The sequence below is a fragment of the Roseinatronobacter sp. NSM genome, from assembly GCF_052379845.1.
Taxonomy (GTDB): domain Bacteria; phylum Pseudomonadota; class Alphaproteobacteria; order Rhodobacterales; family Rhodobacteraceae; genus Roseinatronobacter.
The window spans coordinates 114,258-171,928 of record NZ_JBQTCF010000002.1 but is presented as its reverse complement, the minus strand read 5'-3'; the positions used below and the strand labels follow the sequence as shown (position 1 = coordinate 171,928).

The 57,671-nt window shown below is 59.1% G+C and carries 51 protein-coding genes, 1 tRNA gene, 1 pseudogene and 1 riboswitch (2 of these 54 cut by a window edge); of the genes and pseudogenes, 31 read left to right on the top strand and 22 right to left on the bottom strand.

Features of this window, described 5'->3' with window-relative positions; all coding sequences use genetic code 11:
• The 7 genes from ACTZWY_RS02020 to rpsO all read right to left on the bottom strand — a co-directional run.
• Positions 1 to 4,296, bottom strand: partial view of a MupA/Atu3671 family FMN-dependent luciferase-like monooxygenase gene (locus tag ACTZWY_RS02020; protein WP_444788996.1) — the 5' portion only. Its footprint begins 225 nt before the window's first position; the window shows 4,296 of its 4,521 coding nt (coding positions 1–4,296); it begins with the start codon at positions 4,294 to 4,296; the stop codon falls past the left edge of the window.
• A gap of 14 nt (positions 4,297 to 4,310) precedes the next feature.
• On the bottom strand, positions 4,311 to 5,294 hold the full coding sequence (locus tag ACTZWY_RS02015) for a glycosyltransferase family 2 protein (RefSeq protein ID WP_444788995.1): 984 nt from the start codon (positions 5,292 to 5,294) through the stop codon (positions 4,311 to 4,313).
• A gap of 6 nt (positions 5,295 to 5,300) precedes the next feature.
• Positions 5,301 to 11,669 (bottom strand): type I polyketide synthase, encoded by a 6,369-nt coding sequence (locus ACTZWY_RS02010; protein WP_444788994.1) that lies wholly within the window; start codon positions 11,667 to 11,669, stop codon positions 5,301 to 5,303.
• Positions 11,670 to 11,708: 39 nt separating this feature from the next.
• The gene (locus tag ACTZWY_RS02005) at positions 11,709 to 13,193 is read right to left on the bottom strand and encodes a hypothetical protein (RefSeq protein ID WP_444788993.1); all 1,485 of its coding nucleotides are present in this window, start codon (positions 13,191 to 13,193) and stop codon (positions 11,709 to 11,711) included.
• 18 nt (positions 13,194 to 13,211) lie between these two features.
• Entirely contained in the window at positions 13,212 to 14,498 is a 1,287-nt protein-coding gene (locus tag ACTZWY_RS02000) for a hypothetical protein (protein ID WP_444788992.1), read from the bottom strand.
• 2 nt (positions 14,499 to 14,500) lie between these two features.
• Positions 14,501 to 15,382 (bottom strand): hypothetical protein, encoded by an 882-nt coding sequence (locus tag ACTZWY_RS01995; RefSeq protein WP_444788991.1) that lies wholly within the window; start codon positions 15,380 to 15,382, stop codon positions 14,501 to 14,503.
• 228 nt (positions 15,383 to 15,610) lie between these two features.
• The gene (gene rpsO / locus ACTZWY_RS01990) at positions 15,611 to 15,880 is read right to left on the bottom strand and encodes a 30S ribosomal protein S15 (RefSeq protein WP_444788990.1); all 270 of its coding nucleotides are present in this window, start codon (positions 15,878 to 15,880) and stop codon (positions 15,611 to 15,613) included.
• A 321-nt stretch (positions 15,881 to 16,201) separates the two neighbouring features.
• Here rpsO and ACTZWY_RS01985 point away from each other — a divergent pair, with 321 nt between their 5' ends.
• A complete protein-coding gene (locus ACTZWY_RS01985) occupies positions 16,202 to 17,164 on the top strand; it encodes a calcium-binding protein (RefSeq protein WP_444788989.1) in 963 nt (320 codons plus the stop codon).
• 61 nt (positions 17,165 to 17,225) lie between these two features.
• On the opposite strand, the gene ACTZWY_RS01980 is transcribed toward ACTZWY_RS01985, so the two are convergent.
• Complete coding sequence (locus ACTZWY_RS01980) at positions 17,226 to 17,654, bottom strand: FKBP-type peptidyl-prolyl cis-trans isomerase (protein WP_426916177.1); 429 nt, start codon at positions 17,652 to 17,654, stop codon at positions 17,226 to 17,228.
• 185 nt (positions 17,655 to 17,839) lie between these two features.
• Between ACTZWY_RS01980 and trmB the strand changes: the two genes are divergently transcribed.
• The 9 genes from trmB to ACTZWY_RS01935 all read left to right on the top strand — a co-directional run bounded on the left by trmB (position 17,840) and on the right by ACTZWY_RS01935 (position 25,625).
• The gene (gene trmB, locus ACTZWY_RS01975) at positions 17,840 to 18,577 is read left to right on the top strand and encodes a tRNA (guanine(46)-N(7))-methyltransferase TrmB (RefSeq protein WP_444788988.1); all 738 of its coding nucleotides are present in this window, start codon (positions 17,840 to 17,842) and stop codon (positions 18,575 to 18,577) included.
• 39 nt (positions 18,578 to 18,616) lie between these two features.
• Positions 18,617 to 18,826: riboswitch (cobalamin riboswitch) on the top strand.
• A 128-nt stretch (positions 18,827 to 18,954) separates the two neighbouring features.
• Positions 18,955 to 20,832, top strand: coding sequence for a TonB-dependent receptor plug domain-containing protein (locus ACTZWY_RS01970; protein ID WP_444788987.1), 1,878 nt, complete (start codon positions 18,955 to 18,957; stop codon positions 20,830 to 20,832).
• Positions 20,783 to 21,637: an ABC transporter substrate-binding protein gene (locus ACTZWY_RS01965; RefSeq protein ID WP_444788986.1), complete on the top strand. Its 855-nt coding sequence runs from the start codon at positions 20,783 to 20,785 to the stop codon at positions 21,635 to 21,637. The genes ACTZWY_RS01970 and ACTZWY_RS01965 overlap by 50 nt, the downstream gene beginning before the upstream one ends.
• Positions 21,624 to 22,628 carry a FecCD family ABC transporter permease gene (locus tag ACTZWY_RS01960; protein ID WP_444788985.1) on the top strand — a complete coding sequence of 335 codons (1,005 nt, stop codon included), beginning with the start codon at positions 21,624 to 21,626 and terminating at the stop codon, positions 22,626 to 22,628. The genes ACTZWY_RS01965 and ACTZWY_RS01960 overlap by 14 nt, the downstream gene beginning before the upstream one ends.
• On the top strand, positions 22,625 to 23,383 hold the full coding sequence (locus ACTZWY_RS01955; protein WP_444788984.1) for an ABC transporter ATP-binding protein: 759 nt from the start codon (positions 22,625 to 22,627) through the stop codon (positions 23,381 to 23,383). Before ACTZWY_RS01960 ends, ACTZWY_RS01955 begins: the two co-directional genes overlap by 4 nt.
• Positions 23,384 to 23,408: 25 nt before the next feature.
• Positions 23,409 to 24,041, top strand: coding sequence for a MotA/TolQ/ExbB proton channel family protein (locus tag ACTZWY_RS01950; RefSeq protein ID WP_444788983.1), 633 nt, complete (start codon positions 23,409 to 23,411; stop codon positions 24,039 to 24,041).
• The gene (locus ACTZWY_RS01945; protein ID WP_444788982.1) at positions 24,041 to 24,430 is read left to right on the top strand and encodes an ExbD/TolR family protein; all 390 of its coding nucleotides are present in this window, start codon (positions 24,041 to 24,043) and stop codon (positions 24,428 to 24,430) included. Before ACTZWY_RS01950 ends, ACTZWY_RS01945 begins: the two co-directional genes overlap by 1 nt.
• Positions 24,430 to 24,816, top strand: a complete 387-nt coding sequence (locus ACTZWY_RS01940; protein ID WP_444788981.1) for an ExbD/TolR family protein — start codon at positions 24,430 to 24,432, stop codon at positions 24,814 to 24,816. The genes ACTZWY_RS01945 and ACTZWY_RS01940 overlap by 1 nt, the downstream gene beginning before the upstream one ends.
• Positions 24,813 to 25,625, top strand: coding sequence for an energy transducer TonB family protein (locus ACTZWY_RS01935; RefSeq protein ID WP_444788980.1), 813 nt, complete (start codon positions 24,813 to 24,815; stop codon positions 25,623 to 25,625). Before ACTZWY_RS01940 ends, ACTZWY_RS01935 begins: the two co-directional genes overlap by 4 nt.
• Before the next feature lie 70 nt (positions 25,626 to 25,695).
• Here the strand turns inward: ACTZWY_RS01935 and fmt are convergent, their stop codons facing one another.
• Genes fmt through def (ACTZWY_RS01920) form a run of 3 tightly spaced genes read right to left on the bottom strand, consistent with a single transcriptional unit; the run spans position 25,696 to position 27,611 of the window.
• Positions 25,696 to 26,598: a methionyl-tRNA formyltransferase gene (gene fmt / locus ACTZWY_RS01930; protein ID WP_444788979.1), complete on the bottom strand. Its 903-nt coding sequence runs from the start codon at positions 26,596 to 26,598 to the stop codon at positions 25,696 to 25,698.
• Positions 26,599 to 27,093: a peptide deformylase gene (def, locus tag ACTZWY_RS01925; protein ID WP_444788978.1), complete on the bottom strand. Its 495-nt coding sequence runs from the start codon at positions 27,091 to 27,093 to the stop codon at positions 26,599 to 26,601.
• Positions 27,090 to 27,611 (bottom strand): peptide deformylase, encoded by a 522-nt coding sequence (def, locus tag ACTZWY_RS01920; RefSeq protein WP_444789044.1) that lies wholly within the window; start codon positions 27,609 to 27,611, stop codon positions 27,090 to 27,092. Before def (ACTZWY_RS01920) ends, def (ACTZWY_RS01925) begins: the two co-directional genes overlap by 4 nt.
• A gap of 101 nt (positions 27,612 to 27,712) precedes the next feature.
• On the opposite strand from def (ACTZWY_RS01920), the gene ACTZWY_RS01915 reads away from it, so the two are divergent.
• From ACTZWY_RS01915 to ACTZWY_RS01890, 6 genes are all read left to right on the top strand, one after another.
• Positions 27,713 to 28,885 (top strand): MalY/PatB family protein, encoded by a 1,173-nt coding sequence (locus ACTZWY_RS01915; RefSeq protein ID WP_444788977.1) that lies wholly within the window; start codon positions 27,713 to 27,715, stop codon positions 28,883 to 28,885.
• Between the two features lie 87 nt (positions 28,886 to 28,972).
• A complete protein-coding gene (locus ACTZWY_RS01910) occupies positions 28,973 to 29,953 on the top strand; it encodes a glutathione S-transferase family protein (protein WP_444788976.1) in 981 nt (326 codons plus the stop codon).
• A gap of 73 nt (positions 29,954 to 30,026) precedes the next feature.
• Entirely contained in the window at positions 30,027 to 31,205 is a 1,179-nt protein-coding gene (locus tag ACTZWY_RS01905) for a lytic murein transglycosylase (protein ID WP_444788975.1), read from the top strand.
• Between the two features lie 110 nt (positions 31,206 to 31,315).
• On the top strand, positions 31,316 to 31,657 hold the full coding sequence (locus tag ACTZWY_RS01900) for a DUF2853 family protein (protein WP_444788974.1): 342 nt from the start codon (positions 31,316 to 31,318) through the stop codon (positions 31,655 to 31,657).
• A 341-nt stretch (positions 31,658 to 31,998) separates the two neighbouring features.
• Entirely contained in the window at positions 31,999 to 34,404 is a 2,406-nt protein-coding gene (gene lon / locus ACTZWY_RS01895) for an endopeptidase La (RefSeq protein WP_444788973.1), read from the top strand.
• Positions 34,405 to 34,521: 117 nt separating this feature from the next.
• Positions 34,522 to 34,596, top strand: a tRNA-Val gene (locus ACTZWY_RS01890).
• A gap of 361 nt (positions 34,597 to 34,957) precedes the next feature.
• Here ACTZWY_RS01890 and ACTZWY_RS01885 read toward each other — a convergent pair.
• The 7 genes and pseudogenes from ACTZWY_RS01885 to ACTZWY_RS01855 form a co-directional block, all read right to left on the bottom strand.
• Entirely contained in the window at positions 34,958 to 35,407 is a 450-nt protein-coding gene (locus ACTZWY_RS01885; RefSeq protein ID WP_444789043.1) for an ATP-binding protein, read from the bottom strand.
• Positions 35,397 to 35,588, bottom strand: a pseudogene (locus ACTZWY_RS01880) (IS21 family transposase); the annotation flags it as partial. The gene ACTZWY_RS01885 and the pseudogene ACTZWY_RS01880, both read right to left, overlap by 11 nt.
• A gap of 225 nt (positions 35,589 to 35,813) precedes the next feature.
• Positions 35,814 to 36,614 carry a heparin lyase I family protein gene (locus ACTZWY_RS01875; protein ID WP_444788972.1) on the bottom strand — a complete coding sequence of 267 codons (801 nt, stop codon included), beginning with the start codon at positions 36,612 to 36,614 and terminating at the stop codon, positions 35,814 to 35,816.
• Between the two features lie 58 nt (positions 36,615 to 36,672).
• On the bottom strand, positions 36,673 to 37,572 hold the full coding sequence (locus ACTZWY_RS01870) for a methyl-accepting chemotaxis protein (protein ID WP_444788971.1): 900 nt from the start codon (positions 37,570 to 37,572) through the stop codon (positions 36,673 to 36,675).
• Positions 37,539 to 37,802, bottom strand: a complete 264-nt coding sequence (locus ACTZWY_RS01865; protein ID WP_444788970.1) for a hypothetical protein — start codon at positions 37,800 to 37,802, stop codon at positions 37,539 to 37,541. Before ACTZWY_RS01865 ends, ACTZWY_RS01870 begins: the two co-directional genes overlap by 34 nt.
• A gap of 68 nt (positions 37,803 to 37,870) precedes the next feature.
• Complete coding sequence (locus ACTZWY_RS01860; RefSeq protein ID WP_444788969.1) at positions 37,871 to 38,227, bottom strand: hypothetical protein; 357 nt, start codon at positions 38,225 to 38,227, stop codon at positions 37,871 to 37,873.
• A 20-nt stretch (positions 38,228 to 38,247) separates the two neighbouring features.
• Entirely contained in the window at positions 38,248 to 38,565 is a 318-nt protein-coding gene (locus ACTZWY_RS01855; protein ID WP_444788968.1) for a hypothetical protein, read from the bottom strand.
• 185 nt (positions 38,566 to 38,750) lie between these two features.
• Between ACTZWY_RS01855 and ACTZWY_RS01850 the strand changes: the two genes are divergently transcribed.
• From ACTZWY_RS01850 to ACTZWY_RS01840, 3 genes are all read left to right on the top strand, one after another.
• Positions 38,751 to 38,882 (top strand): hypothetical protein, encoded by a 132-nt coding sequence (locus ACTZWY_RS01850; protein WP_444788967.1) that lies wholly within the window; start codon positions 38,751 to 38,753, stop codon positions 38,880 to 38,882.
• Between the two features lie 180 nt (positions 38,883 to 39,062).
• Positions 39,063 to 40,055: a sodium-dependent bicarbonate transport family permease gene (locus tag ACTZWY_RS01845; protein ID WP_444788966.1), complete on the top strand. Its 993-nt coding sequence runs from the start codon at positions 39,063 to 39,065 to the stop codon at positions 40,053 to 40,055.
• Between the two features lie 3 nt (positions 40,056 to 40,058).
• Positions 40,059 to 40,370, top strand: coding sequence for a P-II family nitrogen regulator (locus ACTZWY_RS01840; protein WP_444788965.1), 312 nt, complete (start codon positions 40,059 to 40,061; stop codon positions 40,368 to 40,370).
• A 240-nt stretch (positions 40,371 to 40,610) separates the two neighbouring features.
• Here ACTZWY_RS01840 and ACTZWY_RS01835 read toward each other — a convergent pair whose 3' ends face one another.
• From ACTZWY_RS01835 to ACTZWY_RS01825, 3 genes are all read right to left on the bottom strand, one after another.
• Positions 40,611 to 41,381 carry an ATP-binding cassette domain-containing protein gene (locus tag ACTZWY_RS01835; RefSeq protein ID WP_444788964.1) on the bottom strand — a complete coding sequence of 257 codons (771 nt, stop codon included), beginning with the start codon at positions 41,379 to 41,381 and terminating at the stop codon, positions 40,611 to 40,613.
• On the bottom strand, positions 41,378 to 42,451 hold the full coding sequence (locus ACTZWY_RS01830; protein WP_444788963.1) for an ABC transporter permease: 1,074 nt from the start codon (positions 42,449 to 42,451) through the stop codon (positions 41,378 to 41,380). The genes ACTZWY_RS01835 and ACTZWY_RS01830 overlap by 4 nt, the downstream gene beginning before the upstream one ends.
• An 89-nt stretch (positions 42,452 to 42,540) precedes the next feature.
• Positions 42,541 to 43,569 (bottom strand): sugar ABC transporter substrate-binding protein, encoded by a 1,029-nt coding sequence (locus tag ACTZWY_RS01825; protein WP_444788962.1) that lies wholly within the window; start codon positions 43,567 to 43,569, stop codon positions 42,541 to 42,543.
• A 153-nt stretch (positions 43,570 to 43,722) separates the two neighbouring features.
• On the opposite strand from ACTZWY_RS01825, the gene ACTZWY_RS01820 reads away from it, so the two are divergent.
• The 12 genes from ACTZWY_RS01820 (at position 43,723) to ACTZWY_RS01765 (ending at position 56,778) form a co-directional block, all read left to right on the top strand.
• On the top strand, positions 43,723 to 44,955 hold the full coding sequence (locus tag ACTZWY_RS01820) for an ROK family transcriptional regulator (protein ID WP_444788961.1): 1,233 nt from the start codon (positions 43,723 to 43,725) through the stop codon (positions 44,953 to 44,955).
• A 322-nt stretch (positions 44,956 to 45,277) separates the two neighbouring features.
• Entirely contained in the window at positions 45,278 to 45,748 is a 471-nt protein-coding gene (locus tag ACTZWY_RS01815; RefSeq protein ID WP_444788960.1) for a MarR family EPS-associated transcriptional regulator, read from the top strand.
• 27 nt (positions 45,749 to 45,775) lie between these two features.
• A complete protein-coding gene (locus tag ACTZWY_RS01810; protein ID WP_444788959.1) occupies positions 45,776 to 46,759 on the top strand; it encodes an NAD-dependent epimerase/dehydratase family protein in 984 nt (327 codons plus the stop codon).
• Positions 46,760 to 46,907: 148 nt separating this feature from the next.
• Positions 46,908 to 48,053 (top strand): DUF1972 domain-containing protein, encoded by a 1,146-nt coding sequence (locus ACTZWY_RS01805; RefSeq protein ID WP_444788958.1) that lies wholly within the window; start codon positions 46,908 to 46,910, stop codon positions 48,051 to 48,053.
• 1 nt (position 48,054) lies between these two features.
• On the top strand, positions 48,055 to 48,609 hold the full coding sequence (rfbC, locus tag ACTZWY_RS01800; protein WP_444788957.1) for a dTDP-4-dehydrorhamnose 3,5-epimerase: 555 nt from the start codon (positions 48,055 to 48,057) through the stop codon (positions 48,607 to 48,609).
• 3 nt (positions 48,610 to 48,612) lie between these two features.
• Entirely contained in the window at positions 48,613 to 49,656 is a 1,044-nt protein-coding gene (gene rfbB / locus ACTZWY_RS01795; protein ID WP_444788956.1) for a dTDP-glucose 4,6-dehydratase, read from the top strand.
• Positions 49,653 to 50,501, top strand: coding sequence for a dTDP-4-dehydrorhamnose reductase (rfbD, locus tag ACTZWY_RS01790; protein WP_444788955.1), 849 nt, complete (start codon positions 49,653 to 49,655; stop codon positions 50,499 to 50,501). The genes rfbB and rfbD overlap by 4 nt, the downstream gene beginning before the upstream one ends.
• On the top strand, positions 50,498 to 51,382 hold the full coding sequence (gene rfbA, locus ACTZWY_RS01785; RefSeq protein WP_444788954.1) for a glucose-1-phosphate thymidylyltransferase RfbA: 885 nt from the start codon (positions 50,498 to 50,500) through the stop codon (positions 51,380 to 51,382). The genes rfbD and rfbA overlap by 4 nt, the downstream gene beginning before the upstream one ends.
• Before the next feature lie 8 nt (positions 51,383 to 51,390).
• A complete protein-coding gene (locus ACTZWY_RS01780; RefSeq protein WP_444788953.1) occupies positions 51,391 to 52,626 on the top strand; it encodes a glycosyltransferase in 1,236 nt (411 codons plus the stop codon).
• Positions 52,586 to 53,503: an NAD-dependent epimerase/dehydratase family protein gene (locus ACTZWY_RS01775; RefSeq protein WP_444788952.1), complete on the top strand. Its 918-nt coding sequence runs from the start codon at positions 52,586 to 52,588 to the stop codon at positions 53,501 to 53,503. The genes ACTZWY_RS01780 and ACTZWY_RS01775 overlap by 41 nt, the downstream gene beginning before the upstream one ends.
• Before the next feature lie 253 nt (positions 53,504 to 53,756).
• The gene (locus ACTZWY_RS01770; RefSeq protein ID WP_444788951.1) at positions 53,757 to 55,166 is read left to right on the top strand and encodes a phosphomannomutase; all 1,410 of its coding nucleotides are present in this window, start codon (positions 53,757 to 53,759) and stop codon (positions 55,164 to 55,166) included.
• Between the two features lie 178 nt (positions 55,167 to 55,344).
• Entirely contained in the window at positions 55,345 to 56,778 is a 1,434-nt protein-coding gene (locus ACTZWY_RS01765; protein ID WP_444788950.1) for a mannose-1-phosphate guanylyltransferase/mannose-6-phosphate isomerase, read from the top strand.
• 133 nt (positions 56,779 to 56,911) lie between these two features.
• Here ACTZWY_RS01765 and ACTZWY_RS01760 read toward each other — a convergent pair whose 3' ends face one another.
• Positions 56,912 to 57,671: the 3' portion of a sulfotransferase family protein gene (locus ACTZWY_RS01760; protein WP_444788949.1), read on the bottom strand. 188 nt of this gene lie beyond the right edge of the window; only the last 760 of its 948 coding nucleotides appear in the window; its start codon lies off the right edge, out of view — the gene reads right to left on this strand; the stop codon is at positions 56,912 to 56,914.

Here is a 57,671-nt window from a genome sequence, read left to right as displayed (position 1 = left end):
CAAACGGCTGCGCATTTCGCGGTGCGCTTGCACAGCCAGCAGTGAATGCCCCCCCAGATGGAAGAAATTGTCCCCCTGACCCACCTGCGCCACGCCCAGCACGTCGCACCAGATAGCTGCAATTTTGCTGGCGGTGTCAGTGCCGGCCGCAATATCTGGGGCAGGGGCAGGCGCGTGTTGTTGCATGCGGCTGGGTGCGGGAAGGGCCTTGCGGTCAATCTTCTTGTTGGGTGTAAGCGGCATTTGCGCCAGTGGGACGAAATGCGCAGGCAACATATGCGCAGGCAGGCGTTGCGCCAGTGCGGCGCGCAAATCCCCTGACGGGCTGCCGGTGTAATAGGCAACCAGTCGTATGTCGCCGTCGCGGTCCTCGCGGGTGATGGCGACAGCGGCGGTAATTCCGGGCTGCGCTTCGAGGGCGGATTCCACCTCGCCCAGTTCAATGCGATGGCCGCGGATTTTGACCTGATGATCCACACGCCCCATGAACCGCAACCCGTCATGCCCGCGCTGCACCAGATCACCTGTGCGATACAGCCGCCCCGCGCCGAACGGGTTGGGGATAAACCGTTCTTGCGTCAGCTCTGCGCGGTTCCAGTAGCCGCGCGTTACGCCGTCCCCGCCAATGAACAATTCCCCGTCCTGATAGGGGGGCACCGGGTGCAGCGCATCGTCAAGGACATAGACTTGTGTATTGGCGATGGGCGTGCCGATCCCCGCAATTCCGTCTGTGCCCGTGGTGGTCTGGCTTGTGGACCATATGGTGGTTTCCGTGGGGCCATACATGTTCTGCACGGGCTGGCCGGTAAGGTGTGCGATGTCGCGCGCCAAGGCGCCGGGCAGCGCCTCGCCGCCGATCAGGATTGTCCCCACCTGCGCAAGCGCTGCGCGGCTGTCATCATTCATTGCCATCATACGCGCCATGGACGGGGTGCATTGCAGATGGGTGACCTTATGGCGATGAATTTGCGCCGCGATCGAGAAATCATCCTGCGCCAGATCCACGCCCGCATTCGCGCGCCGGACCACTTCGGCCAGCGGAAACAACCCTTCCAGAACCTGATCGGTATTGATGCCGTAATCAATCAGGCAGGCAATCTCGGTCACGCCAATCGCCTTCAACTGCTCTACACGGTTCAGACAATCATCAACCGTGCCGAATAGGCCGGACTCTTCAAAATAACGGTTGAAGGCGAAATCAAGAATGCCGTCCACTTCGTCCTGTGACAGGGTGGACAGGTCAATATCCATGGGGTTTTTTGCCCCTTGTGGGCGTTTGAACGCAGGAAAGGCCCAGGCATATTGTTTTACCAGCGCCGCTGCCGCCAGCAGGTAGGATTTCATCGGGGCGCGCGCCACTTCGCGGGCGTGGTCGCGGTCACGCGCAACGAAGCTGTGCAACATCAGCGTGACGGTAAAATCGGCGGGGTCATGGCCCGCATCGCGCAGGGCGGCATGATAGATGGTGATCTTCTCGGCGACCTCGGAAATGGATTGGCCCAGCAGGTGGGTCAGCACATTTGCGCCAAGCCGTCCTGCATCGCGCCATGTTTCGGGGTTTCCCGCTGTGGTCAGCCAGATCGGCAATTCGCGCGATACGGGGCGCGGCAGCGTTTGCACGGGCACTACCCCGTCGCCCTTGTCAAATTCGACCACATCCCCGCGCCACAGTTTGCGCAGCGTGTCGATCATGTCGAACATGGCCTGTTTGTTGTTGGGGGGTCTGTTTTCGGGGCGAAGGACAAAATCCACCGGATGCCAGCCCGACGCAATGCCCAGCCCCGTGCGTCCGTTCGTCAAATTGTCGATCATGGCCCATTCTTCGGCAATGCGCACCGGATGGTGCAGCGGCGCCACACAAGACCCCGCGCGCACTGCCAGATTTTGCGTAACCGCCGCCACTGCCGCACCGGAAACCGACGGGTTGGGGAACGGGCCGCCAAAGGCGTGGAAATGGCGTTCCGGTGTCCAGACCGCGCAAAACCCGTGCGTGTCGGCAAATTTTGCGCCTTCCAGCAGCAGGCGGTATTTCTGTGGTCCCTGCCCGTCATCATTGCCCCAATACATCAGGCTGAAATCCATGGGCTTGTTTGACACGCGCACGGGCGCGCGCGAAACAGCGGTGCGGTCCTCATCGCCCATCAGGACGATCTTGAACCCGCGGGCCAATGTCCAGAACAGTTCCAGTACGGAAATGTCAAAACTTAACGATGTGACAGCCAGCCAAACGCCGGGCGGGTCATGGCGTATGCGCTCATCCATGCCCGCGAAGAAATTGGCGACATTGCCATGTTCCACCATCACCCCCTTGGGCGTGCCGGTCGACCCGGATGTATAGATCAGATACGCCAGATTATCGGGTGTGGCGCGGCTGTCGGGGTTGGTGTCGGGTGCCGCAGCCAGCCGCGCATCGGTGTCCAGTTGCAAAAGCGCTGCGGCATGGTCAGGCAACATGTCCAGCAGGGCATGTTCGGTCACCACCACAGGCGCTGCGGAATCGCTCAGGTAATGCGCCAGCCGGTCTGACGGGTAGGCGGGGTCCAGCGGCACATAGGCCCCGCCCGCCTTCAGGATGCCAAGCGCGCCGATCAGCAGGTTTGGGCCGCGCGCCGTGCACAGCGCAACTGGCGTATCAGGCGTAACACCCATTTGCACCAGCACATGCGCCACGCGGTTGGCGCGCGCGTTCAGGTCAGCATAGGTCAGGGTCTGGTTTTCAAACGCCAGCGCAACGGCGTCCGGTGTTTTCTGAACCTGCGCCTCGAACGCGTGATGGATACAGATGCGGTCATAGGCGCGCGCAGTGGCATTGAACTGGTCCAGGTCAAGGACCGTAGGCGGGGGGGTTGCCAGTAGGGCGCTGATCTTGCCTGCCTCGGTCGCGCTTAGGGTTGCGGGGTCATAGCGCAATGCGCCCGCGTCCAGATCAAGCACAAGCGCCGCCTCCGGCGCCTCGGCCCCATGCGTCACGGCGACAGGCGGCATATCGATCAGGCCCAGCATGGGATCGCGCGCGCTGATGTCACGGGCAAAACCGGGCGCGGTTTGCGCCAGCTTCAGGCGGCTTTCAACATCAGCGACGGGGTTTGCGCTGTGCATGTTCACCTGCACTGGCACCCAGCCTGAAATGTGGTCCGGCGCTGTGGCCTGTGCCTGTGCCTGTGCAATGGCCCCATTGCGCCATGCGATGTCGACACTGGACAGCCCGAAATGGCGTGCCACTGCCGCGCCGAATGCGGCAATGGTTTGTGCGTCAGGCGCAAGCGCCATATCCAGTGCCAGACTGTCGCGCGTGGCGGACTGTGCAACAAGGGGGGGCGGTGCCACCATGGCGCGCAAGGCGTCGCGCCAGCGCTGGTCACCTGCCACAATGCGCGTCATGGCAGGGGTCACCCCATCAGGGGGCATTGGCAACATATCGCCGGGTGTCACCTGGTGCATTGCGCTGGTGGGCAGGCCCTGCACACATAGCAGACCTGACACGCGCAGGGCCATATCCGCACACATGACTGTCACACTGTCGGAATCCACATCAAGCACCTGACCGGGCTGGCCCTGACCGTCCACCATACGGGCCGCGCCAATGCACACAAGCTGCGCGCCAAGCCGCAGTTTGGGTGCGCATAGCGGGTTCCAATAGGGCCCATGATCCAAGGCGCGGACCAGTCGTTCCAGTTCCGCCGCAGGGCGTGTGAAATCCAGCAGCCCGTCATGTGCGGGGCGGTCATGGCGCAGGTGCAGATTGCGCCCTGTCACGTCCTGGGGCTGGCCGGAAACCTGCCCGGTTTCCAGCATGTCCAGCACATGTGCGAAGCTTTCGACCCCGGCGGCAAAACACTTCGCGTTCAGTGTCAGTGCCGTGTCATCGGCCGCGATGTCAAAAGCGGCGCGGGCCAGAATGTCGCCCTGATCAATGGTTTCAGTGATCATGTGCCATGTAATGCCGTGTTGCTGTTCACCTGCCAACAAGGCCCAGACCGGGGCGTTCAGCCCGGCATGTTGTGGCAAGGGGCCATCATGAAAATTGATCGCCCCACGGGCAGGCAGCGCCAGAACGGCCCGCGGTAGCACGTGCAGGCCCGCGATGTTCAAAATCCAGTCGAACTGCAGTGTATTCAGCCGGTCCGCCAGATTGTGGCCTGCGCTGATGACAGGAATGGTGTTGTCCTGCGCCCAGCCAGCCAGATTCGGGTTGTTGGTGACAACAGCCGCAATGGTGTGTCCACGCGCCAAAAGCTGGTTGCTGCATTCTGCCAGCAGGCTTTCATCGCCAATCACAACGCTTGAAAACTGCATAAATCACCTCTTTTTCAGGGCGCTTCCTGCGCCCTTGTCGTTTTGTCCCCAAGCAATGCGCCTGATGTCAGGGTCTGAAATGTATGTCCCACAAGATCACGGAGAAAATATGGCGGAATCCGATCCTCTTTCCGTTCAATCAGGCGGCGTGCCTTCCAGATTGTTGCGCCCAGCACATAAAACAGGGTCGCACAGGCCAGATACCCCGCGCCCCCTGTCTTGCGATAGTAATGCGCGCGAGAGTTGAACCAATAGCCCGGGATGCGCGCCTTGTTGCTTATGCCGGTTGAAACCGACCCTATATGCATGACGCTGGCGTCGGGCACATACATTCCCGCCCATCCCGCAGCGCGGGCACGATGGCACAATTCCGTTTCTTCAAAATACAGGAAAAAGGTTTCGTCAAACAGGCCGATCTGGTCCAGCATGCTGCGGCGGAACATCACACTGGCGCCTGAACACCAGTCCACGGCGCAAGTGGCTGGTGGAAAGCCCATGGGAACGCGGTAATTGCGCAGCACTTTGGTAATGACGCCGGTATTCGCCGCCGTCTCGAATTCGGACCAGACCGAGGGGAAATTGAACGCCACTTCATGGGGGTTGCCATCCTCGCCGCGCACGGAACTTCCCGCAAAGCCGGTTTGCGGATGCGCGGTCATATGGTCGCGCAGAAGCCGAATTGCGTCCGCGTCCGGGAAGGCATCGGGATTGAGGAGATAGACAAAATCGGGCGCCTGACCATCTGGCAGGCCCGCTTTTATGGCGACATTGTTGCCATACCCGAAGCCGCCATTATGCCCCGACTGGATAACCCGAACCCGCGCCATGTCGCGCGCAGCGTCGCGCAGGGTTTCATATGACCCGTCCTGACTGTCATTGTCGACAATCGTAATTGCGCCAGCGACGCCATCCATGGCGCGAAGTGCCGCCTGCGCGGATTGCAGCGACATTTCAGCGCTTTTGTAATTGACGATTATGGTCAGGACAGTGGGGTTCATTGCGGTTTACTCGGCTGCATGTTTCATGGGGGGTGTTGCAGGCATCAAGGCGCGCAACCGCGACACCAGAACCCGCACATTGGGTTCCAGAACCATACTGTCATGGTCGCCCGGCACCTCGATCACGCGCAGGTTCGGGGCAAAGCGGGTCCAGTCATTATCAGCGAACACATATTCCCGCTGGCGGCTGACCCAATTGCCGCGCGACACTTGCCAATGCCGGTCCAGTGGCGGGCGGAACAGAACCAGATTGCCATCCCATGGTTGCACCTGATAGGCGGCCACGGCACGACGAAAGGCGGCCTCGATCGCGGTGTTATGGAAGGCATCTGCGCTGTCAGGGGCGGGGCCGGCTGCAAGCTGGCGTTTCCAGTCCTGCCGCGCGCGCCACCATTCCAGCATATAGCCCGGCCCCTTGCGGCGCAATTGCGCAAGCTTCATCAGCGCCTTGTCTGTGCGCGTCAGGGCCGGGCGGACGGGCAGCGGCGTGTCCAGTAACACCACCATATCCACTTTCTCGCCCATGGCGTCTAATTGGCGGGCAATTTCATAGGCCGTGATTCCGCCCCCTGAAAACCCGCCCAGCATATAGGGGCCATGTGGCTGCACTTGCCGCATTTCGGCAATGTAGTCGCGCGCGGCGTCTTCAATCCGGTCATGGGGGGTATCGCCGCCCAGCAACCCGCGCGCCTGAAGCCCGTAAAATGGCCTGTCGCGCCCTATCAACAGCGCAAGGTGGCGCAGGTTCAGCACATTGCCAAACATGCCCGCAACAAGGAAGAACGGGGTTTGCGTGCCGCTGTTCTGGCCCTGCATGGGCACCAGATGGGTGAATTGCGCGCGCGCAGGCTGTGTTGCGTCTGCGGGGGGGGCGCCGGTTGTGGTGTCAAGGTCCAGCCCGGTCTGTTCGGCAATCATGGCTGCACAGGCCGCGATGGTCGGGGCCTGAAACAGAACCGATATGGGGAAATCCACCTGATACGCTTTTCTGACCTGCGCAAACAGGCGCACGGCAATCAGCGAATGCCCGCCAAGGTCGAAAAAATTGTCTTCTACCCCGATTTCGTCAACGCCCAGCAAATCCTGCCAGAACCCCGTCAGCGTGCGTTCAATGTCATTGCGCGGGGCAACCATGTCGGTGCCAATGTCGGGACGGTCGAATTTGGTCTGGTGTGGCGCAGGGTCCGGGCTGTTGGCTTGTGCAATCAAGGCTTGCGGGTCGATGGATGACACCACAAGGGCGGCATGGTCCGATTTCAGCGCGCGAAAGAAGGCCTGCGCCCCTTCGGTGGGTGTGATGCCAAGTGACAGCATGTCGCGCAAGCGTTCCTCGGCGGGGGACAGGGCGATATGCTGTGCAATGCCGCGTTCCAAATCCGACGGGCGCAGGGGGGGCACATCGCCAAAGGCTGCATCGGTCAGCTGCTTGATGGTGAAGCGCCGGATTTCGACCAGCACGCGCCCGTCAGGTGTGGCCAGCGTTACATCGAAACTGGCGAACCCGGTGCCCGTGCCCGTCTCTGTGCCCGTGTCGGGGCACAGGCGCGCGTGGCTGACAATTTGCGCGGGCAAATTGTCATATACTGCCACGCTGTCATAGGATACCGGCACCCAAAGTGCGCGGCCCTCATAGCCCGGTATCAGCCGCATGGCCCAGCCGGTGGCCAGATCCATCAGCGCGGGGTGCAGCACATGGCCCGCGCCCAGATCACCCTGAAACGCGGCAGGCAATTCCAGATGCGCCAGCCCTTCGCCCGTGCCATAGGCGGTGCGCGTCAACACACGCCAGCGCGGCCCGAATTTCAGATGCGCTTCTTGCGGGCTGCGCAACCCGTTTCCTTCGGTCACATCCGGGCAGCGTGCGGCAATGGCGCAAGGGTCTATTGCCGCGGGCGCGGGGGGTTGGGGGGGCTGCACAATACGCGCCTGCGCATTCAGCACAAAACCCGTGGTTCCGCAGTGCGTAACGTCGCTGCGCAGCGTGAAGTCATAGCCATTCTCCGTGCGCGCCAATGTGGCCCGCAGCCGGCGGGCGCTGTCATCGGGCACAGCGATTGCGCGCATGAACCAGACATCGCGCAATTCAAACGGGCCGGTTTCGCCCTGCGCGCGCAGGGCCTGCGCGGCAAGGTCCAGATAGGCGGTTCCCGGAACAATGGCGGTTCCGTCACTGGTGCGGTGCTGGTCGACAACCCAATGGCCCGCGTCCAGATGCAGGGACAGGCGGCGGTTGCCTGCGGCGTCAAAATCCATGTTGTCATACAGGGGCAGCGGGCAGGGTGTGGCCGGAATGGCCGGTGTCTGGCCCAGACGCGCGGCCATGGCATCAGCGGCCATGCCCGTTTCCGTCCATATGCCCCAGTTCAGCGACAGCACACGGGTTTTCCCGCCTGCCCGCGCGCGCGCAAAAGCGTTCAGGTATTCATTCGCAGCCACATAATCCACCTGCCCCACCGGCGCGGTCAGGGTAGAGGTGGACGAAAACAGCACCATCACGTCCAGCGTGCCATCTGGCAGCAGGTCATCCAGCACCTGAAGCCCGTGCAGTTTGGGGGCCAGCACATCTTCCAGCTCGGTGGGGGATTTGCCCAGAAGGGGGGCATCTGCGATATGGCCAGCGGCATGGATCAGCCCGTACGGTGCGCCGAAACTGGCCCGCGCGCTATCCAGTGCGCGGCGCATATCATCAATATTGCACACATCGGCGCTGGCAACATGAACCGCCCCACCAAGCGATTCCAACCGCCTGATGGCCAGAATGCGGCGGCTGGTCCCGTCTGCGGGGGAATGGGTGGCCAGCCACCCGTCCCAATCGCTGCGGTCGGGCAGGGGTGTTCGGCTGACAAGGGTGATGCGCGCGGCACTTCGGGTGATCAACTCCTCGGCCAAGGTCAGGCCAATGCCGCCGAAACCGCCGGTAATGACCCAATGCGCGCCGTCCGGCAGGTCCGGCAGGTCCTGCGCCAGCGGCGCGGGCCTGATGGTCTGCACATAGCGCCGTTGGCCGCGCAACAAGGCGGTGCTGTTGGCGGGGGTGGCGCAAAGTTCTTCCAGCAGCGTTTGCGTCAGGTCAGCGCTGGCCACGTCAATATCCAGCGTGGCGCAGGTCAGGCCAGCCATTTCGCGCGGGGCCACGCGCGCGGGGCCTGCGATCATGGCCTTTTCGGGATGGGCCAGCGGTTGCCCGTTCAGCGCTTGTGCGCCCGTGGTCATGACCGTCAGATGAACCGGCAGCGGCAGGTTTTCGGACTGGATGGCCTGCGCCAGATACAGCAGGGAATAGAACCCCTGTTCCAGATTGCGGTGCAGCACGCTGGAACCGGGCCTGAAGGTATCGCGCGGGTCGGCAAGCCAGAAATGCGCAATGCGGGTGGGGGCCACACCATCTGCGATCAGGCCTTGCAGAAGTTGCATATACCCGTCCGCGCCCTGTTCGGGGGCCAGTGTATAGCTGTCTGCGGATTTGCGCGCGAATGTGTCGCCTGCATGCACATCGATAACCCGCGCGCCGCTGCCCCGCAGTTGCGCAATGACGGGGGCGGCAATGCCTGCGTCATCAGCAAATATCAGCCATGTGTCCGAAAGGGTGGACAAATCGCGCGTCACATCAATATCACACTCGGCATAGGCCGGTTTCCAGCTGGTAATAAAACCCCATTGCGTGACATCATCAATGCGGTCCAGTGTGGGGGTATCGGCGGCGCTGTTGGTGCCGGGTTCAATGAAATAGCGCGTGCGCTGGAACGGGTAGGTGGGCAGGCGCACGCGCTGGCGCCGCACGTCGCCCCAGATTTGCGCCCAGTCAAATTGCCCACCCAACGCCCAGATGCGGCCAAGCGTGCCCATGTGATACAGGTCATCGGCAATATCTTCGTCAGGGTGGCGCAGAACGGACAGCACCTGTTGCGCGTCTACGGCCTTGTTCATGCGTGTCAGCGATGACAGCGCCTTGCCCGGCCCCATTTCCAGGTAGATGCGGTTGGGACGGGCGGCCAAGGTGGTGATGCAATCGGCAAACTGGACTGTATTGCGCAAGTGTTGCACCCAATATTCGGGGTCGCGTGCCTGTTGCGGTGTCAGTGGTTGGCCTGTGCGGTTGGAAATGATGGGCAGTTGCGGCGCGTTCAGGGGCACGCCCTGCAAAAATGCGCGGAATCGGCCCAGAATGGGGTCCAGCATGCGGCTATGGGCGGCAATGTTGATGGGCACGCGCTGGGCGGTTATGTCCTCGGCGCGCAGGGCCGCATCCAACTGGTCAAGTGCTGCTTGTGGGCCGGATATGACCGTCAGTTCCGGCGCGTTCAGCGATGCAATGTCATGGTCCGGCCCCAGATAGGGGCGCAGCGCGTCCAGTGACAGCGGCACCGACAGCATGCCGCCTGCGGGCACTGTGTCAAACAACTGCCCGCGCAGATGCACCAGATCAATGCAATCTTCAAATCCGATAACACCGGCCAGCGCGGCGGCGGTATTTTCGCCCATGGAATGGCCCACCAGCACCGAAGGGGTTACCCCCCACTCGATGAACATTTGCGCCAGCGCATATTCGGTGATCATGATCAGCGGCAATTGCACGGACGGGCGTTTCAGCGTTTCGGTTGCGTGGTCCATGTCCTGCGGGTCGGGCAGCCACAGCGCGCGCAGGTCATAGCCCAGTTTGGGTTGCAGATGGGCCAGCCCGCGATCCATCCATTCCGCGAAGACGGGTTCGGTTTCATATAATTCGCGCGCCATACCCGCATATTGTGCGCCCCCGCCGGGAAACATGAACACCATGTCGGGGTTGTCCAGTGCGGTATGGGTAAACACGCGGGCAGGGGTGTCGGCTTCCAGCAGGGTTGCGGCATCTTCATGGGTTTCGGCCACAACAACGCGGCGCTGGGCAAATGCGGTGCGCCCTTCGCGCAGGGTGAAGGCCACATCGGCCAGCGGTTGGTCAGGATGCGTGCGCAAATGGGCGGCAAGGTTGCGCGCGGCATCCTCCAGCGCGGGCTTGTTGCGCGCCGACAGGGTCAGAAGCTGGAAGGGCCAGTCGCTTGCGTCTGATGGGGCGCGCGCGGGCGCTTCTTGCAAGATGACATGGGCGTTCGTGCCCCCCACCCCCAGCGAATTGACGCCCGCGCGCAAGGGGCCATTGCCCTGCCACGGTGTCAGGCGGTCATTGACAACAAAGGGCGTGGCGTCAAAATCAATCGCGGGGTTGGGCGCTTCATACCCAAGGCTGGGGGGCAATTCGCGGTGTTCCAGCGCGGACGCAACCTTGATCAGGCTGGCCACACCGGCGGCCGTGTCCAGATGGCCGATATTGGTTTTCACCGACCCGATGCGGCAAAAGCCGGTTTTGTCGGTGGTTGCCGCAAATGCCTGTGTCAGGGCTGCAATTTCAATCGGATCGCCCAGATATGTTCCTGTGCCGTGGCATTCCACATAAGATACACTGTCAGCGGACACGCCCGCGACAAGATGCGCTTCGGACACGGCGGCGGCCTGCCCCTCGACCGAGGGGGCCAGATAGCCCGCCTTGGCGGCGCCGTCATTATTGACCGCGCTGCCCTTGATGACCGCGATGATATGGTCGCCATCGCGCAGCGCATCAGGCAGGCGGCGCAGAACCACAGCCCCCGCGCCAGACCCGAAGACCGTGCCTTGCGCGCGGTGGTCAAACGCGTGGCATTCCCCGTCGGGCGACAGGATTTCGTTTTCCTTGAACAGATAGCCGCGCCCATGGGGCAATTCGATCGTCACGCCCCCCGCAAGCGCCATGTCGCATTCCCCCGTCAGCAGGGACTGCACGGCGTAATGCACCGCCACAAGCGATGTGGAACAGGCCGTCTGCACATTGACCGACGGGCCGCGCAAATCGAAAATATGGCTTACGCGCGTGGCCAGAAAATCCTTGTCATTGCCAGTATGGCGCAACAGGAACATGCCCACATCTTCCACCAGATGCGGGTTTGAACACAGGTTGAAATAAAAGTAACTGCCCATCCCGCAGCCGGAAAACACACCCACAGGGCCAGGGAATGCAGCGGGCGGGTGGCCTGCATCCTCGAACGCTTCCCATGCAACTTCCAGAAACTGGCGGTGCTGGGGGTCCAGAATGGCCGCTTCTTTCGGGGAAAAGCCGAAGAAGTCGGGGTCGAATTCGGCAAAACCGTCCAGCGTGGCGGCATGGGGCACATAGTTGGGTTTGCGCAATGCGGCCGGGGATTCGCCAGCTTCCAGAAGTTCGCCCTCACTCAGGCGGCGAATAGCGCTGCAGCCCGCGCGCAGATTGTCCCAGAACTCAGCGACAGACCCCGCACCCGGCAAATGCGCGGCCATGCCGATGATGGCAATGTCGTTCTCGCTGAAATGGTCTGGCAGATCCGTCATGATGAATAAACTTTTACTTATGTTGCAGAAACAAGGTGGTTACAGGAAGCTGCGCTTCAAGGCAGGTTCGGGGGTTCGTGCGGTGGGCAACAGGGTGGTGCGGCTGGGCATGGCACGCCATTGGGCCAGTCTGGCCTGATGGCTGCGGCGATGCACCAGTTCCGCATGACCCAGCAATGCGCCCGCAATAAGCCATGTCAGTGAAACCAATGTGGCGTTGGGCAGCAAATCCACCAGACTGGCCCCCAGAATAAGCGCCAATATGCCCGCTTGCGGCGGAATGGCGTGATTGGGGGTTTGCCGGTATCGCCACCATAGCGCCAGCAATGGCAGACATAGCAACCCAAACAAGGCCAGATAGCCCAACCAGCCCCATTGCCCGATGGTGATAACCCATTGCCCGTCACTGATCGAGGTCATCTCGCCTGTATCGGGGTCGAAAATCATGCTTCGCCCATAGCCACCCCAGCCAAGAATCGGTTTCTCTGCAGCGCGTGCAAGCAGCAGGTCTTCATTGTCAAAACGGAATTGCAGCGAAAGGGACCGTTCAAGGCTGCGTTGGCTGACAAGGTCCACCAGCCTGTCGGTTGGCACCACCCCCGCCCCGCGCAGCAAAGGATAGCTTATGGCAAGCAGGGCCATCAACCCGGCTGCGCGAAACTGCATGCGCGGACCAAAAAGCAGGATGAGCGCCGAAAGCGTGATCATGATCAGCATTGGCCCAAGGCTTTTGGTCAAATACACCATTGTGAATAGAATCAGCGCAAGCAGGCCAGCGCGCACGCGGTCTTGCGGTGGGGCCTGTTTGGCGAAATGTAGTGCCGCAGCGGTGGTCATGACCATGAACAGCGCCAGCCACAACCCGTGCGGCATGAAAACGATGGGGCGATACCCCCCTTCGCGGATCATCTGCAGAAAGGAATGCTGGAAGAAGCCGTAAATAGTGGTGTGAAGCTGCGGACTGAAGCGCACTTCCCACAGGATTGGAACTGCATAGATCAGCCCCGCAATCATCAACGCGCGCAAAAGCTCTGTCAGGGCCTGTTCACTCGCCAGAAGGTGCCGCGCCAGAAAGAATGGCAGGATCATGATGATCTGCCGCACCAGCATGGCGACCGAATCATAAAGGCGCATACCCGGAACCGAAGATGCGTTTTCCCGAACCAGTGTCAGGCGGCCGCTTTGTTCAACGCCGAAGTGCAGGGGATCGGTGTTGAAAAATACCGATATGACAGGCGCAATGACCAAAACCGCCATCAAAAGCTTGCCCAATACGCCATCGGGCAAAAGTTGCGGGCGCATGTGCAGCATGATGACACACAGCGCGAAGGCCGTCAGGTTGGGAATGGATGTCTTGTCAAAGGCGGGAATGACCGGAATATTGATCTCGGTCAGCTCCGGCAGGACCATGTAGCCCCCCAGAATGGCCCAGATAAAAGCGCGTTCGGGCGACATTTTTCGAAACATTGCGACAATGACCAAGGGCCAGATCAGCAGCGCGGCATAGGCAATGATGTTGGGCATGGTCGGACCCCCCGCGCGCTATGGCTGGATCAGGGGGCTAAGCGTTGCTGTCAGGGCAAGGACAAACAACGCCGCGCCGGACAAACGCGCGATGCGCAGGCGCCGCCGGTCTGCGGGCATAACCAGTTCGGGCAGAACCAGCACAGGGCGCATCCCGGTTTCGCGTTCGACCTGACCTGCGCTGCGTAGTGCAGGACGTAGAATTTCATAGAGGAAGGCCACCACAACAGCCAGAATCGCCGAGCCAAGAACCCCGATCAGCACTGTGGCCTTGCGGCTGCGCGAAATGGGGTAATCCGCCGGGGTTGCGGTTTCAAGCACTTCGAATGCTGCAATTTGCTGGCCGGTTTCCAGCCGTAGGTTGGTTTCTGCGCTGGCAATCTGGTCTGAAATATCGCGCAAGCTGTCTTGCAGGCGTTCTTCACGCTGGGCGATTGCGGCCATGTCGCGTTCGATCTGGGCGACGCGGGTAAAAAACGGCTCCAGCTCATCGCGGCGCGACTGCAGGTTACGCAGTTCTGTCTGACGGGTTGTCAGCTGGTCGCGCAACTGTGCCAGTCGGCGCTGGGTGCTGCCCTGACGGTTTTGCGCGGCCAGTTCCGATTCCAGCGCCACAATCTCGCTTTCCGTGGATTGTATGGTGGTGGTCAGTTGCAGCAGTTCAGACCGGCGCAGTTCCACATTGAAGGGCATGGCGTCCGGGTTCAGTGCCGCGAAAGCGCGTTGTTCTGCCGCGACATCACGCAGGTCCGCTTCGGTCTGGGCCAGTTGTTCGCGCAGGAATGACAGCGTTTCGCGCGCCCGCGCTTCGCGCCCGGCACCAGTTTCGGCAATGATCATGGCGGCCAGTTCATTGGCAATATCTGCCGCTTTCTGGCCACCATCAGCGCGCGCCTGAACGATAACAGATGACAACATGCCATCGCGCGAAAACCCGATGGCAACCGCTTCGCGGCTGAGGAAGGTGACGGATTCGCGCGTCGCATCAACGCGGTCCTGTGTCGGCAAGCCGACGAAAAGGTCGTATTTTTCCGCCAGCGCCAACATATTTTCGCGGGTGGTCAGGCGCTGTTCCACCAATTGCAACAGGCGCGCGGGTGCGTTCTGAACACCCGTCATGCTGGCAAATTCGCCCGATACAGTGTTCAGGCGTGCCGATAGCACAGTATGCGACTGATACACGGGCGCGGTTTGCAGCGCGACGAAAGCGGCAAGAATGGTGCCCAGCCCCACGGCCACAAACAGCATGTCGACACGGCGCCGCAGGAAGGCAAAAAGTTCTGAAAGCGATTGGATCGGCCCCATTTTCAACGCCCCTTCGGTGCTGGTGCGGCGCGATTGAGCACAACGCCAAGAAACGCGGCCTGTTCATGCAAAATACGTTCACATGCGGCAATGTCCTCGGCGCAGGTTTTGTGGCTGTTGGACACAACCAACACCGCATCTATGCCCGGCAGCAGGTTTAGCGCGCAATCGCCCTCCAGCAGGGGGGGCAGGTCGCAAATGACAAAATCCGGCCCAAGAAAGCCAAGAATGTCTTGCACCATGTCAGTGAAATCTTCGGCGGGAAAGGCAGCGCTGCCGTGTTCGGGCGTGGGGGCTGGACGGTTCAGGCCCAGCGCCAGCGTGGGACTGGCGCGCCGCAGATGCGATTCGACTGGAATACTGCCTGTTATCGCCGAAAGGATGGGACCATTCGGCACCGCCTCGAAGTAGTGGTGAATCGCGGGTCTGGCGAAGTTCAGGTCAAGCCCTACGACATGCAGATCGGTGCGGCGCGCAAAACTGGCCAGAAGCCCTGCCGCCACGAAACTGGTGCCCGAATTGGCATTTGGTGATGCAATACCCAGACTGCGCAAGCCGCGTTTTCGGAAGGTCTGCACAAGCTGGGTGCGCAGCACATCGAACTGGGCTGTCACGGTGGGGATGCGCGCATGCTGGTTGAATATACGATGATTTTTGGGAATGTCGGGATCAGGGGTCAGGTCATCCAGCTGGTCCCACGCCACCTCGTTCAGGGGAACAACAAGCGGTTCAGGGGTGTTGGCGGGAGGGTCGTTGCGCAGCGTCGGACCGCCCGAAAGTGCCAGTCCCCGCCGCAGGGGCGTGCTTTCCGGCTGGCCGTTGCCAGTCGCTTTGGTGCGATCCGAACGCTTCAAAAGCTGTTCCAGCTTTCGCGTGTTTACCATAATCATACCTGCCACCGAACGCACTCTTGGAACGTGATTGTTTCCTTATCGTCATATGTATCAGTCTATGGCGCTGTTTGGCGACAGAAATAAGGCAATTTGAAGGCTATGTCCTGTCAAGCGTGCCCGATGCCCACACATATGGCGCAACAGAAAAACGCCCGTCTTTTTCAAGGCGGGCGTTTGAAGCCGGCAATATCCGGCTGCGTGACAAAAGGCTGGAACGCGTTAGCGACGAATGCCCAGTTTTGCGATCAGAACGCGGTAGCGTGCTTCGTCCTTGGCGCGCAGATAATCCAGCAGCTTGCGGCGGGTTGCGACCAGTTTCAACAACCCACGACGCGAATGGTTGTCTTTTTTGTGGGTCTTGAAATGCTCTGTCAGGTTGGTGATGCGCTTGGTCAGCACGGCAACCTGAACTTCGGGCGAGCCGGTGTCGCCTTCGCCACGTGCGAATTCCTGAATCAGGCGGGTCTTGTCTTCTACGGTAATCGACATCGGGTTCTCCTGTAACTGGGGTTTGGGCGCAGGCCGGGATGTCGTCCAGCAGGGCCAGTCGGTGTGCCATGGGCACAGATGCGGCGCATAGACCATTTCCTGCGCCGGGAAAAGCCTGTTTTTGCAGGGACGGCGTTAACTAATTTTGCAGATTCAGTCACCGGCGCAGTCGATGCCACTGTGAGAATCCCCTGAATTATGAGATGGTCGCGCCATTGGGTGACGTGAATTTGGATTTTCCGGTGTGATACGGGGTGGTGTGACATGTTGATGTTTATGGGATTATTTGGTGCCTTGTTGGCAGGTGTTGCGGCGGACAGCATGCTTGCACCGGCGAACACGACTGACGACCAGCAAGATGAGTCCCCCGATGACGACACCGCCCCCCCCGAGGAGGCGCAGACCCAGGACCTGACGCTGTATGCGGATACATCACACGATGATGGCCCGCTGGACAGTTTCGGGCAGGATTTCGCTGCGCCGGGCATGGCGGATGATGACGAACCCTATTTCTTTCCGGCACCGGATGTTGCGGGACTGTTCGACAATCTGGATGAACGCATTCACAGTTCAGATGCGTTCCCTGACCCCAGCCCCGAAGACCCTGTGCACCTGACTGGCGGGGAAATCCCGTCCTTGCTGCAAGGCGGCACTTTGGGGGATACGCTGGTGGGCGGGTCGGGAAATGACACGCTTGTGGGGCTGGCGGGCGATGACTGGTTGCAGGCGGGTCAGGGCGCCACGCATATGAATGGCGGCGAAGGGGATGACACGCTGATCGGCGGCGCGGGAAATGACACGCTGATTGGTGGTGCGGGCGATGATCTGTTGATCGCCGGTCAGGGCAACAACACCCTGCAGGGCGATGCGGGACATGACACGCTGGTTGGTGTGGCGCTTGACCAGAATGGACACGATATCAGCGGACGCAACTTCCTGAACGGGGGCAGTGGCGATGATGTGCTGATTGCCGGTCAGGGCGATTACCTGCATGGCGGGGATGGCGCGGACAGTTTTGCGCTGGGCGACTGGTTGCAGGGCAATGCTGCCGTTACGATTGTTGATTTCGACCCGCAAGAAGACCAGGTTGTGCTGCATTATGACCCTGCGCGACTGGCTACACCTGAAATCTCAGTGCAGTTCGACGCGGCAAACCCTGACACGGCGCAAATCTGGCTGGATGGTCACCTGATTGCAAATGTCGGCAATGCCCAGGGTCTGACCGCGCAGGATATTGCTTTGGTGCCCGTCTACCCTGTGGCAATGGGCATCGCGGCAGAGTGATATTGCCGCCCATGAGGCAAGCGGGCACCTGCACATCATGCCCGCTTGCAGTCCGGTAATGTCAGGCGACGGAAACAACCTCTACTGCGAAGGTCAGGTCCTTGCCGGCCAGCGGGTGGTTTGCGTCCAGCGTCACGGCCTGATCTGTCACTTCGGCCACGGTCACGGGCATCGCGCGACCATCAGGTGTTTGCATTTGTAGCATTGTGCCGGGGTCCAGCGGAATATCGGCGGGAATCTGGTCGCGTGGCACGTCCTGCCGGGCTTCTGGCTGGTAGTCACCATAGGCTTCGGCACAGGGAATAGTGACAGTTTTCTGGTCGCCCACGGTCATTCCGTCAATCGCGCGCTCAAGGCCCGGAATGATTGCGCCGGCACCAAGCTGGAATTCCAGCGGATCGCGGCCTTCGGAACTGTCGAAAACCGAACCGTCTGACAGGGTTCCAGTGTAGTGAATACGCACAGTTGCGCCCGCTTTGGCTTGCGTCATGGGATATCCTTCCGTTCGGGGGGGGGGCGGGTTTGTCAGAGGCGCGCAATCTCGCGCGGTTGCTCTGGGCTAGCAGAATCAAACATGGGGGTTTGTGCCCTGATTGTAAACCCATACGCCCAAGCGCCTTGACCCAGACGGCCTGCGCCTGCATACGGGCCGCGCAAAAGCCATGGATTATGCCAATGTTACCCCCCAATTCCCCCAAAACGCGCAATTTCTATGGCCGGATCAAGGGCAAGACGCTGAAGCCTGCGCAACAGCGCTACATACAAGAAGATCTTGCCGATCTGCGCCTGTCCGGCGTCAGCCCGCAGGACAACCCCGACCGCGAAACTGTGAACCCGCAGGTGTTTTTCGGGGATGCGCGCCCGCTGTGGCTGGAAGTGGGTTTTGGGGGCGGCGAACATCTGGTGCATCAATGCGCGCACAACCCCGATGTGGGCATCATAGGATGCGAGCCTTATATCAACGGTGTCGCCATGCTGCTGGGCAAAATCCGTGCTGCGGGCGTTGAAAACCTGCGCATATACCCGTGGGATGTGCGCGATTTGTTTGATGTATTGCCTGACCAGTGCCTTGAACGGGCGTTTCTGTTGTATCCGGACCCATGGCCAAAACAGCGCCACCACAGGCGACGCTTTGTCACGCCGGGGTATCTGGACGGGTTGGCGCGGGTGCTGAAACCGGGCGCGGTGTTCCGCGTGGCAACCGACATACCGGATTATGTGCGCCAAACACTTGAAGAAGTGCCGCCCGCGGGTTTTGATTGCCTGACACCGGCCCCGGCGGATTGGGTGCACCCCTGGGATGACTGGGTGTCCACGCGCTATGAACAAAAGGCCCTGCGCGAAGGACGCAATCCCCATTACCTGACTTTCCGGCGCAACGATACTGCGGTGCGCGACGCTGCCAACGGGTAACAGGTCGCAAAACGGCATTGTCGAATCCCCTTGCGCAAGTTAATGAAAGCCTACTTCGGTTCAGGCCCTTTCGGGCCTGAGAAAAGGGAACACGGTGCGCGCCTCCCCAAGGGGTGCAAATCCGGGACTGCCCCCGCAACTGTAAGCGGCGAGTGATGTCGGCAAATGCCACTGTGGGTCACACCATGGGAAGGCCCGGCAGAACAGCGACCCGCAAGTCAGGAGACCTGCCGAAGTGATCACCCTGTCCCGGCGCGGGTGGCGCTGCGGGTAACGGTTTGACCGTAGCGGTGACACTTTCGCCGTCTGCGGTGCGCCTGCGCCTGCCAGACATGTCATGACAGGATCGGTCCATATTGGGCCAATAGGTGTTGAAAATGCAAAACACACTCTGGCGACTTTTCGCCACAACCGCGCTGATTGGCAGTATCGGACTGCCGGCAACCGCCCAGCAAATCATCAATCTGGAAGAAATCACCTTTTCGGCGAACCTGACCCCCACGGAACTGGGGCGCAGCGGGTCCAGTGTCAGTGTCCTGACACGGGACCAGATTGACCGCACCGGCGCTACGTCTGTCTCAGATTTGCTGGCGGGGCTGGCGGGCGTAAGTGTCACGCAAACTGGCCCGGTCGGCACGACAGCAGATGTGCGCATCCGCGGAATAGAGCCGCGCTTCGTGTCCGTCTATGTGGATGGCGTGTTGATCAATGACCCCGGTTCATCCACTGGTGCGGTCGATTTTGGCGCGATTCAACTGGGCGATGTGTCACGCATAGAAGTGCTGCGTGGCGCGCAATCCGCCCTGTATGGCGGTTCGGCTGCGGCTGGTGTTGTCAATATTACCACGCTTCGCCCGGAAACCGAGGGAACCCAGCAAACTGCCAGCCTTTTGGCGGGCAGTTTTGGAACAGTCGTTGGACAATACACCTTGCGCCAGCGGCACGGCGCGCTGGACTATGCGCTAAGTCTGTCGCACAGCCGCGCCGATGGTTTTTCCGCAGCAGACGGGCAACCGGAAGCCGACGGCCACAAGCAAACACGGCTAAGTTTTTCCGCACGCTATCAGATTGACAATAACTGGTCTGCAGGCGCGTCATTCTTTTTGCAAGATTCATTTGTGGAATTCGATGACTGGTTGGCCGATGCCCCCCATGAGCAGGACCGCAAGGAATATGGCGGGCGGGTTTTTGTCGAATACGCCACCGACAGGTCACGCCAGACGCTGGAATATACGCATTATTCCGTCGAGAGGGAGCTGCGCGACAGTTTGCCCGGTTCGTTCACGGGTCGGCGCGACAGGCTGGCGTGGAACGGGCAAACCGACATAACCGATACGCTGCGCCTGCTCTATGGTGCGGATGTCCAGCGTGAAAATGCCATCGGGCGCACGGTGCCAGCAGGTGCGAAGGCAACCAGCTATGGCATATTCGCGCAGTCGGAATGGGCGGCGACAAATGATCTGGATATCGTGCTTTCGGGCAGAATGGACAGAAATTCGAACTACGGCAGCATCCCCACATTGCGCCTTGCAACGTCCTACCGCCTTGGGGATGCCGTGACCTTGCGCGCATCGCTGGGCTCGGGGTTTCGCGCCCCGTCCGTGGAACAGCGCTTCGGGATGACAGGCGGGCCATTCCCGTTTATGGGCAACGCCGCACTGGATGTGGAGCGCAGCCAGAATTATGAGATTGGCGCAGACCTGTCCTTCGGGAATGGGGGTGCGTTGTCGCTTACGCTGTTCCAGATTGATACCAAGAACCTGATTGATGATGTGTATTGCGTGTATGATCCTGTCGCCATGGCGTGTGCTGCAGGGTCGTTCAACACTGTGGTGAATGCCCCCGGCAAGGCGCGCAGTCGCGGTGTTGAACTTTCATTCGAGCAGCCTGTTTCCGACACACTGACCCTTTCGGCGAATTACACCTATACTGATGCGTTCCTGGCAAACCAACGGCGCCGGTCACGGGTGCCGCGCCATGATGTGCAACTGGGGCTGGATGCGATGTTGTCGGACCGTCTGCAAGGGCGGGTGTCTGTGCGTCATGTGGCCGACAGGCTGGATTTTCTGCCGAATTATACAACGGGGCCACTGCCGGATTACACAGTCGCGAACCTGTCCCTGCGCTATCAGATGACGGATCGCGTTGATTTGATTGGCAGGGTGGATAATCTGTTTAACACGCAATACCAACATGTTGCGGGCTATGGCACCTCTGGCCGGGCATTTTACCTTGGCTTGTCGTCGCGCTTTTAGGGCCATAGGCGCTGCCCTTGCCCTTTGGGCAGGGGTGGCTGCTGCGGGGCCACCTGAACGGGTGGTCTCTATCAATCTGTGCACGGACCAACTGGCCATGATGCTGGCAGGCCCCGGCCAGCTTGTGTCGATTTCGCGCATATCGCATGATCCCAACATGTCGGTGATGCTGGAACAGGCGCTGTCCTTTCCCATCAATCACGGTCAGGCAGAGGAGGTGTTTCGTCTGAACCCCGATCTGGTGCTGGCGGGGCAGTTCACGTCGCCTTATACAGTGGCGTTGCTGCGGCGGCTGGGGGTCAGTGTGGTGACCTTGCCTGTGGTCAACAGCCTTGATGCCATACCGGATGCCATTTTGCAGGTGGGCACAGTCTTGGGCCAGCCAGACAGCGCCAAGGCGCTGGTTTCCGAATTTCGCGTGGGACTGGCGCAGCTGCGCGCCCCGCATGACACCCGGCCCCGCGCGGCGCTGCATTATGCAAACAACTACACCACTGGCGCGAATTCACTGGCGCATGATATTCTGAATGCCGCCGGTTTTGCCAATATCGCCGCCGAAGAAGGCATTTCCGGTGGCGGACATCTGGCGCTGGAACGTCTTGTCATGCTGATGCCGGATCTGGTTATTTCCGGCCAGCCCTATCCGGGTGCTTCCCGCGCCGAAGAAGTGCTGACCCATCCTGCCATGGTGGCGCTGCGCGACCGGCACGCCGCGCAGGCCCTGTCGGATGCGGATTGGGTTTGCGGCACCCCTGCGGTGTTGCGGGCCATTGCGCAGCTGGCCCAACTGCATGACGGGGGCTAGGGGCGTGGGGCGGGGGTTGACCATAAGTCTGGTGTGTATGATGGCGGCGCTGTTTGCCCTGTCGCTGTTGGTGGGGCCAGCGGGTTTGCCACCGTGGCAGGCGTTGACAGCGCTGGTGCGCGGCGATGCGTTGGCAGAAACCCTTGTGATGCGCGAAATTCGCCTGCCGCGCGCCATGCTGGCGGTGTTGGTGGGGGCGGCGCTGGGTTTGGCGGGGGCAGCCATGCAGGGCTATTTGCGCAACCCGCTGGCCGAACCCGGCCTGATTGGCGTGTCGGGGTCTGCGGCGCTGGGGGCGGTGCTGGCACTGCAAACCGGACTGGCGGCGGTGCATGTGCTGGCGCTGCCCTTCGCGGCGCTTGTGGGCGCGGTGCTGGCGGTGTTGCTGATACTGGCGCTGGCCGGGCCAAGGGGGGGGTCAATCACCCTGATTCTGGCGGGAATTGCCGTGTCGGCCCTTGCAGGGGCGTTGACATCGCTGGTGTTGAACCTGTCGCCCAACCCTTTTGCCGCGTCCGAGATTGTTTTCTGGATGATGGGGTCACTTGCCGACAGGTCCATGACCCATGTGCTCCTTGCTGCGCCCTTCATTGCGGCGGGGGCGGGTGTTCTGCTGGCGCTGGGCCGCAGTTTTGATGCGCTGACCCTGGGCGAAGATGCTGCCGCCAGCATGGGCATAAGTCTGGTGCGGGTGCGGGTTATGCTGGTGCTGGGTGTGGCGTCCATGGTGGGCGCGGCCACAGCGGTGGCAGGGGCCATCGGGTTTGTGGGGTTGGTGGTGCCGCATGTCTTGCGCCCCTTGGTGGGCGCGCGCCCGTCGGCGTTGCTGCCTGCCTCGGCGGTGGGGGGGGCGGTTCTGGTGCTGATGGCCGATATTGCAGTGCGGGTTATTTTGCCCACACGCGACCTGAAACTGGGCGTGCTGACCGCGCTTGTGGGGGCACCGTTGTTCCTGCACCTGATCTACAAGACAAGGGCACAAGGCTTATGACCGCGCTGCATTTGCAGAATTTCAGCGTGTTCCGTGGCCCGTGCGATGTGCTGCGCGACATCAATCTGCAGGTTGGGGCGGGGGAATGTGTCGGGCTGCTTGGGCCCAATGGCGCGGGCAAAACAACATTGTTGCGCGGTGCGCTGGGGCTTATGGCCAGCAAGGGGCAATCGTCGATTGCGGCCATGCCGCTTGCGGCGCGTGCGCAGCATGTCGCCTGGTTGCCGCAGGCGCGCGAAATAGCCTGGCCCGTGAAGGTGGAAACGCTGGTCGCGCTGGGCCGGTTGCCGCATCTGGGGGTGGGGCAGAAACCGGGACCGCAGGATCAGGCCGCGATTGACGGCGCCATTGCGCGCATGCGTCTGCAGGGGTTGCGCGGGCGCATTGCCACGCAGCTTTCGGGTGGCGAACAGGCGCGGGTTCTGATTGCGCGTGCGTTGGCACAGGCCACGCCGGTGTTGATGGTTGATGAACCTGCCGCCGGACTGGACCCCGCCTATCAGATTGCGTTGATGCAAACCCTGACCGCCGAGGCCCGCGCGGGCCGCACAGTCATTGCGTCCATGCATGATCTGGGTCTGGCGGCGCGGTTCTGCACCCGTCTGGTGGTATTGTCGCAGGGCGGGATTGTCGCAGATGGCCCCCCCGCGCAGGTTCTGACGCCGGATGTGCTGGCGCGGGTTTTCCATATTCGCGCCTATGTGGACCATGGTATTCATGGTCCGATCATACAGCCGCTGGATGTGATGGAATGACCGGGTTGTGGCAAAAGGGGCATTCATGATGGCGCAGGGCATTTCCGAGTTTTTGGTGCGTGGCGGCCCCGCGCTTTGGGTGATTGCGGTTCTTTCGGTGCTGACGCTGGCGTTAATCCTGTGGAAATTCTGGGATCTGGCACGTTTGGGGGCATGGTCGCGCGCGTCCTGCGATGCGGCGGTGGGCGACTGGCAGCAAAACCGCAGGCAGGACGCCATTGCGCGGCTGGCCCGCCGGAACGGGCTGCGGGCGCGGGTTGTGCGCCGCGCCATGGAAACCCGCCTTGATGCCGACATGTCCGACGCGGTGGCGCGCGAAGAAACCCAGCGCGTGGGCAAACTGGCGTTGATGCAGGCGCGGCGCGGGTTGCGCGCACTGGAACTGATTGCCACGATCGCCCCGTTGATTGGCCTTCTGGGCACGGTTCTGGGCATGATTGAGGCCTTTCAGGCGCTGCAGGCAGCCGGCAACCGCGCCGACCCCGCTGCCTTGGCGGGCGGAATATGGCAAGCGTTGCTGACCACGGCGGCAGGCATGGCCGTGGCAATACCGGCGGCCATGGCGTTAAGCTGGTTTGAAAGCATCGTGGACCGGGTTCAGGCTGATCTGGAGGATCTGGCCACGCGCATCTTCATAACTGTGCAGAAGGGGGCGTGATGTTTCGCTTTTCGACCCCGCGTCCGGCACGCCGCCCCAGCCTGACCCCGATGATTGACGTGGTGTTCCTGCTGCTGGTGTTTTTCATGCTGGCGGCGCGGTTCGGGCAGGATGCGGGGCTGGCGCTTGCCCCGTCGGGCAGTGGGGGGCAGCCCTATGACGGCCCGCCCCGCCTTGTGGAATTTGGCGTTGACGGGTTGTGGCTGAATGGCGCGCTGGTCGCGCCGGATGATCTGGGGCAGGAGTTGCGCGCGCTTATGCCTGACGCGGGCGCGCTTGTCGTGTTGCGTCCCCGGCAGGGGGCAAGTGTGCAGGACCTGACGCGGCTGCGCGACCAGTTGCACGCGGCAGGGGTGCATAATCTGGTTGTTGTCGAAGGGCGCGAGTGATGGATTTTGCCCCGCCCCGCCGTCGCCCGCCGCGCGAAAGCGTTGTGCCCATGATCAACGTGGTCTTCCTGTTGCTGATCTTCTTTTTGATGAGTGCGCAGATTGCCCCGCCGGACCCTGCGGCCGTGACGCTGCCTGTTTCTGACACCGCCGATACCCTGCTGCAGGACGGGGGGCATATGGTGTGGCTGGCCGCCGACGGGGTTTTGTTGACTGCCACATCTGTGGGGCAGGATGTTTGGGCTGAACTTGCGGCCCATCCTGCGCCGGTGACCCTTCATGCGGATGCGCAGCTTGCCGCAACGGAACTGGCCCGTGTGCTGCGCCGGATGGGGGAACAGGGCGTGCGGGATGTCACGCTTGTTGCCGTTTCGGGGGCAAGATGAAGGCAGGGTTTGAATATGCCTGCTTTGCGGCGGTGGCCGTGGCCGCGCATCTGGCCGCGTTTGCGGCTGTGCTGCCCGATGGCATGGCCGCAGCGGGGGGCAGTTCCGGCGCGGATGATGTGGACGCGCCCGCCGCGATGGGCGCGGCAGATACACAGCTTGCCGCCCTTGTGCAGCGTTGGGATGACACCGCCGGCGGGGTCATGGCCGGGAAGGATGAAATTCCAGCGCCCCCCGAACCGGAACTTGCGGATATACCGGCCCAGATGCCGGGGCCTTCGCCTGATATGGTGGCGGATTTGCCCGACTTGCCGGCAATCAGCACTGCGGCAGATGCGGAGGTTTTGGCGGCGCGTGATCTGCCGCAGCTGTTTGCGCGCCCCGACATCGCCCCGACCCAGCGCCCCCGCCCAAGGCCAGATGCCCGCGGCGCCCCCGCCCCTGCAGTGTCCGCCCCCGCACAGCGTGCCGCAGGGGCAGGCGCACAGGCGCAGCGCGGTCAGGGGCAGGCGGCGCAGTCCAGCGGCAGCGCCGATACAGCCAGCCTGATGGCGAAATGGGCGGGCGCAATTCGTGCCGCGATCCAGCGCCAGCAGCGCCCCCCCGGAACAAACGCGCGCGGCACTGTGCACTTGCGTTTGCAGATCAACAGTGACGGGCGGCTGGTCAGCGCCAGTGTCGTGGGCAGTTCCGGTAGTGACCGGCTGGACACTGCCGCCCTGCAGGCCGTGCGGCGTGCCAGACTGCCGCAAGCCCCTGCTGGGATAAGCGGCAACCAGCTGTTCGACCTGCCGCTAAGCTACCGCTAGTGTGTGTGCGGCAAAACCGGGACCCGGTTTTGAGCTTCTTGTGTCACTGCGAATGAACGCGGGCACACAGCTAGCGCAGGACCATCCCTGTCATGTCCCCGACACCGCGCAGCAGCTCCGTTGCGGACATGGCGCGCTTGCCTTCGCGTTGAACGGCGGTGATTGTGACGGCCCCTTGCCCGCAAGCGATTGTCAGCCCTGACAGCACTGTTCCGGCGGGGCCGCTATCTGTGACTGCCTGCGCATTCAGCAATTTCAAACGCCCGAACGGCGCTTCGCACCATGCGCCGGGGAACGGGGACAGGGCGCGGATCTGGCGCGCGACCTCATCCGCAGGGCGTGTCCAGTCAATGCGGGCTTCGGCCTTGTCGATTTTGGCGGCATAAGTAACGCCGGTTTCCGGCTGCGGTTGCGCTGTCAGGTCGGGCAGGCGGTCAAGCGCGCGGACAATCAGCCCCGCACCCATCTGCGACAGGCGGTCATGCAGGGTTTGGGCAGTGTCATCATCGCCAATGGGGGTGGACTCAAACAACAAAACCGGGCCTGTGTCCAGCCCCGCGTCCATTTGCATGATGCAAACGCCTGTCTCGCTGTCGCCTGCCATGATTGCCCGCTGGATGGGCGCTGCGCCGCGCCAGCGCGGCAAAAGGGACGCATGGATATTCAGGCACCCCAAGCGCGGCGCGTCCAGCACAGCCTGGGGCAGGATAAGCCCGTAAGCCACCACAACGGCCACATCCGCGCCAAGGGCTGCGAACTCCGCCTGTTCCGTCGTCCCTTTCAGGCTGACGGGGTGGCGCACCGGCAGGCCCAGTGCATTGGCGCGGGCATGCACGGCGGTGGGGCGGGGCTGTTTGCCACGGCCCGCAGGGCGCGGGGGCTGGGTATAGACGCACACGACATCATGCGCGGCATGGACCGCATCCAGTGCGGCAACCGAAAAATCCGGCGTGCCCATGAAGATGACGCGCATTCAGCCCGCCTTTCTGGCGCGGCGCAGCAGCATGTCGCGCTTCAGCTTGCTCAGGTGGTCGAAATACATCTTGCCATTCAGGTGGTCGATCTGGTGTTGCACCGATGTGGCCCAAAGCCCCACGAAATCGCGTTCTTCCAGCTCGTCCTTGGCATTCAGAAACCGCACTGTCACCGCGCGGGGCCGGTCAATGCTGGCCCAGACGCCGGGCAGGTTGGGGCTGGCTTCGTCATGGCTGCGCAACTGGCCACTGGCATGCAGGATTTCGGGGTTGGCCATGCGGACAACCTGCCCGCGCGTATCGGACGCGTCCACCACCGCCAGCCGCAGCATGACGCCGATTTGCGGCGCGGCCAGCCCCACGCCGGGCATGGCTTCCATTGTGTCGGTCATATCGGCCCAGATGGCGCGTATGTCGTCGGTTATCGCATCAATGGGGGCGGCGGTGCTGCGCAGGCGTTTGTCAGGCCACAGGATGCAGGGCCGCACACTCATCCACGGGCCTGTTCGCGTTTGAACTTGATCATTTTGCGCGTAATCATCTGGCGTTTGATGGCGCCCAGATGGTCGATGAACAGCTTGCCGTTCAGGTGGTCCAGTTCATGCTGTGCACAGGTGGCCCAAAGCCCCGCGAATTCATCTTCGTGCAGTTTGCCGTCAAGGCCCGTCCAGCGCATGGTCACGCGCGCGGGCCGCATCACTTCGGCATAGTGTTCGGGAATCGACAGGCACCCTTCTTCATAGGTGTTCATGTCGTCAGATGTGGCAATGATTTCGGGGTTGATCAGCACCATGGGGCGGGGGCTTTCGCCTTCTTCCTTGACGCAATCCATGACGAACATGCGTTGCAGCACGCCAATTTGCGGCGCGGCCAGTCCCACGCCGGGGGCGTCATACATGGTTTGCAGCATATCTTCTGCCAGCTTGCCAATATCAGGGGTTATCCCGTCAATCGGGGTACAAGGCTTCTTCAGCCGCGGGTCGGGGTGTATCAGGATCGGGCGCAGGGTCATGATGTGCGATTTAAGCCATGCCAGACCCCTGTTCAATGGGGCATTTTCCACTTGCAGCGCCGCACATCACAGGCCAGCTTGGTGCAAAACCGGAGGCAGCCATGAATTTTGACCAGATCATCGACCGGCGCGGCACCCATTCCATGAAATGGGACTTGATGCAGGCCCGTTACGGCGTGTCCCCCGACACCGGAATTTCCATGTGGGTGGCCGATATGGACTTTCGCCCGCCTGCCTGTGTGCAGGACGCGCTGCAACAGGCAGTGGACCATGGCGTGTATGGCTATTTCGGGGATGATGACGCGTATCGCGCCGCAATTTGCTGGTGGATGGCAAACCGCCATGGCTGGCAAGTGGACCCTGCCCATATTTTCACCACACACGGGCTGGTGAATGCAGTTGGTCTGTGCCTGCATACATGGACACAGCCGGGTGACGGGGTGGTGCTGTTCACGCCCGTCTATCATGCCTTCGCGCGCACCATTCATGCCGCCGGGCGCAAGGTTGTGGAATGCCCGCTGGCGTTGAGCGATGGCCGCTATGAAATGGATTTCGCTGCCGCCGATGCCCTGATGACGGGGCAGGAACGCATGTTGATCCTGTGTTCGCCGCATAACCCCGGCGGGCGTGTCTGGACGGGGCAGGAATTGCGCGATGTGGCCGCGTTTTGCGCGCGTCATGACCTGATTCTGGTGTCAGATGAAATTCACCATGATCTGGTCATGCCCGGTGTCAGGCATGTTCCCATGCCGGTGGCCGCGCCGGATTGCGCGGACCGTCTGGTGATGCTGACAGCAGCCTCCAAGACATTCAACCTTGCGGGCACACATTGCGGCAATGTCATCATTGCAGATGACACATTGCGCGGGCAGTTTGCCACGACCATGGCCGCGATGGGCATTTCGCCCAATTCCTTCGGGTTGCACGCGGTAACAGCGGCCTATTCGCCTGCGGGCGCACAATGGGTTGATGCGCTGTGCACCTATCTGGACGGCAACCGGCAAGTGTTTGATGCGGGCATGAATGCGATTCCCGGTGTGCGGTCCATGGCGTTGCAATCCACCTATCTGGCCTGGGTGGATTTTTCCGGCACGGGCATGGAGCCACATGAATTTACGGCCCGCGTGGAACAGGGCGCGCAGATTGCCGTCAATCACGGGCCAACATTCGGCACCGGCGGGACGCCTTACCTGCGCTTCAACCTTGGCGCACCGCGATCCGTGATTGAACAAGCGGTGGCGCGGTTGCAGGCAGCGTTCCGCGATCTGCAATAACCCCATGCACAGGGGGCGTGCGGGAATGCAGATTGCACCCTGCGCGGCCCTGCCCATATGTCAACCCAAGCAAATGGAGGGTTCCAAATGGGCCGATTGATTGACGGCGAATGGTCAAGCGAATGGTATGATACCAGCAAAACTGGCGGTGCATTCAAACGCGACACGTCACGGTTTCGCAACTGGGTTACCGTAGATGGCAGCGCAGGGCCGTCCGGCGAAGGCGGGTTCAAGGCCGAAGCAGGGCGCTATCATCTGTATGTGTCCTATGCCTGCCCATGGGCACATCGCACATTGATTTTCCGCAAGCTGAAGGGGCTGGAAGGGCTGATTGACGTGTCTGCAGTTCACCCCGACATGCTGAATGACGGCTGGACCTTTGCGGATGATTTTGACGGGGCAACGGGCGACCGGCTGTTCGGGCATAAGTTCATGCGCGACGTCTATACCCAAGCCGACCCGAAGATTTCAGGCCGTGTGACAGTGCCTGTGCTGTGGGACAAGGCGCGCGGCACAATTGTGTCCAACGAGTCTGCCGAGATTATCCGCATGTTCAATTCGGCCTTTGACGGGCTGACGGGCAACAGCGATGATTATTACCCCGAAGCCCTGCGCGCCCAGATTGATGCCGTGAACGCGCGTATCTATGACACTGTGAACAATGGCGTCTACAAATCCGGTTTTGCCACCACGCAGGATGCCTATGATGCGGCGGTGGTGCCGCTGTTTGACTCCCTCGATTGGTTGGAAGACCGCTTGCAGGGGCAGCGCTATCTGATGGGCGACACCCTGACCGAAGCCGACTGGCGGCTGTTCACAACATTGGTGCGGTTTGACAAGGTGTATCACCTGCATTTCAAATGCAACCGCCGCCGGATTGTGGATTACCCGGCGCTTTGGGCCTATACGCGCGATCTGTTCCAGCATGCGGGCGTGGCGGAAACGGTGAAATTTGACCATATCGTGCGGCATTATCACTACAGCCATGATACAATAAACCCGAACCGGATTATCCCTATCAACCCCGACCTTGATTTCACTGCGCCGCATGGCCGCGACACCCTATGACGCGACGAAGAAAAGCGTTTCCCATGGAATTTGTCCTGCGTTAACGTAGGGCAAATTTTTATTTGGGGGCGCTATGCGTAGTTTTTCGGTTCTGGTAACGGTTCTTTCCCTTGGCCTTGCGACACATGCGCAGGGGCAAACATGCGGTGGCAATTTCGGATCTTTTGTCGAGGGTCTGAAATCAGAAGCCGCCACGCGTGGACATGACCGCGCCTTGATTGAAAATTTCTTTGCCAATGTCCGGCAGGAACAATCGGTTCTGAATGCGGACCGGCGGCAGGGCATTTTCCAGCGCCCGTTTCTGGATTTTTCGCGCGCACTGATTTCGCAAAATCGCATGAATGCAGGGCGGGCCAATGCGGACCGCTACGCCAGGGTGTTTGCGGCAGCGCAACAAAGCTATGGGGTGCAACCGGGCATTTTGCTGGCCTTCTGGGCGTTCGAGACGGATTTTGGCGCAGTTCAGGGTGATTTCAACACGGTCAACGCGCTGGTCACGCTGGCGCATGATTGCCGCCGCCCAGAATTGTTCCGCCCGCAAGTGTTTTCCGCGATTGAAATGTATCGCCGTGGCATGCTGGACCCTGCGCGCACGCGCGGCGCGTGGGCGGGTGAAATTGGCATGGTGCAGAAATTGCCATCTGACATCATCAACCACGCGGTCGACGGGGACGGGGACGGGCGCATAGATTTGCAAAATTCGGTCCCCGATTCCATCCTGTCGGCCGCGTCCATGCTGCGCGCCAAGGGCTGGCGGGCAAACGAGCCGTGGATGCATGAAATCGCCCTGCCAAACGGGCTGGACCTGACGCAAACAGGGCTGCGCACTGAACTGACCGTCAGCCAGTGGCAGCAACTGGGCGTGCGCCCCACCCATGGCAACCTGCCATCCGGGAATATGCGCGCTTCTATCATCCTGCCACAAGGCCATCGCGGCCCGGCCTTTATGGTGTTCCCGAATTTCAGCACGCTGTTTGAATGGAACCAAAGTTTCATCTATATCACGACCGCCGCCTATTTCGCTACGCGCCTGACCGGCGCGCCGGTCTATCAGGCAGGCACCCCCGAACAGGGCCTTGATCAGGACCAGATGCGCCAGCTACAGCAGAAACTGGCGCAGCGCGGGTTCGATGTGGGCGGCATTGACGGCATTCTGGGGGCGAATACACGCGCCGCCGTGCAGGATGTTCAAGCACAGCTTGGCTTGCCCGCCGATGGCTGGCCAACCCCGCAATTGCTGCGCATGTTGTGACGCACGCCTGCGCAAACTTTAGGTGGTTTTGCGTGCCTTTTCCTGCAATCCTCATGCCTGTGCGGGAAGCGCACAGGCATGTATTTTACAAAAGGTAAGGGAGTGACACCATGGGACGCCGGGATGACTTGATTGAACGCTACGCGTCGGATTTGCGGGAAAAATGCGGGGTATCCCCGGATATGGACCTGCTGCGCAAAGTGACGATCGCATGTGGCCCATCGATTTACAACGCCGATGCCAGCACAGTTGCCGCCACACAGCAACACGAACTGGATACAGTGCGCAGCGGGTTTCTGATCAAGAAACTTGGCCTGCCGGACGGGCCGGAACTGGACGCCGCGATTGATGCGGTGATCGAACAATATGGCCGGTCAGAGCGGAATAAATACCGCGCCGTAATCTATTACCTGCTGACCAAACATTTCGGTAAGGAGGATATTTACCTCTGACCGATAGGTCATTCAAATTTGAAGCTTTGTTGACTTGATCCCACCGCGCAGAATTGGGTAAATAGAAAGGCTGGTCAGGATGGCCGGTCTTATTTCTTCCGGTGCTGTGAAGGGCATATGGGTGAGTGGGGCCGCGGTTCATCCGCGGCCCTTTTCCGTTCAGATACGCCGATATAGGCGCTGGCCCGGCTTTTGACGCAAACATACCCGCGTTAGGGCGTTTTGACGTAGTATTCCGGTTGTGATGGGAATTTGCAGGCGTTAGGTTGAAATACCCCCAAGCCAACCCTTATTTGAGGGTGGAAGGTGTTGCGAACACCGCCTGAATAAAGGATTTGGTCATGAGTGAACACAGCAGTTTTCCGGTTTTGCCACTGCGCGACATGGTGGTTTTTCCCCATATGATTGTGCCGCTTTTCGTAGGGCGCGAAAAATCCGTGCGTGCGTTGGAAGCTGTAATGGCCGATGACAAGCAAATCCTGCTTGTCTCGCAGAAGGACCACACGCAAGAGGACCCGGGCGCAGATGATATTTTCCGCGTTGGTGTCCTGTCGAGTGTGTTGCAATTGCTGAAACTGCCCGATGGCACTGTCAAGGTGCTGGTCGAAGGGCGCGCGCGTGTGGCGATTTCGGAATTCGTTGACAATGACGCCTATTTCGAAGCCGTCGCGCAGCCCGTTCCCGACACTGCCGGTGATGCTGCCACAACAAAAGCCTTCATGCGCTCAGTCCAGGGTGAATTTGAACGCTACGCCAAAGTGCGCAAAAACATCCCCGATGAGGCGCAGGCGGCCATTGCCGAAGCAACCGACGCTGCAACGCTTGCCGATCTGGCAGCGGGGCATCTGGGCGCAACTGTTCAGCAGAAACAGGCCCTGCTGGAAAAGCAGGACACTTCCGCGCGGCTGGAAGAAATTTATGGCTTGATGCAGGGGGAATTGTCCGTCCTTCAGGTGGAACGCAAGATCAAAACCCGCGTCAAAAGCCAGATGGAGCGCACCCAGCGCGAATATTATCTGAATGAGCAGATGAAGGCCATTCAGAAGGAACTGGGCGAGGGCGAGGATGGCCAGAATGAAGTGGCCGAACTGGAACAGCGCATTGCAGCCACCAAACTGTCCAAGGAAGCCCGCATCAAGGCCGAAGCAGAAGTCAAGAAGCTGAAGAACATGTCGCCCATGTCTGCAGAAGCGACTGTGGTGCGCAATTATCTGGACTGGATGCTGGCCATTCCATGGGGCACCAAAAGCCGCGTCAAAAAAGACCTTGGGCGTGCGCAAGAAGTGCTGGATCAGGACCATTACAGTCTGGACAAGGTCAAGGAACGCATTGTCGAATATCTGGCCGTTCAGGCGCGGTCTGCCAAGCTGAAAGGCCCGATCATGTGCCTTGTCGGCCCGCCGGGTGTGGGCAAAACCAGCCTTGGCCGGTCCGTTGCGAAGGCAACGGGGCGCGAATTCATCCGCATCTCGCTGGGTGGGGTGCGCGACGAATCCGAAATTCGCGGGCACCGGCGCACCTATATCGGGTCCATGCCCGGCAAGATCATTCAGGCGCTGAAGAAGGCCAAGACCACGAACCCCCTTATCCTGCTGGATGAGATTGACAAGATGGGGCAGGATTTCCGCGGTGACCCCGCCAGCGCCATGCTGGAGGTGCTGGACCCTGAACAAAACTCCACCTTTGTGGATCACTATCTTGAAGTGGAATATGACCTGTCCAATGTCATGTTCCTGACCACGGCCAACAGCTATAACATGCCCGGTCCGCTGCTAGATCGGATGGAGGTTATTCCCCTGTCCGGCTATACGGAGGATGAGAAGCTGGAAATCGCGCGGCGGCACCTGCTGCCAAAATCCGTCAAGAACCATGGGTTGCGCCGTGGTGAGATGACGATTTCCGACAGCGCGATTACCGAAATCATCCGCCGCTATACCCGCGAAGCGGGCGTGCGGAACCTTGAACGCGAATTGAACAAGATCGCGCGCAAGGCGGTGACGAAGATCATCAAGAAAGAAACCGACAAGGTAATTGTTGCACGCGACAACCTTGCGGAGTTTCTGGGTGTGTCGCGCTTCCGGTTCGGTCTGGCCGAAAAGGAAGACCAGATCGGTGTTGTTACCGGCCTTGCCTGGACGCAAGTTGGCGGCGATTTGCTGCAAATCGAAGCACTGCGCCTGCCGGGCAAGGGCCGCATGAAAACCACCGGCAAACTGGGCGATGTGATGAAGGAGTCGATTGATGCGGCAAATTCCTTCGTGCGGTCCATCGCGCCGGAAATCGGGGTCAAACCGCCGCGGTTCGACGCGCTGGACATTCATGTGCACGTCCCCGAAGGCGCCACGCCAAAAGACGGGCCAAGTGCCGGTATTGCGATGGTGACGTCCATTGTTTCGGTGCTGACGCAAATTCCGGTGCGCCGCGACATCGCCATGACCGGCGAAGTGACCTTGCGCGGGAATGTGCTGGCCATTGGCGGGTTGAAGGAAAAACTGTTGGCCGCCTTGCGCGGCGGGATTACAACCGTCCTTATCCCGCAGGAAAACGTCAAGGACCTAAGCGAGATCCCCGACAATGTGAAAGAAGGGCTGACCATTATTCCGGTCGAGAATGTGCGCGATGTTCTGCGCCACGCGCTTGTGTCGCAACCCAGCGCCGTGGAATGGGACGAAGAAGCGGACGAAGCCGCGCGTCTGGCCCGTCTGGCAAGCCCGGCACCCGAAGACAAGCCGCGCGCCGCACATTGATACGCAGCCCGATAAAACAGAAAACCGCCCCGCATAGCGCGGGGCGGTTTTTTCTGTGGCTCCCACTGTCCGGACCCTCTTGCGAAGATCGCGCGTAGCGGGTAAAGCACCACGCAGGGGCGATTAGCTCAGCGGTAGAGCGCTTCGTTCACATCGAAGATGTCAGCGGTTCAAATCCGTTATCGCCCACCATTCCATCCCCAATGCACACAGGTTTCCTCTTGTTTCGAAGGGGTTATTACCTTCGTCTGTTACAAAATGTGTTACAAAACGGGTCTGGAATGGCTGGCGCACAACGATACCTCTTAAACAGAAATGGACGATTCTTCGCTCGTCTGGTCGTTCCGAAAGACCTCTGGCACATCGTTGGTAAATCTGAACTGCGAGCACCACTTGGGCCTGATCTCAGGATCGCCATAAAAATGCTACCGGGCGCGGTGGCGCAGCTAAAGCACCAGATTGCGCAGTCCGAGCGGAAACTGCCCCCGGCAAACGTCGCTATTGGCCCGGCGCGCTATCGTTTGACACCGGATCAGATCGCGCCCAGCCACGATCACTGGCGATTTGCCTTCGACGACGAACTGCGCGACAGCCCGTCACTTCGTCTGTTGGCAGTGATGATACATATGTGGCGCAACTTCGGGCTGGCGTGGCAGGGCGATGACAGAAACTTCTTCAGCTTCTGCGCATGCTCTCGCCGGTCAGCGTCAGGCGGTGTGCATTGTGGCGCAACCGATGGCATCTGCGAGGGTAGGATCCCGATCACGTCGAACCATTGATCGACAGGCAACTGGCTGGTCACAATGGTCGCGCCACGACCTTGGCGATCATGGAGGATTTCAAGCAAGTCGCGACGCTTGGTTGATGTCAGAACTGACAGCCCCCACTCGTCGAGGATCAGCAATTCAGTGCGCTCGATTGCCTTGAGTATCCGTGTTGATAAAGCTGACCGAGCCTGGACGCCAAAATCAGCTCGATCAACACGGATACTAAAGGCTGTCATCATCCAGACCCTCCGGCAGCGGCCACGCCAAACCCGCGTCGCGCGCGCGGCGCAGATAGGCCCCAACACTTCCTTTCCCAAGCCCCAGCGAGGCGGCAATTGCACGCTCGCTCAGCCCTTGGGCAAATCCCAATCTCAATACGTCCCGAATACGGCGCATGGTCAAACGTCCTGTCGGCATTCCGATCCTCCTGTTCTTCAGGAGGCGGAGTAACTGCAGTTCGTTGGCCAGTCCTACCCGTGATCGCGTGAAACAGGTGCCCACGATCAGCTGAAATCAGTGCCCGCCATCATGCGAAACACGCAGCTTGCGAAGATGAACGAAACCTTGGCTCGGATTCAAATTGAAATTCGCGAGAAACATGATGAACGTCACAACGCGCGCTGCACTGTGCCTCAGCGCTCTCTAGAACTGTATGCGTTGACGTGAGACATTTGCAAAGCAGGCCTGCTGCATGGGCATCTGTGATACGCCTTTTGCATTCAAGTAGCGGCTGATGAAGCTGCGATACAAGCCATACATCACCTGCTGACGAGCACTCTTTGCATCGATATTTGCCCCGCGGTGTTCAACAACGCGTCGACCATTTTGATAGACATGAAGCACACCATCAGCCCCATGTGACCATCTGGCATCGACGACGATATCGGTCCATTGTCCCTTCGGGATTGCACCAAGGCGTCTAATGATCAAAGGCCTTTCGGGGTTCATAAGGTCGGCTTGGGTGACACCAGGATTCGATAACGAAAACTGTAGATGTCCATCGATAACCTCGACGACAGCTGATGGTTTCCCGGTTCCGGCAGGCTTTACCTCCCAAATCATAAGATTTGCAGGCCGCACATCGACAAAATCTGATGGCAAGAAAAATGACAACGAATACCTGTAGGCCTCCCCCTCAAGGTTATCCGGTGTGCGTTGGATAAGCTGAGCTCGTTCACGGTCGGTTTGACAATCCACCCCGTGGCAGGAGGATCCGGGAAGGGAGAAACAAGTCACCTGCGCGCCATTGGGATGGGCAAACCCGGATTGAACAGCAGGGCGGTTCTCGCGTTTGCCAATGAAATCAAAAGATCCGAGACCCGCTTGGGCGCCAGCAATTGATGGCAGTAAAGTCAGAGTGAGACAAATCAGTATAACCAGGCGCATTCGATGCCCTCCAACTGAGACTAATGAAAACTCACGATACCAAAAAAGCCACAGCATGCCTACTTTTAGCGAAACCATTCTGAACACGCGGCGCCTTCAATTGCCGGCGCTACGCTCATGAACTCACTTTATCTTTCACTGTCAATGCGCCTGACTGTTGCAGCAATGATGCGGCGGCAGCATTGCATTCTTCAGCCACAGCCGCATTTTGTTGTGTCACCTGATCGAGTTGGTTCACACCTGAATTGATCTCGCCCAGGGAATTTGCCTGATCATTCGCGGCAACAGAGATTACGGAGGCTTGCTCAGCGACGGTTTTTGCTTTCACAAGGATCTGGTCCAGACTTTCACCAGCTTGCAAAACGAGCAAAGACCCTTCTTGCACCTGTTGCGTGCTTTCCAGAATCAAGGATTTTATCGCACGAGCCGACTCGGAAGCGCGTTGTGCCAGGGCGCGCACCTCGGAGGCAACGACCGAAAACCCGCGACCTGTCTCACCGGCGCGTGCCGCTTCGACACCTGCGTTGAGCGCAAGCAGATTGGTCTGGAACGCGATCTCGTCAATGACACCGATGATACGGTTGATTTGCTCTGATGATTTTTCGATCTGCTTCATGGCACTGATTGCCCGCTGAACAATCAAGGCGCCTTGTTCCGCAGATGTCCGGTTCTCGCGGGTTGAGTCCTGCGCGTCTCGTGCAAGCCCCGCAGTTGAGCGCACGCTTTCGGTCAACTCGTGCAGGGCTGCGGCGGACTGCTCCAAGGTTGCGGCCTGAGTTTCCGCGCGGCCAGCAAGATCTTGCGAGGCAGAGGTGATCTCCTCGGAACCACCACGCACTTGGCCCGCAACAGCGATGATCCGCGACATGGTTGAGGCAAGCTGCGACGATACTTCATTAAACGCTTGGCGGATACTCTCGTATTCGAGCGGGAAGGGGTCGTTGGTCGGACTTTCAATGTCTGTGGCAAGATCGCCCTCGCTCATGCGCAGCAAGCCCGCTTCCAGCTCGCGCACGACACGTTCTTTTCTGACATCTTCCTTGCTGCGACTTCCGCATCCATACGGGCTTGCTCAACGCGCAGTTCTTCTGCTTTTTGTTGTGCATCAAGTGCAGATTTCGTTGCTGCGTCCGATGTATAGAATGCCTTTAGGATTACCTCGGCAATCGTGATCAGAATTGCTGCTTCGACCAGTAAAACAGCCGCATTCAGGAAAATTCGACCAATACTTGCATCGCCCGGCATGACTGCACTTGGCAGTATGAAACCCAACCCCAAGTGATGCAACGCCACAAGCGCTGTGTAAAACGCAATCACGCGCCAATTGCAGTAGATCGCCAGAACTGCGAGGCCAGCGAAAACTGCATATGGCTGTCAACTTGCCAAGGGTGATCGGAATACTGGTAAACAACAAGGCCGATGCCGACTGCGAGCGCCGCTGCCGAACTAAGTTGCACGGACTGCCCTGTTGGATTGCGCCGATATTCAAGGGTTACCACGCCTGCCAGAATGGCCGCGGTGATTGTGACATAGGTGCAGGGTATTCCCAGCACGAGACCGATCAACGCAATCTGGACAACGATACCCCATAAAAGAGCACAGACTGCCAGCGCCCCTTTTTGTCTGATATCGACGAGCGCTTGTGGGATAGAAGTGTCTGTTATCGTCATTTTGGTGCCTTCTTGCAGCATTAATTGGTGCAGAGCACTTTTGATGTGATGGACATCTGCATCGCAGGTGAATTCAAGAGACGAGCAAGACCGATACGCTCCGCGCCAGGAAGTGACGAAACATCCAGAACAGCAAGGTGGCCATTCCATAAAATATCCCGGATTGGCACATTCAATGCTGCAATCTCGCGCAAGCGATCCGTACCCGACAGGGACGGCACGAACAAAATAGCCGTCACATCATCGCCTGTTCTGGGCTGTAAATACGGTATTGCCAGACCGGCGGTTCCGCCGATCGACACCAGGACAGGTATCAGATATTCGCGTGAAAGCCGCATTTCCAAGTCTCGGTGCCAAGAGAGTCATCAGAACGAATACACTTCGACCATTGAAATTTACTTAATTGTTAAAAAGGAATATTTTATGGCCGCATTGTCGAAGATCATACCATGCAGAACAAGCGGCGTGCTGTGCTGTAACTGTCAAATTGAACCAAGCCCAGCTTTTCTAATGACATTCATCCGTGGCCAAGACGTGGATCAATGACTTGCCATGTGCAGCAGATAGTCAGATTGCGCGGGTCGGGTTCTGGCTGATCTGGGTGCTCTTCGGGTCTGCCGCAGCCGGGCTGATGCTGAGTTTTACGACCATGTGAGAGATGTGACGCATTTAGCGATATGTATTTATGAATGTGGGCAGATTGGTCTATTATCCTTTGGGTCATTCCTGTATCTCATGTCACCATGAAATCGATTGAGGCGGAGTGCGCCAGTGCCACAATTTATGGGGACTTCACCTGAATTGTGCGAGGGACAGATTTTTCGCGAGGTGTGAAGTGTATGATATTTTGGCCCTTGCAGCCGCAAACCTGATCTCCCCCATTATTCTGTTTTTCGCATTGGGCTTTGCAGCCGCCATGGCGCGCTCAGACTTGAGCGTTCCTGAGGCGATAGCCAAGGGCATGTCACTCTACCTGCTGCTTGCAATTGGCTTCAAGGGTGGTGCCAGCGTCGCCGCCCACGGAGTGGACGCAACGCTGATATTATCATTGATCGCGGGGGTGATCTTGTCCTTCATCCTCCCTTTCGTGGCGTTTGGTCTGCTCAGGAAACTGACGGGACTTTCGGTCATTGATGCGGCGGCAGTCGCTGCGCATTATGGGTCGATCTCGATTGTGACATTCGTTGCCGCGAGTTCTGTCTTGTCTTCCGCAGGGATCGTGGCCGAAGGTTACATGGTTGCAGTTGCCGCTGCGATGGAGGCGCCAGCGATCTTAAGCGCACTTTGGCTGGTCGCGCGCGCCAGCGGGAGTTTAGGCCAGACGCGCGGCCGCATGGATCCAGGTTTGCTGCGTGAAATCCTGCTGAATGGCTCGATCGTGTTGCTGATAGGTTCCTTTGCCATTGGCGCAATTACCGGTCAGCAAGGGCTTGCAAAAATCGAAGCATTTATTGTAGCGCCTTTTCAGGGCGTGCTTTGCTTGTTTCTTCTCGATATGGGGCTTGTCGCGGGGCGCGGCCTGCGGCAGGCCCGTGGCCTGCTGCGACCCGGCGTGTTTGCCTTCGGAGTTCTTATGCCGCTGATTGGGGCAAGCTTGGGATTGGCGGCTGGGTTGTTGCTGGGCCTTTCCGCGGGTGGCGTGGTGTTGATGATGACCCTGTCTGCCTCTGCATCCTACATTGCTGTGCCTGCGGCAATGCGCGTGGCACTACCCGAAGCAAATCCCGCGATCTACCTTACACTTGCACTGGGGATTACCTTTCCCTTCAATCTGACGCTTGGCATCCCCATCTACATGGCGGTCGCTCAAGCAGTGACCGGAGGCTGAGATATGAAGGTCCATAAGGCAAAACGGGTGGAAATCACAATTGAAGCTGTGATGGAGCGACGGCTGACGGAAGCACTTGAACGGGTCGACGTGACCGGGTTTACTATCCTGCCGGTTTCAGGCGGGTCTGGCCGCTCAGGTAAATGGAGTCGTGAAGGTCAAGTCAGCAGTGCAGCCGGTATGATCAATGTCGTTTGCATCATCCGCCCTGAACGGTTGAACACGCTGCTCGACGCGGCTTTCGATATCCTTGATCGTCATATTGGCGTGGTCAACGTGACCGATTGTGAAGTCCTTCGCGCCGAGCGCTTCTAAAGTCAAAGCGGCCAGAAGACCGGGATAAACACTGCAGCGACGACTGCATACTGTCAGATCTATGGACCGGCGATGCAAAAAAAAGACGCACGAAAACATAATGTTAGATTGGATCGCGTGCATGCGAATGAACGCCACACACACACCAACTTATTGATTTCGCAGGTTCGAGAAGCGCAAAACCGGTTCCCACTTTTGCGCAACCTTCTCTAAAACTGCGGCCATACTGCGCGCCGATGGTTATGCCGCTTCGGGGTGTTTCGCGCCCGTCATATAGGCCACAGCATCAGACATCGAATGTTCTTTCGGGTTGATCACGCAAAGACGCTTGCCAAGACGGTGAACATGAATGCGGTCTGCCACCTCGAAGACATGCGGCATATTGTGGCTGATCAGGATGATTGGAATGCCCCGCGAACGCACATCCTGGATCAGCTCCAGCACCTTGCGGCTTTCCTTCACGCCAAGCGCCGCCGTGGGTTCGTCAAGGATCACGACCTTGGACCCAAACGCGGCCGCACGCGCAACCGCAACGCCCTGACGCTGCCCCCCGGACAGTGTTTCAACCGGCTGGTCGATATTCTGGATGGTCATCAAACCCAGTTCATTCAGCTTCTCACGGGCAAAGGCGCGCATGGCGGGCAAATCAAGCATACGAAACCATTGCCCCATTGGCCCCGGTTTGCGCAATTCACGCCCGATGAACATGTTTTCCACGATGGACAGCGCGGGTGACAGTGCAAGGGTCTGATAGACAGTTTCAATCCCGGATTCGCGCGCCTGCAGCGGCGAGGCGAAGGCGACTTTACGCCCCTCAAGGGTGATTTCGCCTTCGTCCACGGAGACTGCGCCGGAAATCGCCTTGATCAGGCTTGATTTGCCCGCGCCATTATCCCCGATCACGGCCAGAATTTCACCCGGCATCAGGTCGAAATCGCAATGGTCCAGTGCTGTTACGCGACCATAACGTTTTACCAGCCCGCGCGCTTTCAATAAAGGTTCCTGTGTCATGCCGATACCTTTCTGATCCATTGGTCGATGGCGACAGCGATGATGATAAGCCAGCCGATGGCGAATACCTGCCAAAGCACATCGACGCCCGCCAAACGCAAGCCCGACTGGAACACGCCCACGATCAGCGCGCCAAACAGTGCCCCCATGATGGAGCCGCGCCCGCCAAACAGGCTGATCCCGCCGATCACGACCGCAGTGATGGATTGTAGATTGCCTTCATAGAAGGATTGCGGAGAGATTGACCCGACCCGCCCGATACTGGCCCACGCGGCAAGCGCGCAGATGAAACCGGCAAGTGCATAGACCGAAACAAGCATTCTGTCAGTGCGGATGCCCGCCAGTTCCGCGGCGTCCTTGTCGTCGCCTATTGCATAGACATGGCGGCCCCATGCGGTTTTGGTCAGCATATACCACAACCCCGCGAAAACCAGCACCATCAGGATGGACCCATAGGTGATATTGGCCCCCCCGATACGGAAAGAATTGCCAAAGAACTTCAAAAGCGGCGCCATCTGGTCAATGTCTTGGCTGCGAATGGATTGCGCGCCTGACAGCCACAGGTTCAGCGCGAAAAATATGTTCCATGTGCCCAGCGTAACGATAAAGGGCGGCAGGCGCAGGCGGGTGACAAGAAACCCGTTCATCATGCCCGCCAGCGTGCCCAGCACAAAAGACGCGGCCAGCGCAAGGCTTGGGGGCACGCCCAGTGTGATCGCCAGCTTGCCAGAGATGACCGACATCAACACCATGATTGCCGCAACTGACAGGTCAATCCCTGCGGTCAGGATGATCAGCGATTGCGCTGCCGCCAGAATGCCAATGATGGACACCTGTTGCAGGATCAGCGACAGATTGAAGGGCGTGAAGAATCGCTCGCCTGCCAGAATTCCGAATACGATCAAACTTAGCGCCAGCACAATGACCGGCACCATTGTAGGATGAGAGTGCAGGAAATGCTGCACATGCCCCAGAGGCGTGCGTTTAGGGCCTTCGAATGTTGCCACGGTTTTGTCGGCCCCGGTAAGCGAGGTTTCATACTCTGCGGCACGGCGGGGGGTGTCGGACATCAGCGGCCTCCGGTTTGGCGGTCATGGGTAATCTTGCCGCCAAAGCCTGTCGGGCGGCAAGATTTTTCAAATGATGCAGATCGGTCTGATTAGCCCCAGCAGCGGGCAAGCCCCTCTTGCGAGGTGATCGAAGGAATCCCCTCGACGGGGCTATCGGTGATCAACTCCACCCCAGTGTTGAAGAAATCCAACCCGTCGGTGTTTTCGGGCATCACGCCAGTATCGGCATAGGCTTTGATCGCCTCAATGCCCATTGATGCCATCAGCAACGGAAACTGCATCGATGTCGCGCCGATGATCCCTTCGGCCACGTTCTGCACGCCGGGGCAGCCGCCATCCACGGATACGATCAGCACATCATCCTGACGCCCGACAGAACGCAGCGCCTCATAGGCACCGGCGGCGGCGGGTTCGTTGATGGTGTAGACCAAGTTGATGCCCTGGTCGCGCTGCAACAGGTTTTCCATGGCGGTGCGCCCGCCTTCTTCGTTGCCATTGGTCACATCATGGCCAACAATACGCGCGTCGTCTTCATCGCCGATCACGGTAGGGTCGTTCACGTCGATGCCAAAGCCTGTCATGAAGCCCTGATTGCGCAGATAATCCACTGAAATCTGGCTGGCATTCAGATCCAGCGTTGCGATTTTGGCATTCGCTGCATCATCGCCCATCTTGGCACGCGCCCATTCCCCGATCAGGACGCCCGCCTGAAAATTGTCGGTGGCGAATGTGGAATCGGCTGCATCTGCGGGCTCCAGTGGGGTGTCCAGCATGATGACCAGAACACCGTTTTCCCGCGCTTGTGTCACAGCAGGAACAAGGGCGCGGCTGTCATTGGGCGTAAGAAGAATGCCACTGACGCCAGCCGCCACACAGCTTTCAATCGCGGCAATCTGGGTTTCTACGTCCCCATCCAGACGACCGGCATGGGTTTGAAGGGCGATCCCATGTTCTGCGGCGGCGGCCTGCGCCCCTTCGCGCATTTTCACGAAGAAGGGGTTGGTGTCGGTTTTTGTGATAAGGCACGCGCCCGTTTCAGCAAGGGCAGGGCTAGCCAGAAGTGCAGTGCCGGCCACGGCCCCCATCAAGGACATCTTCAATGCGGATTTCGGTTTCATCTGGTTCCTCCCAAAAAATTGCGCAGTCGTCCGCTGACCACGATGGCGCAAAGAAACGGCAGAATCGGAGCTGTGTCAATAACTAAATCACTTTTATTTAGTATTGACAGATTGCCCCCAAGCAGGCCAACTCATGCAGACGAAAGGGGATCCATGCGCGAGAATCCTGAACAAACTCAACTGCATCATGGTATGCGTGGCTCCAACCAGTCCGGCCTTAGGGCGTGGAATGAGAAGCTGTTGTTCACATTGCTTCACACCGAAGGTGCGATGCCAAAGGCGGAAATAGCCCGGGTTACGGGTTTGTCGGCGCAAACAGTTTCGGTGATAATCCGGGCGCTGGAACAAGACGGGTTCCTAAAGAAGGGCGAGCCGGTGCGCGGTCGTATCGGGCAGCCGTCCATCCCGATTTCCCTGGCCGCAGACGGGGCGTATTTCCTTGGTCTGAAGATCGGGCGCCGTTCCAGTGAGATGATCTTGATTGATTTTCATGGGGCGATCCGTGAACGTATTGCCCGTCGTCATGAATGGCCCGAGCCCGATGCTGCACGGGGCTTTGCCCTTAGTGCTGCACATGAACTGTCCATGCGCCTTCCGGCCTCGCATCGTGACCGTGTTGCGGGCCTTGGGATTGCGCAACCTTTCCAACTTTGGGATTGGGCTGAATCCCTTGGGGCACCTCAACAGGTTATGGACCGCTGGCGCAGCGCCGACCTGTGTGGCGATCTGAGTATGGCGTTGCCCTATCCGGTTTTCATGCGAAATGACGCCAGCGCGGCATGCGGCGCAGAGCTGGTTTTCGGGGACACCAGCCTGCCCCGCGACTTTGTGTATTTCTACATCGGGTTCTTTATTGGCGGGGGTGTGGTTTTGAACGGCACCCTGCATACTGGCGAGAATGGCAATTCCGGCGCGCTGGGGTCCATGCCGGTGCGCGCGCCTGATGGGCGGATGGTGCAGTTGATCGAACTTGCCTCGATTTACGGGCTGGAAAAGCGCCTTGCGCTTGTGGGGCTTGACCCTGATCTGCCGTGGGAATCCCCAGAAACCTGGCCAATTCCAGATGCCATCCTTACGGAATGGATGGACACCGCCGCCGATGCTATCGCACAGGCTATCGTCGCGTGCCTTGCGGTGATTGATTTCAACGCGGTTGTGATTGACGGTTGGTTCCCGGCGAATATCCGCGACCGCCTTACGGAAAAAGTTGTGCATGCGACTGCGCGGATGGATCAGGCAGGTTTGATTGCACCCGCGATTCAGGCCGGCAGCCTTGGCATTGGCGCGCGTGCGCTGGGTGCTGCGGCCTTGCCGCTGACCGACAGGTTCCTGATTTCGTCAGAGGCTGGCTTGGGTGGCGGCCCCGGGCAGACCGACACGTTATAGCGGTCAAGGCAATCGCGTCTGGTTTGCCCCACTGGGGCCAAGGTGGCGCATATGACCGCAGCACATTTTCATGAAGCGATATGTGAAGCCGCCCGCGCGGGGTATGCGGGAACGGCCCTGTGGGTTTCCGCCCTGCCCATAGATTGGGCGTGGTCCCCGGTTTTTAGTGATTTGTTAAGTTCTATCCTTGCTCTGCGGTGCAGAAAGAAGTAGCGCTCAGGTTTGAGTGTTATTGATTTCATGTGTCTGTTACCCGAATTTGATAATCGCATTGCATGCCACGCCTGCTTGCCGTGTCATGCTTGCAAGAAGCGACCAGTTCATGAGCACCCAGCGCGACAACCTTCGAGAAGATGTGCATTTCCGCATTCTGCGGTTGTTGCATGACAACCCGGAAATGTCGCAGCGTGATCTTGCGCGGGCAGTGGGAATCAGCACGGGGGGCATGCATTACGTTCTGACCGCCCTGCTGGAAAAAGGTTTGATCAAATTCCGCAAGTTCACCTCTGCCAAAAGCAAACGGCGCTATGCCTATGTTCTGACACCGAGTGGAATTTCCGAAAGGGCCAGTCTGACGCGCAAGTTCCTGCTGCGCAAAATGGCGGAGTATGAAGCCCTGAAGGCCGAGATTGCCGAAGTTGGCGCAGATTTGCCCGAAAAGGACCTGGCTGCAATCCGGTCCGAACTGGAGCAGGGGCGCCAGACCATGTGCGACGCCCTGCCAAATTTGCCCAAAACGCCCGATCGCGCCGCACGGGATTATGAAAGCGGGATGTCGTTTCCGAAGCCGTAAAGCATATTTAACAAGAAAGGTGTAATCTTGTCGCGTATTTCAGAAAACCCGGACCAACCTGTAATCGTCTTTGGCGGGTCAGGTTTTGTTGGGTCGCATTTGCTGGAACGCCTGAAGGCTGATGGCATGCGCAAACTGTTCAGCGTTGACTTGCGCGCGCCCAACGACCGCTTGGACGGGGTGCATTACATCGAACAGGATATTCGTGACCTGTCGGGTTTGCAGCTTGATGCGCCCGGCGCGGTGATGTTCAACCTTGCGGCGGTCCACACAACACCCGGACATGCGCCTTGGGAATATTATGACGCCAATGTGCGCGGCGCGATTGAAGTGACCCGCCTTGCGCGCCGCCTTGATGCACAACAGATCGTTTTCACCAGTTCGATTTCTGTCTACGGGCCGGACGAAGCGGCTAAAGATGAAACAGCGCCGCCCAATCCGCAATCCGATTATGGGCGTTCCAAGCTGATGGCCGAGCAGGTGCATCTTGATTGGCAAGCGGAAAATCCGGCGCGCAGCCTTGTGATTGCGCGCCCTGCGGTTGTTTTTGGTCAGGGCGAGGGCGGCAATTTCACCCGTCTGGCGAAGCTGTTGTCCAAGGGGTGGTTTGTCTATCCGGGGCGCAGGGATACGATAAAATCCTGCATCTATGTGGGGGATCTGGTGGACTGGATGCTGGCGGCGGCGCAAAACAACGCACCCTTCACGCTGTTCAACGGGGCCTATAGCGAACGCTACACCATTGAGCAGATTGTAAGCGTGTTTCAGGACGTGGCGTTTCCGAAGGTTCGGACACTAACAATTCCCGCCGGGGCGTTGCGCGTTGCCGCAGGGCTGATGCGACCGCTTTCTTCCACGGGTTTGGGCATCCATCCCGACCGGATTGATAAGTTGATGGTCTCCACGAATGTGTTGCCCGGCTGGGCCGAAGCGCGCGGGTTGCGTTCCACCGACCGCTTGCGCCCGGCGCTTCAAGACTGGAAGGAACGCACGCAGGGGCGCTTTGTTTAGGGGGTGAAACGGACAAGGCGCGCTGGTGGGAATGCGGAATTTTTCATCTGCTCGCCAGACAAGCGCCCCGCCACCTGTTATAAGTTTGATCGAAAATGTTACTACCAATGAAGCTGCACCGCAGCATGGACAGGAAAGCTAGAAAATTATGCCGGTAGCAAAAGAAACGGTGAACATTCTTGGCACACGGGGCATTCCCGCGAAGCATGGCGGTTTTGAAACCTTTGCAGAGAACCTTGCACTTTATCTGGTCAGCAAGGGCTGGACAGTGAATGTCTACTGTCAGGATGATACCGGAAACTCGCGGGATGGAACTGTGACGCAGTGGAAAGGCATCAACCTGATCCATTTCGGCACAACGCGTCGGGGCCCGGTGGGGACCATGGATTTTGACCTGAAATGCGCGCGCCATGTGCTGACGCTGGATGGGGTCGATCTGGTGCTTGGGTATAATACGGCCATTTTCAATGTGTTGCAGCGCCTGCGCGGCAGGCGTGTTGTCATGAATATGGACGGGATTGAATGGAAGCGCCAGAAATGGAGTTTGCCTGCGAAGATCTGGTTTTTCATCAATGAAGTGATCGGCGCCAACCTGTGCCATGTTGCGATTGCCGACCATCCCGGCATTGCCGCCCATGTCAGACGGCGCTGTTTCAAGAAGCCTGTGGTCATTCCCTATGGTGCGCCCTTGGTCACAACAGCAGATGCGCCGCCACTTGGTTTGACGCCGGACCGGTATTTCGTGTCCATTGCGCGGATTGAACCGGAAAATTCCATTCTGGAACTTGTGCAGGCTGCCGCCAGCCTGCCGCAGGATTTTCCGGTTGTCATTCTTGGCAAGCTGGAAGATGCAAACCCCTATCATCAGCGGGTCAAGGCTGCCGCGGGTGCGAATGTCATGTTCCCCGGTGCGATTTACGATTCCGCGCAGGTTTCCAGTTTGCGCCTGCATGCGCGCGCGTATCTGCATGGCCATCAGGTCGGCGGCACCAACCCGTCCCTGGTCGAGGCGTTGGGTGCGGGAAATGCGGTGCTGGCGCATGACAACAAGTTCAATCGCTGGACAACAGACAATGCGCAGTTCTATTTCAGTTCCGCAGACAGTTGCGCCAGCTTGATGAACCGGCTTGTCACCGATGACGCGGCCGTTCAGGCCGCGCGTGCCGCTGCGCGCGCGCAGCATGCTGCAAAGTTCATCTGGGAAGATGTGCTGTCCGCATATACCGAAGTTTTGCTGGAAAACCCCAAGAAAACTGCGGTTTCCCCAACTATAGCAAAATGGGCGGAAGTTTGAGATGAAGATTGATTATTTTGCGATACCCGGCCCTGTTCTGATAACGCCGCGGCGCTTTGGCGATGATCGCGGCTGGTTTTGCGAGACGTGGAACAAGGACGCGCTGCGCGCTGCAGGTGTTGATTTGCCTGATTTTGTGCAGGACAATCACAGCTATTCCGCGCCGCGCCACACTTTGCGCGGGTTGCATTACCAGCGCCCCCCCCATGCGCAGGACAAGCTTGTGCGGTGTTCGCGCGGCGCGATACTGGATGTGGCGGTGGATGTGCGCGCGGGCTCGCCCACGTATGGCCAATGGGTCAGTTCCGAACTGACCGCGCAGAATGGCGCACAGCTTTTTGTGCCCAAGGGGTTCTTGCACGGGTTTGTAACCCTGACGGAAGATTGCGAAGTTCAGTATAAATGTTCGGATGTCTATGCGCCCGCATGCGACGGCGCAGTGCGTTGGGACAGTCTTGGTATTGCGTGGGGCACGGATGCGCCGGTGCTGTCTGACAAGGACAGGCAGGCCCCCGCTTTTGCCGAGTTTCAGACACCATTCACGATTGAAGGTTAACCCATGAAGATTTTGATTACAGGCGGTGCAGGGTTCATCGGGTCTGCAGTGGTGCGTCTTGCGGTTGCGCGCGGGTATGGCGTGGTCAATCTGGATGCCCTGACTTATGCGGCGTGCCTGGACAATGTGGCGGGCGTGGCAGACAGCCCGCTTTATGCGTTTGAACAGGCCGATATTCGGGACCGTGCTGCGCTGGACCGCATTTTTGCCACCCATCAGCCTGATGCAGTCATGCATCTGGCCGCCGAGTCCCATGTGGACCGGTCCATTGACGGGCCCGGGGATTTTATTTCCACCAATGTGACCGGCACCTATGAATTGCTGGAAGCTGCGCGCGCCTATTGGGTGGGACGTGGGCGGCCAGAGGGTTTCCGCTTCCATCATATCAGCACGGATGAGGTGTTTGGCAGCCTTGGCGCGACCGGGCAGTTTACCGAAGAAACCCCCTATGACCCGCGCAGCCCCTATTCCGCCAGCAAAGCGGCAAGCGACCATCTGGTGCAGGCATGGCACCATACCTTCGGCCTGCCGGTTGTGCTGACGAATTGTTCCAACAATTACGGGCCGTTCCATTTCCCTGAAAAGCTGGTGCCGGTCATCATCCTGAACGCATTGGCGGGAAAACCCCTGCCCATTTACGGCAATGGGTCCAATGTGCGCGACTGGCTGTATGTCGAGGATCACGCCGACGCGCTTCTGCTGGTGCTGCAGAAGGGCGCGCTGGGGCGCAGCTACAACATTGGCGGTGAGAATGAGCGCACGAATCTGGAACTGGTGCGCACGCTTTGCGCCATTCTGGATGAAAAGCGCCCGCTTGCGCAGGGCAGTTATGCGGACCAGATCACGTTTGTGACGGACCGCCCCGGCCATGATGCGCGCTATGCAATTGACCCTTCGCGCATTAGGGACGAATTGGGCTGGCGTCCTTCGGTCACAGTAGAAGAAGGGCTGGCGCGCACAGTTGAATGGTATCTTGCCAATGAAGGCTGGTGGCGGGCCTTGCAGGAACGTCAGGGCGTGGGCCAGCGGCTGGGGGTGAAGGCATGATCCTTGTCTTCGGGCGCACGGGTCAGGTCGCGTGCGAATTGGCGCGGCTGGCCCCTGAGGCGCTGTTTCTGGACCGTGACCAGGCCGATCTGTCCGATCCGGAAGCCTGCGCGGCGGCCATCCGGGCGCATAGCCCGCATGCTGTCATCAACGCCGCCGCCTATACGGCGGTGGACCGCGCCGAAGAACAAGACGCATTGGCCGCCTATATCAACGGGGCGTCCCCTGCGGCAATGGCGCGCGAATGTGCAGTGCTGGCGGTGCCGTTTGTCCATATCTCGACTGATTATGTGTTTGACGGTGCGGGCACGGCCCCGTTTGCGCCTGACCACCCCACAGCGCCGCTTGGGGCCTATGGGCGCACAAAACTGATGGGGGAACAGGGCGTGCGCGCCGCAGGCGGGGCGCATGCCATTTTGCGCACCTCTTGGGTGTTCTCGGCCCATGGCAACAATTTCGTGCGCACCATGCTGCGCCTGGGGGCGGAACGCGATGTGTTGCGCGTGGTGGCCGACCAGATTGGCGGGCCGACGCCCGCGCGCGCCATCGCGCAGGCCTGTCTGACAATCGCGGAAGCGTTGCAGACCAGCCCGGAAAAATCAGGGACCTATCATTTCAGCGGTGCGCCGGACACCAGTTGGGCGGGGTTTGCGCGCGCCATCATGGCGGGGGCCGGTCTGGACTGCCGGATCGATGATATTGCAACCAGCGAATACCCCACCCCTGCCAAACGCCCGCTGAATTCACGGCTGGAATGCAGCAGCTTGTCCGTGTTCGGGCTGAACAGGCCGGATTGGGAACAGGGATTAACCGAAGTTTTGCACGAACTGAAAGGCATGTCATGACGCAGCGCAAGGGAATTATTCTGGCCGGCGGCACCGGGTCGCGGCTTTGGCCGATCACGATGGGCGTGTCCAAGCAGTTGCTGCCGCTGTATGACAAGCCGATGATCTATTATCCGCTGTCAGTGTTGATGCTGTCTGGCATCCGGCAGGTGGCGATCATCACTACCCCTGAAGACCAAGCGCAGTTCCAGCGCCTTCTGGGCGATGGTGGCCAATGGGGGCTGGAATTCACCTGGATCATTCAAGACAGCCCTGACGGGCTTGCGCAGGCGTATTTGCTGGCCGAGGATTTCTTGGCAGGCGCGCCGTCGCTGATGGTCCTGGGCGACAATATTTTCTTCGGGCACGGGTTGCCGGAAATGCTGGAACGCGCGGACGCGCAAGCCACGGGGGGCACAGTGTTCGGCTACCGTGTGGCCGACCCCGAACGCTACGGTGTGGTGGATTTCGACGCCGAAGGGCGCGTGCGGTCAATCATTGAGAAACCGGAAAATCCGCCATCCAATTACGCGGTAACAGGGCTGTATTGCCTTGACGGCACAGCCCCCGCCAAGGCCGCGCAGGTCGTCCCGTCCGCGCGCGGCGAACTGGAAATTACCAGCCTGCTGGAACTTTATCTGGCCGAAGGCACGCTGTCGGTCGAAACGATGGGGCGCGGCTATGCATGGCTGGACACAGGCACCCATGACAGCTTGCTGGACGCCGCGAATTTTGTGCGCACGCTGCAACTGCGCCAGGGTCTGCAGATCGGCTGCCCCGAGGAAATAGCCTTTCAGCAAGGCTGGATTTCACGCAGCGATCTGGAAGCGCAGGCCACGAAACTGGGCAAAAGCGGATATGGGCAGTACCTGAAAACACGTTTCCTGACTGATAAGGTTTAGGGGGCACCATGCGAGTTCTGCTAGCGCATAAGTTCCATGAACTGACAGGCGGCGCTGAAGTATTCTTTCACGAAACAGAAAAAGCTTTGCGCGCCGCAGGGCATGATACATGGATGCTTGCCACCGGGAAAAAACAGCCCGACACGCCCGACAACGTGACGTTATGGGACGCGCCAGCCTATGATGCGCCGGGGCTTTTGGCGCGTGCAGCCAGCGTTCCACCTGCGATCTATAACCCGCGCAACAAGGCACGGATGGCCGCCCTTCTGGACCAGTTCAAGCCCGATTTGCTGCATGTTTTTGCGACAAATGTGCATCTTAGTCCGGCGATATTTTCTGCCGCACATGACCGGAATATTCCTGTGGTCATGAGCTGCAATGATTACAAGCATATCTGCCCGAACTATAAGCTGTTCCATCACCAGAAAATCTGCACTGAATGCCAGGGTGGAAAATTCTGGCGGGCAGTTGCGAACAAGTGCTGCAAGGAAAACCTGCCGTTGTCAGTCGCCAGCATGACAGAGGCGTATGTTCACAACAGCTTGAAAGTATATGACAAGATTGCGCATTTCACCTTCTCCAGTGAATTTATGGCCCGCAAAACCGAAGAATTCTGGCAAGGCAAGCCGTTCAGTTGGTCGAAAATGCGCAATCCGTTCAATTCGGCCGCTGTGAACGCCACAGATACATATGATGGCTATGGCCTGTATTTCGGGCGGCTGATTGATGAAAAGGGCGTAGACCGGATTGTAGAGGCCGCAGACCGTATTGATAATTTCCCGATCAAGATTGTAGGGAACGGCCCCGACCAGCAAAGGCTTGAGAAGATGGTCGCTGAACGCGGCCTGACAAATATAGAGTTTCTGGGCCCTCGTTGGGGCGCGGAACTGGATGTCGTGCTTGAAAATGCCCGTTTTGTAATTGTCCCGTCACTTTGGCACGAAAATTTTCCGTATGTCATCAATCAGTCCTTTGCTGCGGCGCGGCCTGTGATCGGTGCCCACCGGGGCGGAATCACTGAATTGGTCGAACACGGCCAACGCGGGTTAATTTTCGATCCCGACAACATTGAAGAATTGGCGCAGTGCATTCGCGCACTTGCACAAGACGCAGATCTTGCGCGCAGCATGGGCCAGCGCGCCAAACACTGGTCCGACAGCGTGTTCAGCCCCGACGTATTTTTGAAGGAAATAGAAACCGCTTATGACACAGCATTCCAAACATATCGTAATCATCGGGGGTAACGGCTTCATCGGGGATGAGGCCGTGCGCCAGGCCCTTGCATCCGGGCATCGCGTGACATCTGTTGGGCGCAGCATGAAACCATCGGTCGAGTATGCGGGCGCGTTTGATTATGTTCCGGGTGGTCTTGGTGCACTGGTGGACAAGGCGGAATTGATCAAAACCGTTGATGCTGTCTGGCACCTTGCCTCCTCGACTGTTCCGGCCCAAGCCACGGCTGACCCGCGTGGGGACGCGCAGGACAACTTGCTTCCCCTTATCACCCTGTTGGAAGAAATGCGGCGTTTGGGTCAGACCCGTTTGCTGTATTTGTCATCAGGCGGGGCCATCTATGGCCCACCGGAACAATTGCCCATACCAGAGACACACCCGCTTCGGCCCGCTTCAGCTTATGGCGCGACAAAACTTGCCGCCGAAGCCTATATTCGCCTGTATCAGGATATGTACGGGCTGCGCCCCGTCATTATTCGCCCTGCCAACCCTTACGGGCCGGGACAGCAGAAGCTGGGTGTTCTGGGCGCGGTCACTACTTTTGTGAATGCGGCGCTGAACAACAAGCCCATTACCATATGGGGGGATGGAAGCGCTGTGCGCGATTTTGTGCATGTGCGCGATCTTGTCCAACTGATGCTGGCCACACTGGAAAACCCTGTTTTGGGGGCATATAATTGTGGCTACGGACAAGGAACATCATTGAACACCTTATGTGATGTTGTCGAGCAAGCCACCGGCGTGCAGATCACGCGCAATATGCACCCTGCGCGCCCGTTTGACCCCCTGAAGGTGGTGCTGGATATTTCCAAGGCGAAGCGCGATTTGGGCTGGACGCCGAATATTACGCTGGCGCAAGGCGTGGCAGATCTTGTCGCCCGTCGCTGAGTGAAATTATCCCTCGGAACCAGAACACTGACCTGCCACTGTGGGGGCCATGTCGAACGTCCATTCGGGGAATATGCGGCAATTTCACGGGAGGGGCGGTGTCAAGCAGGCGGGGGGCCAGACAGTTTGCCCCATGCGCGGCAGAAGTGTCTTGAAGGTGTCGGTCTGGCCGCAGATACTAAGGCGTGACGTTTTATTGCCGCCCACGAAAAGCCCCGTTTTTCTGTAGCCTATCCCCCAAAAGGAGCTGACTTTGCCCCCAGCCTTTGGAACCAGCGGCCTGCGAGGCCTTGTGTCGGAGCTGACCGATGACGTCATCACGGATATTGTGCGCGCCTATCTGGCCATCTGCCAGCATGGCGGCACGGTGATTGTGGGTTGGGACTTGCGCCCCTCCTCGCCCGGGATTGCTGAAACTGTGTTGGCGGCGATCCGCGCGGCAGGGGTCCAGCCGGTGCGGGCCGGTGCCGTGCCAACACCCGCGCTGGCGGCTGCGGCTGCGGCGCGGGGCTGCGGCGCGGTCATGGTGACGGGTAGCCACATTCCGGCAGACAGAAACGGGTTGAAATTCTATACCACCGCGGGCGAGATTTCCAAACATGATGAGCAGGCCATTCAAGCGGCCTCTGGTCAGGAATGGCCATTGGCCCGCACCTTGCCGGATGTTGAGGACGCCCCCGGGGTGGCAGCCGCTTATGTTGCGCGCTTTGTATCTGCCTATGGGCCGCACGCGCTGTCAGGCTTGCGCATTGGCGTTTATCAGCACAGTTCCGTTGCGCGTGATCTGATGATGGACCTTTTCGCGGGCCTTGGTGCGAGTGCAGTTCCATTGGCGCGCGCCGATCACTTCATTCCTGTTGATACCGAAGCGGTTGCCGCTGAAACCCGCGCGCAACTTGCCGCGTGGTGTGCTGAACACAGGCTGGATGCGCTTGTGTCGACAGATGGCGATGCGGACCGCCCCCTGCTGTGCGATGCACAGGGCAATGTGGTCGCGGGCGATGTGTTGGGCGTGCTGACCGCGCGGGCGCTGGGGGCTGACGTGGTTTGCACGCCAGTCTCATCCAATTCCATGGTGGGTATGATCCCTGAATTTACCGCTGTGCACCGCACGCGCATAGGCTCGCCCTATGTTCTGGCTGCGATGGATGCGGTCCTTGCGGCCGACCCGACCAGCCGCGTTGTGGGCTATGAGGCCAATGGTGGCTTTTTACTGGGCTTTGCCGCTGCTGGTCCCGCAGGTCCGCTGCCGCCCTTGATGACGCGTGACAGTATGTTGCCGGTCATCGCACCGATGGCGTTTACCCATGCCAAGGGGCAAGGCGTCGGTGGTTTGCTGCGCGAACTGCCTGATCGGTTTACAGCATCCGACCGCGTGCAAGGTATTCCGACCGACGCATCGAGTAGGCTGATACATCGGCTGTCTGTTGACGCCCGCGCCCGCGCCGAATTTTTCGATGCGGGCACGCCCGAAGCGGGGCTTGATCTGACTGACGGGTTGCGGGTGCTGTTCGCGGACGGGCTGGTTGTGCATTTGCGCCCATCGGGCAACGCGCCCGAATGCCGCTGCTACACTGAAGCCCCCACTGCTGCCCAAGCGCAAAATCTTCTGGCAGTTCATTTGCAGAAGCTGCGCAATGCCTTGCGTGACCGTATGACGTGATTGGAAACAGATGTTGAAGTGTTTGGAAATCAAATATGTTTTGCGCGCGTGTAAACACTTTGATCAGTCTGCGGCAGTGCTGTAGAAGAAAATCCTACAACAACAAAAACTATCGTGGTGCGTTGCAGGTTTTTGAATGGATTTCAACGGGTCTTGTTTTTGACATAGGTGGCTTGAAATGATTACACCGGTTATCCTTAGTGGTGGTTCGGGGACACGGTTATGGCCCTTGTCGCGGAAAAGCTACCCCAAGCAGTTTGTGCCCCTGATTGGCCATGAAACGCTGTTTCAAGCTTCTGCGCGGCGTGTCAGCGGTGCGGGTTTCGGCGCAGCGATTGTTATCACCAATTCCGACTTCCGATTCATCGTTCAGGACCAATTGGCCGATATCGGACTTTCGGCGCAGACCATTTTGATTGAACCGGAGGCGCGCAATACGGCGCCGGCGGTGCTGGCGGCTGCTTTGCATGCGCAGCGCAGTGACCCAAATGCGGTTTTGCTGGTCACCCCCTCGGACCATGTTGTGCCTGATACTGCCGCTTTCGTCGCATCTGTGGAGGCAGGGCTGGGCGCGGTCAAACAAGGGCGTCTGGTGACGTTCGGGATTCAGCCCACCTACCCGGAAACCGGTTATGGCTATCTGGAGCTGAGTGAGGACCTGCACAGCGATGGGGCCGTGGTCGCGCTGTCGCGGTTTGTTGAAAAACCTGAACTGGCCCGCGCGAAAGACATGCTGGAAAGCGGGCGGCATCTGTGGAATTCCGGCATTTTCCTGTTTCGCGCGTCCGATATAGTTGCCGCGTTCCAGCAGTATATGCCCGGGATGCTGGCGCAGGTCACACAGGCGCTGGAACAGGCGGAGGAAGATCTTGGTTTTCTGAGGCTGGCACCCGAACCTTGGGTCCAGATGCAGGATATTTCCATCGACCACGCGGTTATGGAAAAAGCCAGCAACCTGTCGGTTGTGCCTTTTGGCGCTGGGTGGTCCGATCTTGGCAGTTGGGATGCGGTTTGGGGCGAAGGGGCGCGTGACGAGAATGGCGTGCAACTGTCCGGCGATGCTACGGCGATTGACTGTGAAGATAGCCTGTTGCGTGCCGATAGTGATGATCTTACAGTCGTGGGCCTTGGGCTGAAGGGCGTTGTGGTCGTGGCCATGAATGACGCTGTTCTGGTTGTGGACAAGACGCGCACCCAAGACGTGAAACTGGCAGTGGCGGCGCTGAAGGCAAAAGGCGTGAAGCAGGCCACAGACCTGCCAAAAGACCACCGCCCTTGGGGGTGGTTCGAAAGCCTTGCTGTCGGCGCGCGCTTTCAGGTCAAGCGCATACATGTTCACCCGGGCGCCGCACTGTCGCTGCAAAGCCATTTCCACCGCTCCGAACACTGGATCGTGGTCGAAGGCACCGCAAAGGTCACCGTGGGCGATGACACCCGTTTGGTCACCGAAAACGAGTCCATCTACATTCCGCTGGGCGCCGTTCACCGGATGGAAAACCCTGGCAAAGTGCCGATGGTCCTTATCGAGGTGCAGACTGGTTCATATGTCGGCGAAGATGACATCATACGCTATGAAGACAAATACGCGCGCGGGCAGGGCAAGAAGGGCTGACGGCACGGCCAATCCCGCAAAATGCTGCATGTTCGTCGAAACCTACCGTCAGTTCCCTGACCTCAGCCCTGATTGTGGCATTGGGCTAACTGAAGACAGTAAAAGCTCGCCGCTCTGATGTGTTATATACGAGCTAAATTTTTTGTTGATTTATAGTTTTTGTCAACTTTCTTTCGCTTGGTAGGATGCTAGTTAGTCCTAAGCCATACGTCATCAACTTCCGCAGCTTCCTTAGCCAAAGATAAATTCCGAAAGCCCTTACTAGTAATTTATATCTGAAGGCGGTGGATTGAGCATTATATCCAAGTTTTTGCATTTGATCTCCTACAACCTTTTCAACCCATACAGTTAACTTTGGAGTCGCTTCAGATGAGCCCTTCGCTTTGTCTACGATAGTGTTACCAAGAGCATTTGACTTCCACTGAAGTTCCCACTCAGGAACCGCCTCCCCAAGAGGAGTATCAGTTATCTTTCTACCTGTTAAAAATTTAACATCTATTTTTCTTAGTGTTCTATCCCAATCTTCTACAAGATCTTCATAGTGGACTAACACCACATTCTTATCACTTTTACACAATTTTTCATGCAAGTATCCCCATTCAAGTAAATAAAAAATATCAGACTTAGTCGCCCACGGAACCTTTTTAAGTGAAAGTAATACATTCACTGGGTTTCGTACTATTACAATAATAGGGGATTCTGGAAAGTCGGCACGAATTTGATCAATCATCCTAAAATGATCCGGTGTCTTCTCTACTACTATTTCAGCGGAGTTTCTCTTTGCATAGATATCTACAACGTTCCTGAAGAAACTCACTCTATTAGTTTTCGAAGTGGAATTAGAGTTATTGCCCACTAACTTGAAATCAATTTCGAGATCTCGCAGTCGAAGT

Coding starts and splice junctions, on each gene's coding strand:
- ACTZWY_RS02015 (WP_444788995.1), bottom strand. CDS start 5,294: ATGAACCCCACTGTCCTGACCATAATCGTCAATTACAAAAGCGCTGAA.
- ACTZWY_RS02010 (WP_444788994.1), bottom strand. CDS start 11,669: ATGACGGATCTGCCAGACCATTTCAGCGAGAACGACATTGCCATCATC.
- ACTZWY_RS02005 (WP_444788993.1), bottom strand. CDS start 13,193: ATGCCCAACATCATTGCCTATGCCGCGCTGCTGATCTGGCCCTTGGTC.
- ACTZWY_RS02000 (WP_444788992.1), bottom strand. CDS start 14,498: ATGGGGCCGATCCAATCGCTTTCAGAACTTTTTGCCTTCCTGCGGCGC.
- ACTZWY_RS01995 (WP_444788991.1), bottom strand. CDS start 15,382: ATGGTAAACACGCGAAAGCTGGAACAGCTTTTGAAGCGTTCGGATCGC.
- rpsO (WP_444788990.1), bottom strand. CDS start 15,880: ATGTCGATTACCGTAGAAGACAAGACCCGCCTGATTCAGGAATTCGCA.
- ACTZWY_RS01985 (WP_444788989.1), top strand. CDS start 16,202: ATGCTTGCACCGGCGAACACGACTGACGACCAGCAAGATGAGTCCCCC.
- ACTZWY_RS01980 (WP_426916177.1), bottom strand. CDS start 17,654: ATGACGCAAGCCAAAGCGGGCGCAACTGTGCGTATTCACTACACTGGA.
- trmB (WP_444788988.1), top strand. CDS start 17,840: ATGTTACCCCCCAATTCCCCCAAAACGCGCAATTTCTATGGCCGGATC.
- ACTZWY_RS01970 (WP_444788987.1), top strand. CDS start 18,955: ATGCAAAACACACTCTGGCGACTTTTCGCCACAACCGCGCTGATTGGC.
- ACTZWY_RS01965 (WP_444788986.1), top strand. CDS start 20,783: ATGGCACCTCTGGCCGGGCATTTTACCTTGGCTTGTCGTCGCGCTTTT.
- ACTZWY_RS01960 (WP_444788985.1), top strand. CDS start 21,624: ATGACGGGGGCTAGGGGCGTGGGGCGGGGGTTGACCATAAGTCTGGTG.
- ACTZWY_RS01955 (WP_444788984.1), top strand. CDS start 22,625: ATGACCGCGCTGCATTTGCAGAATTTCAGCGTGTTCCGTGGCCCGTGC.
- ACTZWY_RS01950 (WP_444788983.1), top strand. CDS start 23,409: ATGATGGCGCAGGGCATTTCCGAGTTTTTGGTGCGTGGCGGCCCCGCG.
- ACTZWY_RS01945 (WP_444788982.1), top strand. CDS start 24,041: ATGTTTCGCTTTTCGACCCCGCGTCCGGCACGCCGCCCCAGCCTGACC.
- ACTZWY_RS01940 (WP_444788981.1), top strand. CDS start 24,430: ATGGATTTTGCCCCGCCCCGCCGTCGCCCGCCGCGCGAAAGCGTTGTG.
- ACTZWY_RS01935 (WP_444788980.1), top strand. CDS start 24,813: ATGAAGGCAGGGTTTGAATATGCCTGCTTTGCGGCGGTGGCCGTGGCC.
- fmt (WP_444788979.1), bottom strand. CDS start 26,598: ATGCGCGTCATCTTCATGGGCACGCCGGATTTTTCGGTTGCCGCACTG.
- def (WP_444788978.1), bottom strand. CDS start 27,093: ATGAGTGTGCGGCCCTGCATCCTGTGGCCTGACAAACGCCTGCGCAGC.
- def (WP_444789044.1), bottom strand. CDS start 27,611: ATGACCCTGCGCCCGATCCTGATACACCCCGACCCGCGGCTGAAGAAG.
- ACTZWY_RS01915 (WP_444788977.1), top strand. CDS start 27,713: ATGAATTTTGACCAGATCATCGACCGGCGCGGCACCCATTCCATGAAA.
- ACTZWY_RS01910 (WP_444788976.1), top strand. CDS start 28,973: ATGGGCCGATTGATTGACGGCGAATGGTCAAGCGAATGGTATGATACC.
- ACTZWY_RS01905 (WP_444788975.1), top strand. CDS start 30,027: ATGCGTAGTTTTTCGGTTCTGGTAACGGTTCTTTCCCTTGGCCTTGCG.
- ACTZWY_RS01900 (WP_444788974.1), top strand. CDS start 31,316: ATGGGACGCCGGGATGACTTGATTGAACGCTACGCGTCGGATTTGCGG.
- lon (WP_444788973.1), top strand. CDS start 31,999: ATGAGTGAACACAGCAGTTTTCCGGTTTTGCCACTGCGCGACATGGTG.
- ACTZWY_RS01885 (WP_444789043.1), bottom strand. CDS start 35,407: ATGACAGCCTTTAGTATCCGTGTTGATCGAGCTGATTTTGGCGTCCAG.
- ACTZWY_RS01875 (WP_444788972.1), bottom strand. CDS start 36,614: ATGCTGTGGCTTTTTTGGTATCGTGAGTTTTCATTAGTCTCAGTTGGA.
- ACTZWY_RS01865 (WP_444788970.1), bottom strand. CDS start 37,802: ATGCCGGGCGATGCAAGTATTGGTCGAATTTTCCTGAATGCGGCTGTT.
- ACTZWY_RS01860 (WP_444788969.1), bottom strand. CDS start 38,227: ATGACGATAACAGACACTTCTATCCCACAAGCGCTCGTCGATATCAGA.
- ACTZWY_RS01855 (WP_444788968.1), bottom strand. CDS start 38,565: ATGCGGCTTTCACGCGAATATCTGATACCTGTCCTGGTGTCGATCGGC.
- ACTZWY_RS01840 (WP_444788965.1), top strand. CDS start 40,059: ATGAAGGTCCATAAGGCAAAACGGGTGGAAATCACAATTGAAGCTGTG.
- ACTZWY_RS01835 (WP_444788964.1), bottom strand. CDS start 41,381: ATGACACAGGAACCTTTATTGAAAGCGCGCGGGCTGGTAAAACGTTAT.
- ACTZWY_RS01830 (WP_444788963.1), bottom strand. CDS start 42,451: ATGTCCGACACCCCCCGCCGTGCCGCAGAGTATGAAACCTCGCTTACC.
- ACTZWY_RS01825 (WP_444788962.1), bottom strand. CDS start 43,569: ATGAAACCGAAATCCGCATTGAAGATGTCCTTGATGGGGGCCGTGGCC.
- ACTZWY_RS01820 (WP_444788961.1), top strand. CDS start 43,723: ATGCGCGAGAATCCTGAACAAACTCAACTGCATCATGGTATGCGTGGC.
- ACTZWY_RS01815 (WP_444788960.1), top strand. CDS start 45,278: ATGAGCACCCAGCGCGACAACCTTCGAGAAGATGTGCATTTCCGCATT.
- ACTZWY_RS01805 (WP_444788958.1), top strand. CDS start 46,908: ATGCCGGTAGCAAAAGAAACGGTGAACATTCTTGGCACACGGGGCATT.
- rfbC (WP_444788957.1), top strand. CDS start 48,055: ATGAAGATTGATTATTTTGCGATACCCGGCCCTGTTCTGATAACGCCG.
- rfbB (WP_444788956.1), top strand. CDS start 48,613: ATGAAGATTTTGATTACAGGCGGTGCAGGGTTCATCGGGTCTGCAGTG.
- rfbD (WP_444788955.1), top strand. CDS start 49,653: ATGATCCTTGTCTTCGGGCGCACGGGTCAGGTCGCGTGCGAATTGGCG.
- rfbA (WP_444788954.1), top strand. CDS start 50,498: ATGACGCAGCGCAAGGGAATTATTCTGGCCGGCGGCACCGGGTCGCGG.
- ACTZWY_RS01780 (WP_444788953.1), top strand. CDS start 51,391: ATGCGAGTTCTGCTAGCGCATAAGTTCCATGAACTGACAGGCGGCGCT.
- ACTZWY_RS01775 (WP_444788952.1), top strand. CDS start 52,586: ATGACACAGCATTCCAAACATATCGTAATCATCGGGGGTAACGGCTTC.
- ACTZWY_RS01765 (WP_444788950.1), top strand. CDS start 55,345: ATGATTACACCGGTTATCCTTAGTGGTGGTTCGGGGACACGGTTATGG.